The sequence below is a fragment of the Pseudomonas sp. 8(2025) genome (assembly GCF_052665325.1).
In genome coordinates, this window is record NZ_JBQOIE010000030.1 from 1 (window position 1) to 42,722 (window position 42,722).

A 42,722-nucleotide genomic window follows, 5' to 3' on the forward strand; every position below is an offset into this window, starting at 1 on the left:
TGGCCGACGTTGTAGTCGCTGAACTTGTTGTGCGACAGGCCGCTGCCATTGGGCGTGGCAATGTTGACGATGGGCACCCCATTGCCGGCCTGCCCCAGTGTTGTACCGCTGCCGTTGACCACGATGCCGTCGGCCATCGCCACCACGGGCTGCCAGAACATCATGTTGGCCAGGACGAACGCCAGGCTGCGCTTGGACAAGCCGCAGAACGAATCACGGGATTGCAGGACAGCAGAGGGTTGCTGGGCCAGGAAGGTGAAGTGGCGAACGTCCATGTCAGTCTCTTAGCAATGCAGGAGCACAAGCCCCTGGAGCCTTCATCCTGAAGGCCCATGGCGAGGAAAAATTGATTTCGGCAAGCAGGGTCGAACTGGCAGCCCCTCGATGCCTGACAGGCAAAACGGAACCAGAAAGGAGCAGAGTGCGAGCAGAAATGATATCAATTCAATATCAAAATACTAAATAGCCACTATTCTGGCGTCAATCTTTCATTCGCCTCGCTGTCGTTTCCCTGGGCTTTATCCGGGCATTTTCAGCCTGATGAATAATCCTCATTCCCACTATCCATTGGCTGGATAATTACCCGCCGGCTACGCTGCTGCCCATAAAAACAACAACGGGAATCGGGCCGTGCGAGAAACCACCCAGCACTTTCGTCAGCAATACCGAGCGGCGGTCAGTCCGCGCTACAACCCCTGGCTGCATGGCGGCTTTGTCCTGGCCTATGGCCTGCTGTGCATCGGCCTGCTATGCAGCACCCTGAGCCAGGTGCAGCCCCTGGAATGGCTGGCGGTGCCGGTGGCGCTGCTGTTCTTCAACCTGTGCATCTACGTGGTGCACCGCTGGCTGGGGCATCACAAGCAGCGCTTCGCGCGGATGTTCTATGCCCGTCATACCGGCGACCACCACAGCTTCTTCGCCCCCGGGCTGATGGCCTATGAAGGCTACCGGGACTGGCGGGTGATTCTGTTTCCGGCCTGGCTGATCGTGGTGCACAGCCTGCTCTTCGCCCTGCCCCTGTGGGCGCTGCTGCGCCTGTGGAATGGCAACGTGGCGGCGCTGTTCGCCAGTTGCACCCTGCTCGGCTACCTGGCCTACGAGGTGTTCCATGCCTGCGAGCACCTGCCCGCCAATCACCCCCTGGCGCGCCTGCCCTGGGTACGGCAGATGCGCCGCCTGCACGAACTGCATCACCGCCGCGAGCTGATGCAGGAGCGCAACTTCAATATTGTCCTGCCGCTGATGGACTGGCTGTTCGGTACCCTGCACTGGCAACCGCAAGAGCCGCCAGCCGTCACTTCCCCCCCTGACGAGGCCACGCCCATGACCCGCATGCAGCACCAGGTCGACATCCCCCGCAGCGCCGCCAGCACCCTGGCCTATGCCGCCAGCTCGCGGCTCTGGCCACAGTGGCACCCCTCCTCGCTCAAGGTCGAGGGCGACGAAGGCCCGCTGTTCGCCGGGCAAGGCTTCGAGGAAGACATCCATGCCGGCGGGCGCAGCGGCCACCTGAGCTGGACGGTCGAGGAGTACCTGCCCGGGCACCGCTGGCGTGCCAGTGCCCGGGGCGATCACGGCCTGCACCTGCAGGTGACCTACGAATGCCAGCCCCTGGGGGCGCAGCACACGCGCTTCGTGCGGACCCTGGAGTACGGCTTTGACAACCTGCTGATGCGCCTGGGCAATCAGCTGTTATTCAAGCGACGGATAGAACGGGAATCCGCCGCCTCATTGCTGGCATTGTGCGAGATGGCCCAGCAAGCTATCCCGCTGCCCGCCACCGAGGCCCCCGGCCGCCCGTCCTGAGGCCGCCCCGACAGGAGTCATTGCATGAATCAGATTGCCCCCCGCCGCTTCAGCGGCCTGCGGATTGTCCTGCTGGTGCTGCTGGCCGTCCTGGCCTTCCTGCTGCTGATGCCGACCAGGGTCCAGCCGGTGGCCTGGAACCCGGCGCCGGCGCCGTCCCTGAGCCAGGGGCCGTTTGCCGAGAACCAGAAGCTCAAGGCCGTGCAGCCGGTGGGCGCCCGGGACATCGACGGCCCCGAAGCCCTGCTGCTGGAACACGAACAACTGCTCAGCGGCCTGCATGACGGCCGGGTGATCCAGAGCAGCCTCGACGGCAGTGCGCTCAAAGTGCTGGTCAATACCGGCGGCCGGCCCCTGGGCCTGGCCCGGCACCCGGACGGGCGCCTGATCATCGCCGATGCCATCAAGGGCCTGCTGGCCCTGGACAGCCAGGGCCAGTTGCAGACCCTGAGCACCGAGGCCAACGGCCTGAAGTTCGGCTTTACCGACGATGTGGCGGTCGATGCCGCGGGGCGCTACGCCTACTTCAGCGACGCCACCAGCCGCTGGGGCTATGGCCATGACGGCGAAGCGGTGATCGAGCACGGCGCCGATGGCCGCCTGCTGCGCTACGACTTCCAGAGCGGCACCACCGAGGTGCTGCTGGACCGCCTGGAGTTCGCCAACGGCATTGCCCTGGGGCCGGACGAGGCCTATGTGCTGGTCAATGAAACCGGCGCCTACCGCATCAGCCGCTACTGGCTCAAGGGTAACAAGGCCGGCAGCCACGACCTGTTCATCGACAACCTGCCGGGGCTGCCGGACAACCTGAGCTTCAATGGCGCCGGGCGTTTCTGGGTGGCCCTGTACGCACCGCGCAACCCGTTGCTCGACGCCACCGCGCCCTCCCCCTTCGTGCGCAAGATGCTGGTGCGGGCGATGACGGTATTGCCCAAGCCGGTGGAGAAACGCGGCTTCGTGCTGGGCCTGGATACCCAGGGCCGGGTGATCGCCAACCTGCAGGATGGCAGCAGCGGCAACTACTCGCCGATCACCACGGTGCGCGAATATGGCGATGCCTTGTACCTGGGGTCGCTGACGGCCAGGCACATGGCCCGGTTGTCGTTGAAGGAGGCGCTGGCGCCTTGAGGCTGGGTGCGTTGCAGTTTGGGGTGGGGACAGCCCGGCGGGCGTCTGGGCGGCTATGCCGCCCAGCGGGAGCAAGCTCCCTCGCCACAACAAGCTCCTTGCTACTGCGAGCGTCTTTGCTACAGGGGGGTCAGGAACCGGCGGTGAGTTTCCCGGCGATCTCATCCTTGATCAGCAGGCGTTTTTCCTTGAGTTTCTTCAGTTCGTCGTCTGCGGCAGCGGCAGCTTCGGCCTTGAGCACCTGATCGTCGATGCTGGTGTATTTGTCGAACAGCGCATTCAGGTGGGGGTCACTGGCCCGACGCTGTTGAATGTCTTCTTTACTGCAGCTCAGGTCCTGGTAAAGGTCGTGGGTCACCGGCATGGAACACCTCCGTGGTTGATCGGCAGCAAGGGCGTCATCACGCCCCCGCCGGTTATCAGAATGGCCTCGCCGGACCGGGTCTGTCGACCGCCAATCAGACCAGCGGTAACCGTTCGTCGCCACTTTTGCCCTGGATCAACGTCCGCCCAGCGCTTGGGCAAGAAAGGGCGCGGTGCGGCTAGTGCGCTGCTTTGCCACCTGGTGCGGGGTGCCGCAGGCCACCAGGGTGCCGCCCTGGTCGCCGGCACCTGGGCCGATGTCGATCACCCAGTCGGCCTGGGCCACCACGCGCATTTCGTGCTCCACCACCACCAGGCTGTGCCCGGCCGCCACCAGTTTGTCCAGTTGCTCCAGCAGACGGTCCACATCCCGTGGGTGCAGGCCGGTGGTGGGCTCGTCCAGCACGTACAGGGTGGCGCCCCGGGCAGTGCGCTGCAGCTCGGTGGCCAGCTTGATGCGCTGCGCCTCACCGCCGGAGAGCTCGGTGGCCGGCTGGCCCAGGCGCAGGTAATCCAGGCCGATGTCGCGCAGCACTTCCAGGGCGCGGCGGATGCCCGGTTGTTCGGCAAACACCGGCAAGGCCTGCTCGACACTCAATTGCAGCACCTGGGCGATGTTCAGGCCCTGCCAGGTCACGGCCAGGGTCTGGGGGTTGTAGCGCGCGCCATGGCAGGTCGGGCACGGGGCGAACACGCTGGGCATGAACAGCAGCTCGACGCTGACAAAGCCCTCGCCCTCGCAGGCCGGGCAACGGCCCTTGGCCACGTTGAAGGAAAACTGCCCGGCGTCGAAGCCCCGCTCCCGGGCCTCGTCGGTGGCGGCGAACAGCTTGCGCACCTGATCGAACAGCCCGGTGTAGGTCGCGAGATTGGAACGCGGGGTACGACCGATGGGTTTCTGGTCCACCTGCACCAGGCGCTTGATCTGCTCCATGCCGGCCACCACCCGCCCGCCGCTGCTGACCGGTGCGTCGTCCGCCAGGTCCAGCTCCGGCGCCTCATCGCTGGCCGAAGCCTTGCCCAGGTGCGCGCCCACCAGTTCCAGCAGGGCCTGGCTCACCAGGCTCGACTTGCCGGAACCGGAAACCCCGGTCACCGCGGTAAAGCAGCCCAGGGGAAACTCGGCGTCCAGCTCCTTGAGGTTGTTGCGGCTGATACCTTCCAGCCGCAGCCAGCCCCGGGGCGGGCGCGGGGTACGCCGGGCCGGGGCCTGCTCGGGAAACAGGTAGGCCCGGGTCTGGGACTGCGCCACCTCGGCCAAGCCGGCCGGCGGGCCGCTGTACAGCACCTGGCCGCCACGCTCTCCCGCCGCCGGGCCCACGTCCACCAGCCAGTCGGCACGGCGCATGGTCTGCACATCGTGCTCCACCACGAACAGCGAGTTGCCGGCGGCCTTGAGCCGCTGCAAGGCCTCGAACAGTGCCTCGGCATCCGCCGGGTGCAGGCCTGCCGAGGGCTCGTCCAGCACATAGATCACCCCGAACAGCTGCGAGCCCAGCTGGGTCGCCAGGCGCAGGCGCTGCAACTCACCGGAAGACAGGCTCGGCGTGCTGCGCTCCAGGGCCAGGTAGCCCAGCCCGAGGTCGGTCAGGGTGCTGACCCGCTCCAGCAGGTCCTGGGCGATGCGCTGGGCGGCCAGGCGCTTTTCCAGGGACAGGTTCGGCGTATGCCGCACATCCGGCGCGCCGCGATGCTCCGGGGCGCCCTGGGCATGGCGCTGCTGACGCGCGGCACGGGTCTGGGCGTGGCTCAGCACCGGATCATCGGCGGGCGCCTGCTCCAGGTAATCTGCCGCCGCCACCGGCCGCAGCACCTCGGCCAGTTGCAGCAGCGGCAGGCGCGCCAGCTCGCCGATATCCAGCCCGGCAAAGGTCACCGCCAGGGCCTCGCGCTTGAGCCGCTTGCCCTCGCACAGCGGGCACGGGCTGCCGCGCATGAACTGCGACACACGCTTTTTCATCAGCGCGCTCTGGGTGTGGGTGAAGGTGTGCAGCACATAGCGCCGGGCACCGCTGAAGGTACCCATGTAGCTGGGTTCCTGCTTGCGCTTGAGGGCTTCGCGGGTCTGTTCCGGGGTCAGCCCGGCGTACACCGGTACTGTGGGGGTTTCTTCGGTGAAGAGGATCCAGTCACGCTGCTTTTTCGGCAGTTGCTGCCAGGGGATGTCGACGTCGTAGCCCAGGGTCACCAGGATGTCCCGCAGGTTCTGTCCCTGCCAGGCCAGGGGCCAGGAGGCCACGGCGCGCTGGCGGATGGTCAGCGAAGGGTCGGGAACCATGCTCGCTTCGTCGACCTCATAGACCCGCCCCAGGCCATGGCATTCCGGGCAGGCGCCCTGGGGCGTGTTCGGCGAAAAGTCCTCGGCATACAGCATCGGCTGCCCCGGCGGGTAGCTACCGGCCCGGGAATAGAGCATGCGCACCAGGCTCGACAAGGTGGTCACGCTGCCCACCGAAGAGCGCGTGCTGGGAGTGCCGCGCTGCTGTTGCAGGGCCACCGCCGGCGGCAGGCCGTCGATGCGGTCGACATCCGGCACCCCCACCTGGTCGATCAGGCGCCGGGCATAGGGCGCCACCGATTCGAAGTAGCGACGCTGGGCCTCGGCATACAGGGTGGAGAACGCCAGGGACGACTTGCCCGAGCCCGACACCCCACTGAACACCACCAGCGCATCCCGGGGAATGTCCACGTCGACATTCTTCAGGTTGTGCTCGCGGGCGCCGCGCACCCGGACAAAACCGCTGGCTGGAAAGGACGAAGGGCTCGCCTGGGAAGCATCGGAGGGGCTACGGGAAGCAGTCATGAACCAGCCTTATGTCGAGAACCGCGAACAGTCGAAGCGCGATCATCACACAAGGTCCGAGGCCCGAGGCAAGCCCCGCGGAAGATCGACGCGCGTACCCGGGGTTCGAGCCTCGCCCCCGGCGCAATGTTCCCTGGCGCTTCAGCGACCGTGCTGGCGGCGGGCTTGCTGCTCGGTGCTCAGGCGGGTGTGCTGGAGGTCGTAGCGCAACTCGGCAATCAGCTCCGACAGCGCCCGGGAGCTGGTCAGGCCGCGGGTGGCGATGCCGGTGACCAACAGGTCGACGCGCCCGCTGGCGGGGTCGCAGATGCGCACAGTCATGGCCCCGTCGTGGCCGACGGTGCACTGGCAATGCAGGGGCAGGAAGCTGGTTTCAACGATTCTGCGCAGTTCAAGGGTGGAGATCACGGCGGAGCATCCAAAAAAGGTTGAGAAGAAAAACCGCGCAAGACGACGTTTGTTGTTATGGGATCAGGCGGTCGATGCCCCTGTTCTTGGTCAGCAGAAAAAACGTACAAGTTCATTCAACTTCATGCAGCGTAGAAGTTTGACGCCAGTTTGTCGTCGCTCCCTGGGGATTTTTATGCGCTGCTTCACACTTGGCGCCAGGCGCCGCTCAGGCCTCCAGCACCGAACGCACCATGGCGCTCAGGTCTGCAGGCCCGTAGGGCTTGCTCAGCAGGTGGGTGTCGGGGCTGAGCTGGTGGTTGCGCGAAATCATGTCGCGGGTGTGTCCCGAGGTGAACAGCACCGCGATCGGCGGTGCCTGGGTCTTGGCCCAGGTGGCCAGGTCCGTGCTCTTGATCAGACCGGGCATCACCACGTCGGTGAAGATCAGATCGACCTTGAGCCCGTCCAGCAGCAGTTGCATGGCAGCGTCACCATTGCTCGCGGTGCGCACCCGGTAGCCCTCGTGTTCGAGCATTTCCACCGCGGCGCTGCGCACCTCGGCGTTGTCCTCCACCACCAGGATGCTTTCCTCGCCACCGCCCGCCCGCTGACCCGGGCGCGGCGCCTGCTGCAGCGTAGGTTCGGCACTGCGGGCAAAGTACATCTGCACCCGGGTGCCCTGCCCCGGGCTGCTGAAGATCTCGATATGGCCGCCGCTCTGCTTGACGAAACCGAACACCATGCTCAAGCCCAGGCCCGTGCCATGACCGTCGGCCTTGGTGGTGAAGAAGGGTTCGAAGGCCTGCTTGAGCACCTCGGCGGGCATGCCCGGGCCATCGTCAGCCACACTTAGGCACAGGTACTCGCCGGCAGCGATGCCCTTGCCGGCGCAGAAGCGCGAATCCAGCACCTGGTTCTCGGCGCTGATGAGGATCCGCCCCTCGCCGCCCAGGGCATCCCGGGCATTGATCGCCAGGTTGAGCACGGCGTTTTCCAACTGGTTGCGATCCACATGGATGCACCAGGGCTCGGCGGGCAATTGCACATCGATGCAAATGGTTTCGCCCAGTGCCCGCTGCAGCAACTCCCCCAGGCCCTCGTACAGGTGCCGCGGGTTGTAGCTGGCCGGTGACAGCGGCTGGCGCCGGGCAAAGGCCAGCAGTTGGTTCGACAGCTTGGCGCCGCGCTCCACCGCCGTCAGCGCGGCGGCCGTGCGCCGCTGCACATTGGCGTTGCCCGCTTCGTGGCGGGACAGCAGATGCAGGTTGCCGGCAATCACCTGCAGCAGGTTGTTGAAATCATGGGCCACGCCGCCGGTCAGGCCGCCAATGGCTTCGAGTTTCTGCACCTGGCGCAGTTGCTCCTCGGCGCTGAGCCGCGCGTTGACCTCCTCCAGCACCCGTTGCTCCAGGTTGCGGGTCAGTTGGCGCAGGGCTTCCTCGGCGATCTTGCGCTCCTGGATATCGATCAGCACCCCGGGGAAACGCAAGGCCTGGCCCGACTCGTCGAACTCGCAACGGCCACAGGCCAGCACCCAGGTGTAGCTGCCGTCCTCGCGGCGCACCCGGTATTCGGCGTTGTAGGGCCCGCCCTGGGTCACGCTGTACCGGGCCAGTTCCTTGATGCGCGGCAGGTCATCGGGGTGGATGCGGCTTTCGGTGATATCGATCGGCAGGTTGTCCAGGGGCTGGTCCGCCGGGTAGGAAAAGGTCCGGGCAAATCGCTCGTCGCAAGACAGCACGTCGGCCTGGACGTCCCAGACGAAGGAGCCCAGCAACGCACCGGCATTCAGCGCCAGCTGCACGCGCTCGTTCTCCGCCCGGTAGGCGGCCTCCGCGGCCTGGCGGCGGCGCTCGGAAATCACATGGGCGGTGGTTTCCACGACAATGGCGATGACCCCGGCCGGAGCCTGGTCGTCCCCCGCCACCGGGCTGTAGTAGAGGTCCATCCAGACGTCTTCCGGCACCCCGTTGCGCAGCAGCACCAGTTCCTTGTTGTGATAGGACAGGGTGCCGCCGCTGAGGCAGGTGTTCATTACCCCGCGGTTGAACTCGGCAACCTCCGGCCAGCCCATCTCCACGGCGCAGCCCAGCAGGTAGGGATGGCGGCCGCCGGCGAACTCGGCATAGGCATCGTTGTAGATCATGTAGCCCAGGGGGCCCCAGAGCATCACCATCGGCAGCGGCGAGCCGAGCATCAGCTGCACTGTGCTGCACAGGCTGTGGCTCCAGTGCTGCAACGCCCCGAGGCTGGTGGCGGACCAGTCGAAGGCACGGATGCGCTCGGCCATCTCGCCCTTCCACCCCTGGCACCCGTGATGATCAGATAAGAACGGCATGAACGGACTCTACGAAAAACGTGGCACAGCGTGGGTTTTCAAGAGGCAGCAACGCAGCCTCCAGAGCCTTTGAGCACGGTGCACGCGGATGGTTTCACCAGGGCCGGGATCGGCTTCGCCACTGGTCGGCCATGCCGCCGGGCAACGCCCTTCGCGCGACTGAAAAAACAGAATAGGCGATGGCCCGGGTTCCAGGCGGACGCCGACAGGCGCCGCCTGAAAAAGAGCGGATTGCCCGCTCCCTGCCCCTCAGTCGGTGCCGTATTTCGGCGAACGCGGACCGTACAGCAAGCCGGTGCGTTGCCCGGCCGACAGCAGGCGCTGGCTGGTGATGCCGGCAATCGGATGGCCGGCGTCGGTGCTGGTGTTGATGATCTGCTTCACCGCAGCGGTGATCAGCATGCCCACCAGGCCACCGTTGTTGCCGTTGTTGCCTTCCTCACTGGAGGCGCGGGCGCTGCCGGTCCACAACGTGGTGCCGGTCTTCAGGTCCACCAGGGTGGCGCTGGCGGTGACCACGGTGGCACTGCTGATCAGCATGTAGCTGGTGCCGTATTCCTTGACCGTGATGTACAGGCCGGCATCGGCGCCGAAGATCTCGTTGAGCTTGGCCGGCGCCAGGCCGTGGATGTCCGCCGGGTTGGTCAGGCCGTTGTGGCGGAAGGTTTCATCCACCACCGCGATCGGCATCACGTAGTAACCGGCTTCGGCCAGGGGAAAGGTCACCTGGGACAGCATGCTGTAGGTGGCCTTGATGTCCGGCGATTCATTGAGCGGCGGCAGCACCAGGATCGACTTCGGCCGGGCCTGCTTGTAGGCCGAGTAGTCCACGCTCCTGGGCGCGGCGCAGCCCACCAGCAGGCTCACGGCCAACAGGCCCAGCAGGTTGCGCAGGGTCATCAGGCTCATTGGGCGGCTCCCTTCTTGGCGTTCTTGAGCAGGAAGTCCATGTACGAGGCGGATTCGGGGAACAGCGCCTTCTCGGTATTGAACTGCTGCACCATCTGGTCATCCTTGCCCAGGCTCGCGTAGAGCATGCCCAGGTGGGCGTGGTAGCCCGGCGGCACGGCCTTGCCGGTGGACTTGATCTTCTGCAGGTCGCGCTCCAGGGCCTCGACCTGGGCCTCCCGGGCCTCCTCGCCCTTGAAGTACTCGTAGGTCTGGGCCTGGTAGGTTTCCCACTGGTACAGCGTCTTCGGCCCGCTGCAACCGGCCAGCAGCACACAGCCCAGCAAGGCGCCGGCCATCATTGGCCGCGCCATCATCGTCTTCGACATGCTTGCACTTCTCCCTGTCAGCTGTGTGATCAGCGGCCCGGTTTCCAGGCGCCGGCGTCGATGGCCTCGACCATGCGGTTGACCGCCTCGCGCATGGCCAGGTCGAGGACCTTGCCGTTGAGGGTCGAATCGTAGGCAGCGGTGCCGCCGAAGCCGATCACTTCACGGTTGGACAAGGCGTACTCGCCAGCGCCCTGGGTCGAATAGACCACTTCGGAGGTGCTGATGTTGACGATGTTCAACGCCACCTTGGCGTAGGCCACCTGGGTCTTGCCGCGGCCGAGGATACCGAACAGCTGATGGTCGCCGGTTTCCTTGCGACCGAACTCGGTGACATCGCCGGTGACCACGAAGTCCGCGCCCTTGAGCTTCTGCGCCTGGCCCTTGATGGCCGCTTCCTGCTGGATCTCGCCCATGTTGTCGCGGTCCAGCACGCTGAAGCGGTTGGTCTGCTGCAGGTGGGTGATGAGGATGGTCTTGGCCTGGCCGCCGAGGCGGTCGACGCCATCGGAGAAGATTCCGCGCATGTAGCTGGAGCGGTTGTCGAACTTACCCACGGCCATCGGCACCCGGGCTCCGGTCCATACCTGGCTGGCGCTCTGGACCTTCTCCACCGGCAAGGCCCGGGAGCTTTCCGTGGCGCAACCGCTCATGCCCGCCAGCACCGCCAGTGCTACAGCGGACAACATCAACTTCGAGATCACTCTCACTCTATGTTCCTTCTTGAGTATCCATTTGGGTGCACTGTCTAGATGCACTTGCGCCCTGCCGCACGTCTGCGGCCCCAGTCTGTGCAGGCTCGAAAGTCGTCGGCCGAGCGTTCTGAAACTTGATGCAGGGGGCATCATCGGCGGCGATTATGCCAAAGCGCCATCAGTGCGAAAAGGAATAAAAAACCTTGGCGTCATTCTGTAACCATTGCCACAGACTCGGGGGATAGCAAAGCGGCAGGCCACTGCCGATCCGCGTTTCGTGTAGCCGCTGCCGCAGGCTCGGGCCGCGGTCGGACGAACGGCTTGGACGGCATTGCGACGCAGCAGACGCGGCGGTCTTGAGGACGCCGGGGATCCGACGGGAGACCGCCAAGCAAGGCCCTGCGGGCCTTTTCGCAGCCTCGCCCGGGCTCGGCAGCGGCTACATCAGCGAAAGTCGCGGCTGCGTACGTGAATGCCATCCAGCAACGGGCTCAGGTCACTCAGGCGCCCGGCAATCAGGTGGCGCACCTCGCCCTCGGTTTCCAGGGTGCCGTCGACCTTGAGCAACTGCGCGCCCACCAGCACCCGGCGCTGGCGCTCGGCCAGGTCGCGCCAGACCACCACATTGACGTTGCCGAACTCGTCTTCCAGGGTCACGAAGGTCACCCCGCTGGCGGTGCCCGGCCGCTGGCGCCCGGTGACCAGCCCGGCCACGCTCACCGAGCGCCCGTGCTCCACCGCCAGCAAGTCGCGCGAGCTGCGGCAGCGCCGGGCCGCAAGCTGCGGGCGCAGCAGCGCCAGGGGGTGCGGCCCGAGGGTGGTGCCCAGGCTGTGGTAATCCCCCTGCAGGTCTTCGCCGACACTGGGCCGGGGCAACGCTACCGGCGCTTCCTCCTGGCTCGGCAGGCCGGCGAACAGCCCCAGCTGTCTTTCCACCCCGGCCACTTCCCAGCGTGCCCGGTAGCGATCCCCGACCAGCGCCTGCAAAGCGCCGGCATCGGCCAGCAATTCCTGGGCGCGGACATCCAGGCGGGCCCGCTCGCCCAGGTCGGCGATATCGACAAAGGCCCGTTGCCGGCGGGCACGTTCGATGCGCCGGGCATCGTCCTCGCGAAAGCCCTTGATCATCCGCAGCCCCAGGCGCAGGGCCGGCTGCCCGGGGGGGCCATTTCCAGCGCGTGCAGGCTGGACAGGAATCGGCTCCAGGCTGCAGTCCCAGTCACTGGCGCCCACATCCACCGCAAGAACCTGCAAACCATGGCGCCGGGCGTCCTGGAGGATCTGGTCGGGGCTGTAGAAGCCCATGGGCCAGCTGTTGATCAGGGCACAGGCGAAGGCCGCCGGTTCGTGGCACTTGAGCCAGCAACTGGCGTAGGTCAGCAAGGCAAAACTGGCGGCATGGGATTCGGGAAAGCCGTAGCTGCCAAAGCCCTTGATCTGCTCGAAGATCTGCGCCGCGAACTCGTCGCTGTAGCCGTTCTTGCGCATGCCTTTGCGCAGCCGTTCGCGGTGCGGCTCCAGGCCACCGTGGCGCTTCCAGGCGGCCATGGAGCGGCGCAACTGGTCGGCCTCGCCCGGGGTGTAGTCGGCGGCGACAATGGCGATCTGCATCACCTGCTCCTGAAACAGCGGCACTCCCAGGGTGCGCTTGAGCACCGCTTCCAACTTCGGCGACGGATAAGTCTCCGGCTCTTCACGGTTACGCCGGCGCAGGTAGGGATGGACCATGCCGCCCTGGATCGGCCCGGGCCGGACGATGGCCACCTCGATCACCAGGTCGTAGAAGTTCTGCGGCTTGAGCCGGGGCAGCATCGACATCTGCGCCCGGGACTCGATCTGGAACACGCCGATGGTGTCGGCGCGGCCGATCATTTCGTAGGTGGCGGGGTCTTCAGGCGGAATGCTGGCGAGGCTGTAGCGCTGGCCACGGTAGCCGTGGATCAGGTCGAAGCAACGGCGGATGGCGCTGAGCATGCCCAGGGCGAGGATATCCACCTTGAGCAGGCCGACCATGTCCAGGTCGTCCTTGTCCCACTGGATCACCGTACGCTCGGCCATCGTCGCGTTCTCCACCGGCACCAGGTGGTCCAGGGGCTGCTCGGAAATCACGAAACCGCCGGGGTGCTGGGACAGGTGCCGGGGAAAGCCGATCAACTGCCCGGTCAGGCTCAGGACCCGGCGCAGCACCGGGCTCTGGGGATCGAACCCGGCCTCCTGCAGGCGCTCGACGCTGGGCGGCGTATCACTCCAGTGGCCGCAGCAGTCGGCCAGGGCATTGACCTGATCCGGCGGCAGGCCCAGGGCCTTGGCCACATCCCGCACCGCCCCGGCGCCATGGTAGGTGCTGACCACCGCGGTCAGCGCCGCGCGATGCCGGCCATAGCGCTGGAACACATACTGCAGCACCTCTTCGCGGCGCTCGTGCTCGAAGTCGACGTCGATGTCCGGCGGTTCGTTGCGTTCGCGCGACAAAAAGCGCTCGAACAGCAGGGTCGAGCGGTCCGGGTCGATCTCGGTGATGCCGAGGGCGAAACACACCACCGAGTTGGCCGCCGAGCCCCGGCCCTGGCAGAGGATGTGCTGGCGCCGGGCGAAGTCGACGATGTCGTGCACCGTGAGGAAATAACTCTCGTAGCCCAGGTCACAGATCAGCGTGAGCTCCTTGTCGATCTGCTTCAGTACCTCGGCCCGGGCACCAGCGGGCCAGCGGCGCACGATGCCGCGCTGGGTCAGCACCCGCAGCCAGGAGCCAGCGTCGTGCCCCTCGGGCACCAGCTCCCGGGGGTATTGGTAGCGCAGCTGGCCGAGGTCGAAAGCGCAGCGCCCGGCGATGGCCAGCGACTCGTCGAGCAGGGCCTGGGGGTACAGGCCTTGCAGCACTTCGACGGGCCGCAGGTGGCGCTCGCCGTTGGCGAACAGGCGTTGCCCGGCCTCGGCCACCGGCAGGTGATGGCGGATCGCGGTCATGGTGTCCTGCAGCGCCCGGCGCCCGCGCACATGCATGTGCACATCGCCACAGGCCACGGCTGGCAGCCCCAGTTGCCGGGCCAGGGCCAGTTGCTGTTGCAGGTGCCGGGCATCGTCCTGGCCGCAATGCAGCTCCAGCGCCAGCCACAGGCGCTGGGGGAACACCTGCTGCAACCAGCGGCCCTGGGCCAGCGGCTCGCCGGCGCCCGTCAGCCACAGGGCCAGCAGCCCCGGCAAGGGTTCGGCGAAGTCCTCGCGCAGCAGGCGATAGCTGCCCTTCTCGGCCCGGCGCCGGGCCCGAGTGATCAACCGGCACAGGCCCTGGTAACCCGCCAGGTCTTCCACCAGCAGCACCAGGCGCGGGCCGTCCTCGACCTGCATTTCACTGCCGACGATCAGCTTGAGCCCGCTGTCGCGAGAGGCCTGCCAGGCGCGGACAATCCCCGCCAGGGTGCACTCGTCGGTGATCGCCAGGGCCTGGTAGCCCAGGGCCTTGGCACGCTGGAACAATTCGGCGGCACTGGAGGCGCCGCGCTGGAAGCTGAAGTTGGACAAGCAGTGCAGCTCGGCGTAGGCGCTCATGCGAACCAGCCCTGCAACAGCAACGGCCCGGGCTCGCCGACCTGACGATAGGCCCAGCCCTGCTGGCCGGCGGCGGTTTCGATCAGGTAGTAGTCGCGGCGCACATCGGCACCGTCCCACCAGCCGGACTCGATCCGCTCCGGGCCCATGAGGATGCGCACCGAGCCCTCGCCCAGCACCTGGGGTTCGGTGAACAGCCAGCCGGGGCGGCGCAGCCCGGGGGTGGCCGGGCACGGGCGCGAATCGGTCTGCGCCTGCCAACTGCGCTCCGGGCGGTGATCGGCGCGATGCCCCAGGCCCTGCACCGCGTCATCCCCCAGGCGCGCCCGCAGGCGTTCGCGCAACTGCTCCCAGGGCAGGTTCTGCTGCGGGCGCTCGTCGAACAGCTCGCTGTGCTGGGGCACGAACAGCGGCAGGTCCTCGGCCACCAGCCGCAGGTTGCGCACCGGCGCCGGCACCTGGATCTGTTCCAGGCGCCCACGGGCCAGTTCGAACAGCATCGCCGGGTCGCGCTCGGCGCTGAGCAGCCCCACCGGAATCAGGGTGTCGGCGCCTTCGGCGTGCTCCAGGTGCAGGGCAAAGCGCTGCACGCCACTGTCGCGACCACAGAGAAAAGCCGCCAGATCGGCGGTGAGCCGGCGCAGGGGAAACAGCAGCGCCTGATGGGACTGCACATCGAAATTCAGCTCGATGCGCAGGTCGAAGCGGTCCGGCGGCTGATAGAAGGCCAGCCCCAGCGGGCGCTCGCCGAGCAGGGTATCCAGGTGCTTGAGCAAGCTGCCGTCAAAACGCCGGGCCAGGCTGGGCCGGGGCAGCTCCCGCAGTTGCTGGAAGCTGCGCACCCCCATGCGCGACAGGGCCGTGGCCTGCTCCGGGGCCAGCCCCAGGCGCTCGATGGGCATGGCCCCCAGGGCCTGGACCAGGGCCGCGCAGTCGGCCACCGCCAAACCGTCATAAGCATTGGCCAGGGCTCGGGCCGCCGCCGGATTGGGCGCGGCGACGATCCGGTGGCGAAAGCCCAGGGCCTGCAATTCACGGCGCAGGCGCGCTTCCAACTGCGGCCAGGGGCCGAACAGGCCCAGGCTGGATTCGATCTCCAGCACCAGGGTGCGCGGGTAGGCGACGCTGACCTGGGAGCTGAAGCCATAGGCCCAGGCCGCAAGAAACTGCTGCCAGTGCTCGATCTGCCGGGGGTCGTATTCGGCGCTGGCAAAGGCCTTGGTCAGGGCCTGGGCGGCGGTCAGGGATTGCCCGGGGCGCAGGCCCAGTTCGCGAGCGGCGGCGTTCACCGCCTGGATCACCCGGCGCTGCGGGGTGCCACTGAGCAGCGCCAGAGGAGCTTGGGGCTCGGCGCACTGACGCAAGACTGCGTCCAGCGCCAATTGCGGGAACAGGATGCACACCCAACGCATGCCAACCTCAGTGCCCGGCGGGCCAGGCGATAGGCGCCGGATGGGCCAGCCCGCCCCGGCACTTGAGCACCCGCAACTGCCCGGGACGGCCTTGCACGGCAATTCGCAAGGCCGCCGGCGAGGGGTTGCGCGCCGTCTCCAGGGGGCGGTAGGCAAAGGCCAGGGTCTGGCCGCTTTCCGCCGCCACCTGCAGGCGCCGCAGGGCGCGATCGTCAGCTTGCTGCGGCCAGCACAGCACCGCGCCGCAACTGCCGGAACGCAGGCACTGCTCGGCGGCCCACAGGGCATCACGCTCCCCGGCCTGGATGATCGACAACTGGCGCACATCCACCCCGGCGTTCTGCCAGGCCTGGGGATAGGGCACGAACGGCGGCGCCACCAGCACGATGCGCTCCCCCGCCGCGCTCAGCCGCGCCAGGCTCGGCCACAGCAGTTGCAGCTCGCCCAGACCCTGGGCGGCAATGAGGATTTCGGTCAGTGCCGCTTCCGGCCAGCCGCCCGTGGGCAGCACCGCATCCAGGGCGGCATGGCCGGTGGGCTGCGGGCTGGCGGGCGCGGCGGCCGGGCGGCCTTTCCACACCCGCCCGGCATTGAACAGCGAATCCAGTGCGACCACGGCGCCCATCAGCCTTGCCTCACCAGACCGCAGAACACGCCTTCGATAAACAGTTCGTGGTCGGCCGTGACCTCGATCGGCTGGTAGGCCGGGTTGCGCGGCAACAGGCGAATGCCCTGCCCCTTGCGCTCGAAACGCTTGATGGTCACCTCACCGTCGAGGCGGGCGATCACGGTCTGGCCGTTGCGCGCCTCACTGCTGCGGCGCACTGCCACCAGATCACCGTCGAAGATGCCATCGTCGATCATCGAATCGCCCTGGACCCGCAGCAGGTAATCCGGAGTGCGGGAGAACATCCCCGGGTCCAGCAGCAACTGGCCGTGTATGTCGGCATCGACGCCAATCGGCGCACCGGCGGCCACCCGCCCCAGCACCGGGATCTCCAGCAGCTCGGGGCGCCGTGGCTGGTTGAGCAGGCGAATGCCCCGGGCCTGATGCGGGTTGACCTCGATGAACCCGGCCTCGGTCAGCGCCAGCACATGCTTGCGCGCCACGCTGCGCGAGGCGAAACCGAACGCCTGGCTGATTTCAGCAAGGCTCGGGGGCTGGCCGTGATCGGCGATGCGCTCGCGGATAAAGGTCAGGATGGCAGTGCGGCGGGGAGATAAAGTCGTCATGGAGTACATTTGTACTCCTCTCGGATTTATCTGACAAGAACCGCCAATCAGTCCAGGCCCCGGCTGGCCAGGAAGCCGCTGACATAGTCGATGAATGCCTGCACCTTGGCGGTCGCTCGCCGGTGGCTGGGGTACACCGCGAGGATGTGCGGCCCGAAGCTGTCCGGGTCGATCGCGTAGTCGGCCATCACCCGCACCAGGCGCCCGTCGGCCAGGTACGGTGCGGCGCTCCACAGCGGCGTGTGCAACAGGCCGCGCCCGGCCAGGGCATTGGCCAGCAGCAGGTCGTAATTGTCACTGCGCAGGCGTGGTGCCTGGGGCTGGGGCAGGCTCAGGCGCTGGCCGTCGCGCTCGACCCACCAGAACTCCCGGCTGAGCAAGGGGTGGCGATACAGCAGCCATTCATGTTCTTCGAGGGTCTGCGGGGTCACCGGCCGGCCCTTGCGCGCCAGGTAGGCCGGGCTGGCGCACAGGGCCAGGCGGTTGCTTCCGACCACCCGGGCAATCAGCCCCGGCAGGTCGTCATGGCCTTCGCGCAGGGCCAGGTCGTAGCCGCTTTCCAGCAGGTTGACGAACTCGTCGCACAGGTCCACTTGCAGATTGATCTGCGGGTACTGCTCAAGAAAACCGCCACACACCTGATCCAGGAATGCCTGGCCGTAGGCCAGCGGCGCGGTGACCTTGAGGTTGCCGCGCAGGCCATGCTGCAGCTGCTCCACCTCCTCGCCCACCTCTTCCAGCCGCTGCAGCACCTGGCGCGCGGTCTCCAGGTAGAGCCGGCCGATTTCGGTGAGCACGATGCGCCGGGTACTGCGCTCGAACAAGCGCGAACCCAGCTCGGCCTCCAGGTGGTTGACCGCCTTGGTCAGGGCCGAGGGGGTCTTGCCCAACTGCTCCGCCGCCCGGCTGAAACTGCCCAGCTGGGCGGTGACCACGAACATCTTCAAGGCATTCAACTTGTCCATGGTTTTTCCACCCAGGCAAAAATGTTTTTCGTGAAGCAGCCGTTCTGCCCGCTGCGGGCAGTCCCTAAGCTGGCGATCAGACGCAATAACAAGGAAATGTTCAATGAAAAGATTGACCCCCACGCTGTTACTGGCCGCCATGAGTTTTGCCTCGTTGGAAGCCATGGCCGCCGCCGACCTGGTGCTGCTCAACGGCCAGGTGTTCACCGCCGACCGCGCCCAGCCCAAGGTCCAGGCCCTGGCGGTGGAGAACGGCAAGGTCCTGCAAGCCGGCAGCGATACGCAGATCAAGGCACTGATCGACAGCCACACCCGGGTCGTCGACCTGGGCGGCAAGACCCTGATGCCGGGCCTGATCGACACCCACTCCCACGCCATCTTCGGCGGCCTGGAAATGACCGGCGCCAACCTGCAGGACGAGGTGGTCAGCCTCGACGAACTGGAAAAACGCCTGCGCGCCTGGCGTGACGACGGCAGCGCCCGGCATGCCGACGTGCTCAGCATCGCCGGCATGAGCTCGGCCTACTGGGCCCAGGCCCAGGCCCTGGGCCAGCGCTTCAACCAGGGTGAATGGGCCAGGGTACCGGTGGTGTTCACCGGCAGCGATCACCATACCGCCTGGGCCAATGACTTCATGCTCCAGCGCGCCGGCATCGACGCCGCCCTGCTCAAGAGCCTGCCCGAGGCCGAACGCGGCACCATCGGCCAACTGCCCGACGGCCGCCCCAACGGTTTCCTGGTGGACGCCGGCTGGGACCGGGTGGCCGCGAAAATGCCGGTGCCGGGGCCCGAGCAGATGCTGCGCGCCGCGCAGTCGGCCCTGCACTACAACAACAGCCTGGGGATTACCGCCTGGATGGACCCGGCCGCCAACGCCGCCCCCGGCGAAGCGCTGTTCGCCCTCAAGCCCACCGAGCACACCGTCGGCGTGCTGCCGGCCTACAAGGCCCTGGCCGAGAGCGGCGGGATGACCGCCCATGTCGCCGCCCTGCTGGTGGCCAACCCCCGCAGCCGGCCGGCCGACCTCGACACCCTGGACAAAGTGCGCCAGCAGTTCCAGGGCATTCCCAACCTGACCCTACCGGGCATCAAGATCTTCGCCGACGGGGTGATCGAATACCCGGCGCAGAGCGCAGCGATGCTCGAGCCTTACAGCAACTCGCACAAACCCGGCGAACTGCTGATCGACCCGGCGCATTTTGGCGAACTGGTCAGCGCCATCGACCAGCGCGGCTGGCTGGTGCACATCCACGCCATCGGCGACCGTGCGGTGCGTGAGTCGCTGAACGGCATCGAGCAGGCGCGCAAGGATCGCCAGAGCGGCATCAGCCACTCCATCACCCACCTGCAGATGGTCAACCCCAAGGAGTTCGCCCGCTTCAAGCCGCTCAACGTGATTGCCTCGATGCAACTGCTCTGGGCCTCGGCCGACGACTACACCCTGGACATGATCAAGCCCTACGTCAGTGCCCTGGCGTTCCGCTACCAGTACCCGGCGCACTCGCTGCTCAAGCAGGGCGCGACCATCGCCGGCGCCAGCGACTGGCCGGTGTCGTCGCCCAACCCGTGGAACGCCATGGCCCAGGCCATCACCCGCCAGGGGCCACTGGGGGTGCTCAACGCCGACGAACGCCTGGACCGCGAAACCCTGTTCTATGCCTACACCCAGAATGCCGCGCGCACCCTGGGCCTGGAACAGCAGATCGGCTCGCTGACGGCCGGCAAGCAGGCCGACTTCATCGTCCTCGACCGCGACGTGTTTACCGTGGACGAAAAGGCCCTGCATGAAACCCAGGTGCTGCAGACCTGGTTCGCCGGCCGCGAGATCTACAGCCGCCCACTCTGACCCCGCGCCACCGTTGCACCGCCTGCCCCGCGCCCTGGTGACGCCGGGGTACGGCGCCGCCTTGCCCGCTCCCCCATAACAATCACAACAACGGGATACCCATGAAGACCCTCACCCTGCTCACCCTGGGCGCCGTGTGCCTGCTGCCGCAGGCCGGCCACGCCCTGCCCCTGACCGACGACCTGGCCGTGGAGCTGGAGCTGACCCTGGCCAGCGACTACCGCACCCGCGGCATCTCCCAGACCCAGAACGACCCCGCGGCCCAGGCGGCCGTGACCCTGCTGCACAGCAGCGGCCTGTACCTGGGCACCTGGAGCTCCAACGTCGATTTCGGCGGTGGCCTGAAGACCCGCCAGGAAGTCGACTACTACGGCGGCTGGCTGTGGCAGGCCAGCGCAGACATCAGCCTGGACCTGGGCTACCTGAAGTACAGCTACCCCCGGGAAGCCCAGTTCAACCAGAGCGAGGTGTACGGCATCCTCAGCGTCTACGGGGTCAAGCTGGGGGCCTATTACTCCGACGATGCCCCCGGCATCGACAGCCAGCAGAGCACCCTGTACCGCTACCTTGGCTACGAGACCCGACTGCCCCTGGAGCTGGGGCTGCAACTGCGCTACGGCCAGATGGACTTCAAGGACCCGCGGCTGATCCGCGCCTCGGGCCAGGGCGAGGACAGCTACCACGAATGGGAAGCCAAACTGACCCGGGAAATGGCCGGGCTGGAACTGGGCCTGAGCTACATCGACACCGACCTGTCCCGCAGCCAGTGCACCAGCAACTACGGCTTCAGCGACCTGTGCGGAGCGACCTGGGTGGCCAGCATCAAGAAGACCTTCTGAATGCCCATCCCGAAGGCCACCTTCGCTGGCAATGCCCCCCACAAATCCCGTAGGAGCCGGCTTGCCGGCGAAGGGGCCCGAAAGACTGGCACCCGCCTCAAGGCCGCCTTCGCTGGCAAGCCAGCGCCTACAAAAGCCCGCAGGAACACGCCGGCAATGCGCCCCACAAACCCCGTAGGAGCCGGCTTGCCGGCGAAGGGGCCCGACAGGCATGCGCCCTGGGATCAGCCGCGCTGCAGGATGCGGTCCATCACCCGGTCGGTCTTCAGGGCTTCGCTGGCCAGGGCCGGGTGCCGGATCTGGCCGCGGATATGGGCGTTCATGCCCTGCACGTGATGCCACTGGATGTGCGCGGGGTTGTCGATGAACAGGTTCAGGGTCTCTTCGGCTTCAAGTTGCAGCGGATGCTCGTCGAACACGGAAAAAGTGATGCGCCCCTGGCTGCCGATGATTTCCACCCGGTCTACCCGGCGGTCGGCGACGAAGTTCCAGGCGCCGCTGCCCAGCGCCCCACAGGCGAAGCGCCAACTGGCGCTGACCGCATCCTCGGCGGCATACAGCCCGGCCTGGCGGGTGCTGAAGCCGGCCACCTCGACGATATCGCCCAGCAGGTACTGGAACAGGTCCAGGCCATGGCTGGCCAAATCGGCGAAATAACCGCCGCCGGCCACTTGCGGGTCGGTACGCCAGTTGGCCGCACCGCTGCGGTCGGCCTCGGAGGCAGCCTTGCTCAGGCTCCAGTGCAGGTGCCGGACCTCCCCGATACGCCCATCCGCCAGCCATTGCCGCACCTGCGCAAAGCGCGGCAAGGAACGCCGGTAATAGGAGACGAACAGATGCAGCCCGGCCTGCTCGAAGGCCTGCTGCATGGCCAGGCTTTGCCCGGCATGCAGGGCCATGGGTTTTTCCACGCAGCAATGCTTGCCGGCGGCGGCCACTTGCAGGCTGTAGGCGTAATGGCTGTCGGGGGGCGTGGCGATGTACACCGCGTCCACCTCGGGGTCGTCGATCAGGGCCTGGGCATCGGTATACCAGCGGGCGATGCCGTGGCGCTGTGCATAGTCGCGCACCGCCTCGGCCCGGCGGCCCATCACCGCCACCAGCGCCGACCCCGGAACCTTGTAGAAGGCCGGACCACTCTTGCGCTCGGTGACACTGCCGCAACCGATCATGCCCCAGCGCACGGTCCGCAGCGGCTCGGCCCCGGTGTTCATTTCGACGCTTGCAGCGCGCGCAGGTCGAGCTGGCCGTTGTGCAGCGGCGGGCACCAGTAGTAGCCCCCGGTGATCGGCCGGCTCATGCGGTACAGGCCGTCGGTGATGCCGTCTTCCAGGCCGCTCATGCGCCGCAGTTGGGCTTCGAAGGCGTTCAGGGTGTGGCCGAAGGCAAGGAACATCAGGCCACCCTTGTCACCTTCGATCCACGGCATCGAGCGGCGCACGAGAAAGGCTTCCGGGGCGAAGCTTTCCTGGGCGGTGCGCTTGACGTGGGCCGAGACCGGCGCGTCGTCCAGTTCTTCGTTGTCGCTCAGGCGCCGGCCCATGATGTGGTCGCGCTCTTGCTGGTGCATCGCGGCAAAGCCCTGGAAGTCGTGCTGCCACTGCTGGATCGCGGCAAAGCTGCCACCGCGCAGGCCGTCTTCGCCCTCGGCCAGTGCCGCGGCCACGGCGGCTTCGTCCTGAGGGTTTTCGGTGCCGTCTTCATAACCGGTGAGGTCGTGGCCGGTCTTGTGGCGGAAGGTCTCGTTCATGCCGACCAGGCGCAAGGCCGGGGCCAGGGCGACCGCCAGCTCGTTGCTGCGGTGCAGCAGCTCGCCGCGATCATCACCGTGCAGCCAGACCCACAGCGCGTGCTGGGTCGAAGGGTTGTCCACGCCCACGCCGGTCAGCGCCGGGAACGCCTTGAGCCCCTGCACTCGCGCGCCCAGGGCCTTGACCAGCGACGCGCCAAAACCTGCCACCGCCGTTGCGCCATCCACCCGTGCCAGCAACTGGTCGAGGGCCCGGGGCAACGCCTCGATGGACTCAAGGGCAAAGAACAGGTGGCGGGCCTGGGACGGAACGGGTGCAGCGAGGATGCCGGGCTGGTAGTAACTCATGGGAACTCCTGAATAAAGGCGCAGGAGTTTACCGCCATGGACTGCCGGCGTCAGCGTCGAAACGGGCAAGGCTTGTCGCCGCTTGCGCGGCGACGTTGCAAGGCCGTGGTGAAAAGGCCGGGCCGGGGTTGTGGAGCCGCTGCCGCAGGCTGAGAACGGCATGGGCGGCATTGCGACGCAGCAGACGCGGGGATCTTGAGGCCGCTCAAGGTTCGACGGGAGATCGCCAAGCAAGGCCCTGCGGGCCTTTGCGCAGCCTCGCGGGCTCGGCAGCGGCTACAGGGCGGCCTTCAATGCAGCGCCGCCTCTTCGCGAAAGGCGCTGGGGCTCAGCCCGGTCCAGCGCTTGAAGGCCCGGCGGAAGCTGCGCACGTCGCTGTAGCCGACCTCTTCGGTGATGCGTTCGATGGACAGCTCCGGGTTGCCCAAGAGGTTCAGGGTTCGCGCCTGGCGCACCCGCTCCAGCAGCGCCTCGAAGGTCAGGCCGTGTTCGGTCAGGCGCCGGCGCAGGGTGCGCCCGCTCATGTTCAAATCCCCCGCCACCTGCTCGATATGGCTGCCGGCCCGCAGGTCCCGGCTCAGGGCGCGCTCCACCGCCTGGATCAGGTCCATCTTCTGGTGCACCTGGGCGCTTTCCAGTTCCAGCAGCTTGAGCGCCTGGCGCAGGGCCACCGGATGATGATTGGGCAGCGGCGCCTGCAACCAGCGGGCCTCGATCACCATGCGCGCCTGCAGGCAGCCGAACTGCACGTGGGGGCCCAGCAACCGGGTATAGAGCTCGGCATAGGCCGGCGCGGCGTGCATGAACTCCACCCGCAGGGCCTGGAAATCCGCGCTGACCAGGGCCCGGCCATAGATCAGCAGGCTGGCGAAGAACTCTTCCGCGGCAAATATCTGCACCTCGCCGTAGGGCAGGCGGCATTGCAGCTCGACAAAGAACTCTTCGCCCTGGCGCCCGACATCGGCGCTGACGATGGTGCCGGAGGTGTGCTGATGGCGGATGCCCAGCTCGAAGGCGTCGCCCAGGGTCCGGCACAACGACAACGCATGCCCCAGCAGGCCCAGGGTGCCCAGCACATTGCGGCTGCCGACCCAGAGCCCCAGGCCCTGCTGCGGCAGCGCCGCCAGGGCACGTTCGATCATCGCCACCGCCTGGCGGTAGGAGATGCGCAGGGTCGGGTCCTGCAGGTCGTCCAGGGTAAAGCCCAGGCCGCGACACAGGCGCTCGGCGCTGACGCCCTTGGCTTCGGCGACATCCGCCAGGGTCTGCAGCAGGAAGGGTGAAACCAGGGCCAGCTGGTCGTGGGCATCGGCGGCTTTGATCTGCATGGGAGTGGGCTTCCGGGCCGCTTGAGCGGCTGTTTTTATTGTCGGTCAGGCACCGGTGCCAAGGCTTCACCGGCGGTTCAAGCATATCCCGTTGCCTGGGGTTTTACGGGGGAATGTAACAAAGCATTGCAAAGTGTCCGACAAAGTCCCCCTCCCTGTCCGCCAATACCCTGCCCCGCGCCCGGCCCAGGGCTTATTTCTATGGGGCGGGCGGCGTGCCTGCCGCCGCGCCCCCACTAACAATAAGAATGAGCCCAACCATGCACCCGACCCGCCTCACTCGCTCCCTGCACCTGGGCGTGGCCCTGGCCGCCTGCGCCAGCCTGAATGCCCAGGCCACCGAATCCGGGGTCGACAATATCGGCCCCGGCACCGACGGCTTCTACGTGCTGCCCCTGAGCCCCGACCAGCTCCCGGAGCACATGTTCGCCTTCAACCTCTACTACAACCATTACCAGGCCAGGAAGCTCGACATCAGCTCCTTTGGCGGCAAGGTCCAGGAGGTCAGGATCACCTCCGACGCGATCATCCCGCGCCTGGACTACCTGAGCCCGCTGCGGGTCCTGGGCGGGCGCCTGGGGGGCTACGTGGCCCAGCCCTACCTGCGCCAGCAGGTGTCGCTGTACGGCCAGAGCGACCGCCGCGAAAGCATGGGCGATACCACCTTCGCGCCGATCATCCTGTGGGACATGGGCCCCGACCTGACCCTGGGCGCGGCCTTGGAAGTGACCCTGCCCACCGGGCAGTACGATGCCGACCGGCTGGCCAACACCAGCAACAACTTCACCACCTACAAGCCGCTGTTCTCCATGACCTGGCTGCCCAGCGAGCGCACCGAGCTGTCGTTCAAGAGCACCTACAGCTTCAACCAGGAAAACCACGCCACCCACTACCGTTCCGGGCAGATCTTGCACTTCGACTATTCGGCCAGCTACCGCCTGACCGACGACCTGAGCCTGGGGCTCAACGGCTACTACCTGAAGCAGACCACCGACGACAAACAGAACGGCAAGACCGTGACCTTCATGGGCGAGGACGTGAGTGACGGGGTGCGCGGGCAAGTGTTCGCCATCGGCCCGGCGCTGCACCTGCGCTTTCTCAAGTACGCCAGCGCCGAGATCCGCTGGGCCAAGGAGTTCGATGTGGAAAACCGCCCCGAGGGCGACATGCTCTGGGCCAAGCTGACCATTCCCTTTGCCCTGTGAAACCCGCGGCAGCCTGAAGCTGCTGCGGGCTCGGCGGGAGATCGCCAGGCAAGGCCCTGCGGGCCTTTGCGCAGCCTCGCCGGAGCTCGGCAGCGGCTACAGGCGGTTGCCGGGACGCGTTTCGTGTAGCCGCTGCCGCAGGCTGCGAACGGCCCGTAGGGACGCGGCGTTCTTAAGGCCGACAGCGCTCCGACGGAGGATCGCCAGGCAAGGGCTATACGTGGGATCAGTACACCGGCCAGCGTTCGACGATGCGCCCGCCGCGCAGGGCCAGCAGGTCGCCAAACTGCAGCAGTACCGCTTCGCTCTGCTGCGGGCGCAGGAAGACCTGGTCGTCCACCTGCAAGCCCACGGCGCGGGAGCCGTTGACCATCTCCTGGTTGGAGCTGCGACCGAACAGCTCGTTGCTCTGCAGACCCGCCGGCGATTCGAAATCCGCCAGCCAGTGGCCGCCATAGATGAAGAAGGTCTGGCGCTGGTTGCGGTCCCACCAGGAGAACAGCCGCGACTTGTCGTCCAGGGCCGGGATCCGCACCGGCCCGGTACTCTTGAGCACCGGGGTGGCGATAAAGGCGGCCGGCACGTGCTGCTCCAAGGACGCCAGGTCGTAGTGGCTGGGCTTGAGCAGTGCGGTGCCCACCGACACTTCGCTGCTCAGGGACTCCTGCTCGTGGCGGCGGTAGCTGGGGCTGCCGGCGGTATTGAGGGTCAGGCCGGCGTGCCACAGCGCCGGGTACTGCTGGCGGGTGAAGTCGACAAAGCCGTTGTAGAGCGCCATGACCTGGTCAAACAGGCTTTGCGGCGAGCCCAGAATCCCCGGCACGCCCATGTCGACAAAGGGGTCGTAGCCCATGAACCCGGCAAACTCCAGGTGCTGCGGGTGGGCGCTGATCAGCGCCAGCATCTGCCCGAGCACGGCATGGTCCGCCACGCCGCCACGATGCAGCCCCACATCCAGTTCGATGTTGATGCGCATCCGCGTGCCCAGGCCCTGGGCCAGCGCCAGGTACTGCTGCAGGCGTTCGGGGGTATCGAGCAGCCATTGCAGTTGCCGGCGCGGGTCGAACGGCCCCTTGAGCTGCTGGTAGAACAGCTCGACGGCGCGGATCGGCAGGGGCTTGCCCAAGAGGATATCGGCGTCGGCAAATACCTCGGCGTCGTGGTTGAGAAACGGCTGGTGGAAGGACATCAGGCGCCGGGTACCGGCGCGCTGGGCGATGTAGGCCAGGAGCCCGGGCGATGGCAGGGATTTTTCCACCAGGCGCAGGTGCTTGCCGCCGCGCTGCACCGACTGCATGACCACATCGATGTTGTGGTCCAGGCGATCCAGGTCGATCAGCATCACCGGTTGCATCGGCCCGTGGGCCTTGAGCTCGCGATTGAGCTCGGCGAAGTACGGGCTGTAGGGCAGGCCCCGGTCGCCGGGCCGCAGCCAGGCGCCGACACCGGCCAGCAAGACTCCGGCCCCCAGGGTGCCGGCCATGAAATGACGACGGTTCATTGTGCGCATCTCCTGTTCACGCCACACCCAGCACCGAGGCCAAGTGGGCGTTGATGAATTTGCCTTGCGGGTCCAGTGCCTGGCGCACCCTGGCGAAGGCTGCCCATTGCGGGTACAGCCCCTGCAGGGTGCGGGCGTTGAGGCTGTGGTGCTTGCCCCAGTGCGGGCGCCCCTGGTACTTCCAGAAGATCGGCTCCACGGCGGCGAAGAAGTTGTGGTGGTCCATGCTGTAGTGCTGGTGCACCGAGATCGAACAGCTGTCGCGACCTTCGAACATGCTCAGGGGAATGTCGTCGGCCTTGACGTAGCGGTACTCGATGGGAAACCAGGTGCGCAGGTCCTTGTCGCGGATCAGCGCGAGGATTTCCCGCAGGCACGCCGGCCCCAGGTGCGCCGGCACCGAGTACTCCATTTCGTTGAAGCGCACGCTGCGCACGTTGGCGTAGATCTGGTAGGAATCCCCCACCCGCTCATCGAAGCGCGCCAGCCAGCGCAGGCTGTTGAGCAGGTGGCGGCGGGTCTCGGGGAAGTCGCTGACGTACTTGTCGAGGTTTTCGATCAGGTTGACGAACTCGTTGCCGCCCTCCTCGGCCGGATCGGTGGGCGGGGTCGGCGGTTCCGTGGTTTCGTTCAGGGCCACCGCCAGGGCGTAGTCGGAGTGGGTGACCACGAGCATTTCCCAGTGCTGGTTGTCGCGGGTCAGGTTGTCCATGTCCTCCAGCAGTTCCTCGGTCTTGCCGATCCACTGTTTTTCCCGCAGGCGATAGGCCTCGCGGTTCTGCAGGCGCACCCGGGTCGCCACCCCCAGCGCGCCGAGGGACACCCGGGCGACGTGGAACACCTCGGCGTTGCGCCGGGGGTCGCAGTCCAGCACTTCGCCGCTGGCGGTCACCAGTTGCAGCCCGCAGACCCGGGACGAATAGGAACCGAAGCCGACCCCGGTGCCGTGGGTGGAAGTGGCAATCGCCCCGGCCAGGGTCTGGTAGTCGATATCCGCCATGTTCCACAGCGCCTGCCCCACCTCCTTGAGCGCCGGGCCCATCAGCGACATGGGCGTGCCGGCGGCGAATTCGGCTTGCAGGGTCTTGGGGTCGTGGTCCAGCAGGCCGTTGAAATAGGCCAGGGACAGCAAGGTGCCGTCGGTGGGCACCAGGGCGCTGAAGGAGTGCCCGGCACCCACCGGGCGGATCTTGCCCGGGGCCTGGCGGACCACCTGGCGCAGTTCATCCAGGTCCTTGGGCGCCAGCCGCGCCTGGGGCAGGCAGCTTTGCGCGCCGGACCAGTTGCGCCAGGGAATCAGCCGCGGGGCGCGGGCCAGTTCGGCCAGCAGCGGGTTGCTGCACAGCGCGCTGAACGCGCCGAGGGCGCCGGCCCCTTGCAGCAGCCGGCGTCGGGAAAGGTGCATGACCATGAAGGGGGAACCTGTGCTTTTTATTGGAATGAATGGCCGGACATGAAGCTGATCAGGGCCAGGAACTGCTCTTCGCTGCACTGCATGCACTGGCCCATGGGCGGCATGCCCTGGTAGCCGTTGATGCTGTGGTCCAGCAGGGTGTCGGCGCCCTGGGCCAGGCGCGGCGCCCAGGCCTTGGCATCGCCGGCCAGGGGCGCGCCGGAGGCCGGGTTGGCATGGCACAGCTGGCAGCTGCTGGCGTAGACCTGGGCCAGGGCCGGGTCGGCCGGGCTCTGGCGGGCGGCGTCGAGGCGCACGGCAGCAGGCGGTTCAGCCTCGCCGCAGGCGCTCAGCAGCAGCCCCAGGGCCAGGCCCAGGGCGCTACGAATCGGTAGCCAGGAGTGGCGCCGTAACGGGCGCGAACAGGCGGGGGTGACAGTGGGCATCGGCGGTCCTCAGTGCGGCCAGGGCAAGGGGCCCGCCCCGGCGACAGCGGCGGACCACACCCGGCCACACTAAGACACCCGCGCCCCGGGGTTGAGGGCATTGGCGGCCAGCCAAGGGGACAGGCTCGGCCAGCCAGGGCGCGCACGGTCAGCCAGAGGCTGCCTGCATGGCAACGGGCCCATGCCTGCCCCGCGCCTTACTTGATCCGGTAGTGGAAGGTGTTGCGCACCGCCGGCACCGTTACCGCCTGGCCATCGATCAGCCGCGGCTGATAACGGAAGGTCGCCACCGCTGCCAGGGACGGGCGCATGAACAGGGGGTGGCAACCGTCGATGACCTTGGGGTTCTCCACCCGCCCCTGGGGGTTGACGCTGTATTCCACGGTGCAGTCGCCTTCCAGGTTCTTGTCCAGGGCCCGTTGCGGGTAGTCCGGGGCCTCCTTGCTCAGGGGCTGGTACTGGCGACTGTCGGCCGCCGCCTGGGCCGCCTGCTGGCGCGTGCGCTCGGCAGCCAGCCGCGACTGTTCGGCACGCTGGGCCTGCGCTTGTTCCTGGGCCACACGTTGCTCGGTATCGCGCTGGCGCTGCTCGGCCTCCAGGCGCTCGCGCTGCTGGCGCTGCTGCTCCTGCACCTGCTCACGTTTCTTGTCTTCCACCCGCTTGCGCGCCAGGGCCGCCTGCTCCAGCTTCTGCGCCTGTACCTGGGGGTCAACCCGGGGCCTGGCCGGCTCCGGCGCAGCCGCGGGTGGTGGCGTTGGCGGTGGCTGTGGCGCCACCTCGGCCACCGCCGGCAGCGGTTCCGCGGGGGCGGCAGGCGGCGCCAGCATCACCAGTTGGGTGGTCAGTACCGGCGGCGTCTCGACCTGCGGCTTGTCCACCGACCAGCCCAGCGCCAGCGCCCCCAGCACTCCGGCGTGCAGGGCCAGGGCCAGGCTGGCCGCCAGGCTGTTGCGCCAGAAGCCGGACGCCTCGGGCCGCAGGGGCATCGCGGTGGGGTTGTGCATGATCATCGCCGTCATTGCGGGGCCTCGGTCACCAGCCCCAGGTTGTGTACCCCACCCTGCTGCAACGCGGCCATGGCCGCCACCACGCTGGAATAGGCGGCGTCCTGGTCGGCGCGGATATACACCTGGGTGTCGCCGCGCCGGGCAATCACCTGGGCCACCTTGGCGCGCATCTGCTCAAGGTCCACAGCGCTGTCGGTCTGATTCCGGGTGTCCAATTCGCTGCCCAGGTTCCAGTAGTAGCCGCCACCGGCCTGCACCGACAGGGTGAGGATCTGCTGGCGGCTGTCGGTGGCCAGGGCTTCGCTGGCGACCTTGGGCAATTCGATCTTCACCCCCTGGGTGAGCATCGGCGCGGTGACCATGAAGATCACCAGCAGCACCAGCATCACGTCGATGTAGGGCACCACGTTCATTTCCGCCTTGGGTCCGTGCTTGCGTTGCGGCCGGGTCAACATCGGCTTGCTCCTTCTCTCAGGCGGCCACGGCCAGGTGGCTCGGGGTACCCTGCAAGGTGCGATGCAGGCGTACTTGCAGTTCATTGCCAAAGGCGTAGTAGCGGGTCAGCAGGGTCTGGCTGCGGGCCGAAAAACGGTTGTAGGCAATCACCGCGGGAATGGCCGCGAACAGGCCGATGGCGGTGGCGATCAACGCCTCGGCAATGCCGGGGGCCACGGTGGAAAGGGTCGCCTGCTGCACCTGGGACAGGCCGAGGAAGGAATTCATGATCCCCCACACGGTGCCGAACAGGCCGATATAGGGGCTTACCGAACCCACAGTGGCGAGAAACTGCAGGCCCTTTTCCAGGCGGGTTTCCTGCTCGCTGATGGCCACGTACAAGGCCCGTTCCACACCCTCCAGCACCCCTTCTCCGGCACCGCCGGGCTGGCCGCGCAGGTGGCTGAACTCCTGGTAGCCGGCGGCAAAGATCGGCTCCACGCCGCCTTCGGCGTCGCTGCCCTTGGCCACTTCGCGGTACAGCGGCAGCAGCTCGGGGGCGGCGCGAAAACGCTGGATGAAAGCCTGGAAGCGCTGCTCACGACCGCGCAGCACGGCGCCACGCTGGATGATCAGGTACCAGCTGAGCAAGGACGCCAGGAGCAAGGTCAGCATCACCGCCTTGACCAACAGGCTGGCATCGCTGATCAGCCCCCAGATGCTCATGTGTTCGAGTGTGGCCTGCATGGTGGAACTCCTTCTCGGGTGCCCGCCTGGGCTGGCGGGGCTATTCGATGACATTCAAATGACAAGGTGATGACCGCCGGCTCAGGGCAGCTTCAGGGCCTGGGTGACCTCGGCCCAGGGCACGAACTTGAAGTTCTGGGTCTGCTCGGGCATGCGCTTGCGCCCGTCCTGGACCACCAGCAGGCCCTGGTTCCAGGGCCCGCCGAGGTTGGCCGAGGTGACTTCCAGGCCATCGGTTTCCGAAGCGCCGTCGATCCCCGCGCGGGCGTTGAGGCTGACCCGGAAGGCGCCATGGGAAGCGAACGGCGGTTCGGCATCCAGCACCAGGTAGCTGTCGTTGCCCTGGCTGGAAATCACCAGGTAGTCGCGGGCGTTGCTCTGGTACAGGGCCAGGCCCTCGACATCGGCCTGCAACAGGCCGCCGACCTTGATCACGCTGTGCAGGGTCGCCGGCTGCTCGGGCCGGGCATCCAGCGCCCACACGCCAACGTCCTCTTCACCGAGGAACAGGCGCTGGCGCTGGTCATCGGCGACACAGCCCTCGGGCTGGCTGGCCACCTTGAACCGGCGCACCAGCTCGCCCTGGGCGGTGCCGCCAGGGGCGCTCAGGCGGTACTGGACGAAGGTACCGTCCTTGTCGTTGGCAATGGCGTAGATCTCGCCACTGGCCGGCTGGAACAGGCAGATGCCGTAGATTTCCTTGAGCGGCGTGGGCACCTCCCCGGCCTCGCTCAGCTCGCCGCTGGCGCGGTCGATGGCGAACAGGCTGAGGCTGTTGCGGTCGCGGTTACTGGCCACGGCCAGGTCCACACGGCGCTCGCCGAGCTGGAAGTTGGGCCGCACGTCGACGTTGTTCAGGCGCCCCACTGCCAGCTCCTGCAACAGCTTGCCCTGCAGGTCGTAGGCCAGCAGGCCCTGCTTCTTGTTGGTGCCCAGCACCCGGCTCAGGGAGGGCTGCTGCGGGTGGACCCAGATCGCCGGGTCATCGGCGGCATCGCCCTGGCGCCCCACCGGCTCGCTCTGTGCCGCCGCCTGTACGGTGGGCAATACCGGCGGCAGGGCCACCGGGGTGGCCTGCCAGTTCAACTGGCCCTGGTACAGGCGCCCGTCCTCGTCATCGCGCAGCAAGACCTGCAGGCCTTTGTCGCTGGCGCGCAGGGCGATGTTTTCCGGTTCCTTGAGGCCGGCCAGGGGCAACGTGGCCTGGGCCACCCAGCCTTTTTCCTGCTGCTGATAGAGATGCAACTGCGCGGCCTTCGGGTCCAGGCCCAGCACCCCGCCCGGCACCAGGGCCATGGCCCCGGCGCTTTTCCTGATGTCGCCAAAGGGCGCGCGCAGGGCCACCGGCTGGCGCGCGGTGTCGGCTTCGGCATGGGCCGGGTAGGCCCACCAGCCGACATTCTGTTCATTGACCAGCAGTTGCTGGGCGGCGTCGTCCACCTGGCAGAACTTGGCCTCCGGCGGCAGGGGCAGGCCACGTACCCGCTGCGGCTCGGCGCTCAGTTGCGCGCCGTGGCCCACCAGCCACTGCTCGCCCTTGCCCTCCTCGCCCACCAGGAACAGGAACAGGTTGCTGGCCTCGTCGCGGTACAGGCACAGGCCGTTGACCGGGTAGTCCCGAGTGGGCAGGTACAGCGGCTGGCCCCAGGTGCGGCTGGCCGGGTCGAGGCTCACCAGCAGTGCCTGCTGGCGCTGGTTGTCGAGGCTGACCACCAGCAGTTGCCCACCGGCGGCGCGGCTGTCCAGGCCGTTGAACGAGCCCTTGAAGCGGGCCAGCTGGCGGCCCTGTTCGTCCACCAGCAACAGGCCTTCGCGCTCGCTGGCCAGCAGCCGGTCGGCGCCTGTGCCGGCGGGCACGAAACCCAGGCCGGTAACGCCCGGGGTCTGCTCGGCCCAGGGCTTGAGGTTCAGGCCGGGCACGCTGGGGGCAGCCAGGGCGGCGCCACAGGTCAAGCCAATGCACAGGGCCAGCAGGCGGTTTCTTGCGGTCGATACAGTGCTCATCACAATCCTTGGGTGTGCGGTCGGGCAAGGGCCCGCTACTTAGAAATGGGTGAAGGTCAGGCCGAGCTTGTAGGTCGGGCCGTATTCCTCGTACTGGGCGTTGTAGGAGCGGTTGCCGGTGTAGACGAAGTACGGCTGGTCGGTGAGGTTCTGCGCCTCGAAGCTCAGTTGCAGGTTCTTGGTCAGGGAGTACTTGGCGCTGAAATCGACGAAGGTCTGGGCATCCACATGCAGGTCGTGGGCCTTGTCGCTGATGGAGGCCAGCTCATAGAGGTAGGCCGATTTGTAGTTGGCCGACAGGCGCAGGCTGAGCTTGTCGTCTTCCCAACCGAGCATCAGGTTGCCCACGGTGTCCGACTGGTTGGGCAGGTCGATGTCGCGCTTGCGGTTGACCCCGGCCTTCTGGTCGAAGCCCTCGATGCTCGCACTGGAGCGGCTGAAGGTGCTGTTGGCGCCCAGCAGCAGGCCGTTCCACGGCGCCGGCAGCCAGTCGAATTTCTGCGAATAGGCCAGTTCCAGGCCGTACAGCTTGGCGCTGTCGCCGTTGGCGAAAGTGTGCGCCTCGGAGAACCCGCTCCAGGCGCCGGTGCCGGCCAGGTCGGTGTTGTAGACGAAGTTCTGGATGTCCTTGTAGAACACGAAGGCCGAGACGGTGCCGGCGCGGCCCATGTAGTGCTCGATGCCCAGGTCCAGGTTGCTCGACTCCAGGGGCTTGAGGTCGGGGTTGCCGAAGGTCGCCTCGTCGCCGTCGATGACAAAGCCCGGGGCCAGTTGGCCGAAGGTCGGGCGCACCACGCTCTTGGTCCAGGCCGCGCGGACCTGGGTGTTCTTGTCCAGCTGGTAGCGTGCGTGCAGCCCCGGCAGCCAGTGCTGGTAGCGGCGTTGGGTGTCGGTGGCGGTGAAGGCGCCGTCGGTGACCCCGGTGCCCTTGGCCTCGAACTCGGTACCCTCGTAGCGCAGGCCGGCGATGAAGCGCCAGTCGTCGATGTCCAGGGTGTTCATGAAGTAGCCGGCGTTGATGTCTTCGCGGATCTTGAAGTCGTTGACCCGGGATTCTTCCTCGTCGTAGAAGGCCGCCTGATTCAGGCCGCCGATCAGTTGCTTGATGGCGCCGCCACTGATGCCCGGGCCGAAGCGGCCAAGGGAATAGTCCACATTGCCCTTCTGGAACTGCCCGAGGTTGAGCTGCTGGTCGGTAAAGCCCAGGGTGTCGAAGTCCTTGTAGACCCAGGCTTCCAGGTCGTTGTCCTTGTTGCGCCGGCTGACTTTGCCGCCGAACTTGAACTGCGCGGCGTAGCCACTCAGGTCATAGTCCCGGGCCAGGTCCAGGCGCAGGTTTTTCTCGGTGTCGGTGGTGTTCTGCTTTTCCCAGTCGACCTTGTCCAGGGTGAAGTTGGCCGGGTCATAGAAACCGGCGCCGATCACCGGGCGCGGCTTGCCGTTGTCGTAGAAGCCGCTGTCGGAAAAATCGCTGTTGCCCTTGAAGGTGGCCCCGGCGATATGCGCCGGGCTGTCTTCGCTGGAGCGGCTGTAGCCGGTCTGGCCGCTGAGGGTCCACAGGCCGAGCTGGCGCTCGCCGCCGAACACGTAGGACTGGATCTCCTGGGTTTCCTCGCGCTGCTTGAGCTTGCGCGAGGCTTCGGCATCGCCGCGCTCGCCGGCCGCCAGGGGATCGGCGAACTCGATGCTGGTGGAGTTGCGGGTCTCGCTGTCCTTGTAGCGGCTGTACAGGGTGCGCAGGTAGTAGCTGCTGCTGTCGTCGGGCTTGTAGTCGAAGTTCAGGCCGCCACCGGCGCGCTCGCGGCTGATGGCGTAGTCGCGCTGCTCGAATTCCTGCAGCTTGGCGCCTTGTTCGAAGTCCCAGGCGCCACCGGTCTCGACGTTGTCGGAGCCGAAATCGCGCTTCTGCCAGCTCAGGGCCGCGGCCACGCCGAAGTTGTCGACGCCGTCGCCGAGGCTGAAGCGGTTGCTCGCCGCGCCGGAGAATTTCGGGCTGGCCTGTCGCGTGTTCTGGTCGTAGCTGGCCTCGCTGCTGCCGGTGTAGAACAGGCCCTTGTGGTCGAAGGCCGAGAGGCTTTTCACATCCACGGTGCCGCCCAGGGAGTTGGCGTCCATGTCCGGGGTCAGGGTCTTGATCACTGACAGCGACTGCACCAGCTCCGAGGGCAGTACATCCAGGGCCACGGCCCGGCGGGCGCTTTCCGGCGAGGGCACCAGGGTGCCGTTGATGGTCACGCTGTTGAGGTCCGGGCCCAGGCCGCGCACGCTGACAAAGCGCCCTTCGCCCTGGTCGCGCTCGATGCTGATGCCCGGCAGGCGCTGCGCCGCCTCGGCGACGTTCTGGTCCGGCAATTGGGCCACGCCGTCGGCGTGCACCACGCTTTCGATGCTGTCCGAGCGCCGCTGCTCCTTGAGCGCCTGGTCGATGCTGGCGGCCTGGCCCACCACTTCCACATGCTCGGTGGCCGCAGGTTCCGCGGCGCTCAAGCGTTCACTGGCGATGGCCATGGCCAGCGCGGTCAAGGTAAAGCTGACAAGCCCGGGACTGCTGCGCTTGTACATGTTGGTCCTCCCCCAAGAGTCCGCTAACGCCGGGCAAGAGGCCCGGCAACTGGGAGGGCACGCTAGGGTCGGCGAATGACGGTTCTGTGACAGGCCTGGGCGGCAACGGGCCAAAACGCCCCATTGCCCGGCTTTCGCCCCGGCAAATGAGCTGAATTGACCCCTATCCCCCGCCAGGCGCAGGTCTTGCGGGCCTCTTCGCCGGCAAGCCGGCTCCTGCAGATCAGTGGTGCACCCGCCGCCCCGTAGGAGCGGGCTTGCCCGCGAAAGCCATCCCCCGCCAGGCGCAGGTCTTGCCGGCCCCTTCGCCGGCAAGCCGGCTCCTGCGGGCCGAAAAAAAACGCGTTCGCCGTGAGCTGATTCGACCTCACGCCGGGTTTCCCCGGCGTCACCCCCCTGTCACAAACATCTGCTGTGCTGGCGCCCTCTCACTCCTGGCAAAAAGGATCGCGGCCATGTTCTCCGTGCTCAAACCCCACCGCTGGAAACTCGCCGCGCTGTTGCTGGCGGCCAATGCCGGGCTGCTGCTGCACCTGGCCTGCGGCAGCCTGAAATCGGTCAGCGAGTGGCAGTGGCTGGACATCATCGGCGAAGGCGGCTCGGCGCTCCTGGCCCTGGTCTGGCTCGGGCTGGTGCTCAAGAGCCGCCCCGCCGGGCGGGTCACCAACTACCTGGCCCTGGGCCTGAGCTGCATTTTCTTTTCCTGGTGGATCGACAGCCTCGACGAGTTCATCCGCCTGCCCGACAGCATCACCTGGGACCACTGGCTGGAGTCCGGGCCGATGCCCATCGGCATGATCCTGCTGACCATCGGCATCTACCACTGGCACCGAGAACAGCTGGCCATCAGCGCGCAGATGGAAAAGAAGGAGCGACTGTTTCGCGAGCATCGCCAGTTCGACAAGCTCACCCCCCTGGCCGGCGCCGACTACCTCAAGCGCGAGCTGGCCAGCAGCCTGCAAGACAGCCGCCGCCAGCAGCAGCCGCTGTCGCTGCTGGCCCTGGACCTGGACCACTTCGCGGCGATCAACCAGGACTACGGCCATGCCGAAGGCGATGCGGTGCTGCAGGCCCTGAGCCATGTGCTGCTGCTCAACCTGCGGCGCCAGGACCTGCTGTGCCGGCTGGCCGGCGACCGCTTCGTGGTGCTGCTGCCCAACACCGGGGAAAGCCAGGCACGGCTGCTGGCCCTGGAGCTGCAACAGGCGGTGCAGGGCCTGGCACACAAGACCCGACAACACGGCGAGCGCCTGCACCTGGCGGCCAGCACTGCGGTGGTGATGGCCCTGGAGGAAACCCCGGAGGGGCTGCTCAAGCGCCTCAACCTGGCCCTGGCCCGGGCCAAGCAGCCCCTGGCAAAAACCGCCTGAGGCGCCGTCATGACCGTGAAGACCAGTTGGTACGAAGCCGATACGCGGTTTATCCCCGGGCACTATCAACCGGCAGCGCTGATCGACCTGGCGCTGTCCCGGGACATCGACAGCCACCGCCTGCTGCGCGGCACCGGGCTGTTCCACGAGGACATCCTGGCCGGCCAGACCCGCCTCAGCCCGCAGCAGTTCCTGGCGCTGATCGGCAACGGCCGGCGCCTGCTGGATGCCGACGACAGCAGTTTCCTGTTTGGCCAGCGCCTGCTGCCCGGGCACTACGGCGCCGCCAGCCATGCCCTGCGCCATGCGCAGAACCTGCACCAGGCCCTGGACGCCCTGGTGCAGCAGCAGGCGCTGCTCAGCCCCCTGGCCAGCCCGCGCCTGGTGCTGGACGAGCATCACGCCTACTGCTACTGGCTGGACAGCTGCGGCGCCGGCGAGCACTGGCGGTTCCTCCTGGAAGCCAGCATGACCTCGCTGGTGGCCATGAGTCAGTGGCTGGCCGGCCAGCGCCTGCCCTGGGAATGCAGCTTCAGCCACAGCGAGCCGCGCTACGTCGAGCAGTACTGGGTGCACCTGGGGGAACAGACCCAGTTCCTGCGGCCCCTGGACCTGATGCGCATCCCCCGGCAATACCTGACCCGGCCCTGGCCCGGGGCCTCGGCCACCGCCGGCCAGGTGGCGCGCCTGGAGGCCGGCGAGCACCTGCGCCAACTGGGGTTTGCCAGCAGTTTCCTCGACACCCTGTACCGCTACCTGAAAACCCAGGTACGCCACACCCCGAGCCTGGAGCAGGCGGCCCAGGATTTCGCCATGAGCCCGGCCACCCTCAAGCGCAAGCTGAGCAAGCACCACAGCGGCTACCAGCAACAGGTGGACCGGGTGCACAAGCACGTGGCGCTGTACCTGTACCAGATCAAGGGCTGGAGCAACGAGGCGGTGGCCGAGTACCTGAACTTCAATGACCCGGCCAACTTCCGCCGGTCATTCAAGCGCTGGACCGGCAGCACCCCGAGCTTGATCCGGCAGTTGCTGGGCAGCGGCTGAAACGTTTAATCTCGAACCACGACCGCTGACGCGCCGCGGGCCCGCACAGGGGCGCCGCGGGCCGTCGCGCTCGGGCGCCCGGTGGAAAAACCGCTAAAGCGCCGGGCCATTAAGGCGTATAAACCATGGAGCGATGCCGTCGCTGTCACCGCGCCGGAGCCATTTCCAACACGGGGTAGAGTCATGACCACAGCCAATCTATTGAGCCACCTGTTTCCTGCCGCCGCCGACATCCCCGAAGCCTTTCGCCTGCCCGACCCGGTGGAGCAGCGCGACTACCTGGTGGACGGTGAACTGCGCACCTGGAACGGCCCCCTGGCCCAGGTCCGCAGCCCGATCTACCTGAGCGGCGCCGACGGCGATACCCAGGTGATTCTCGGCAGCACCCCGCTGCTGGACGCCGACACCGCCCTCACCGCCCTGGACGCCGCGGTGCGCGCCTACGATCGCGGCCAGGGCGCCTGGCCAACGATGCGCGTGGCCGAGCGCATCCAGCACGTGGAAGCCTTCCTGGCGCGCATGCGCGAACAGCGCACGGCGGTGGTCAAGTTGCTGATGTGGGAAATCGGCAAGAACCTCAAGGACTCGGAAAAGGAGTTCGACCGTACCTGCGACTACATCGTCGACACCATCGGCGCGCTCAAGGAACTGGACCGGCGCTCCAGCCGCTTCGAACTGGAGCAGGACACCCTCGGCCAGATCCGCCGCGTGCCCCTGGGCGTGGCCCTGTGCATGGGCCCCTACAACTACCCGCTGAACGAGACCTTCACCACCCTGATCCCGGCGCTGATCATGGGCAACACCGTAGTGTTCAAGCCAGCCAAGCTCGGTGTGCTGCTGATCCGGCCGTTGCTCGAAGCCTTCCGCGACAGCTTCCCGGCCGGGGTAATCAACGTGATCTACGGCAGCGGTCGCGAAACCGTCAGCGCCCTGATGGCCAGCGGCAAGATCGACATTTTCGCCTTCATCGGCACCAACAAGGCCGCCAGCGACCTGAAGAAACTCCACCCCAAGCCCCACCGCCTGCGCGCGGCCCTGGGCCTGGACGCGAAGAACCCGGGGATCGTGCTGCCCGATGCCGACCTGGACAACGCGGTCAGCGAAGCCCTCACCGGCTCGCTGTCGTTCAACGGCCAGCGCTGCACCGCGCTGAAGATCCTGTTCGTCCACGAAGCCGTGGTGGAACGCTTCATCGAGCAGTTCAACGCCAAGCTGCAAGCCCTCAAGCCGGGCATGCCCTGGGAACCGGGGGTGGCCCTGACGCCGCTGCCGGAGAACACCAAGGTCGACTACCTGCACGCCCTGGTGGCCGACGCCCAGGCCCACGGCGCCAAGGTGGTGAACGCCCACGGCGGCGAGGCCCGGGCTTCGTTCTTCTACCCGGCGGTGCTGTACCCGGTGACCCCGCAGATGCGCGTCTACCACGAGGAGCAGTTCGGCCCGGTGGTGCCCATCGTGCCCTACCGCGACCTGGACACCGTGATCGACTATGTCCTGGAATCGGACTTCGGCCAGCAACTGAGCCTGTTCGGCAGCGACCCGGCCGAGATCGGCCGGCTGGTGGACGCCTTCGCCAACCAGGTCGGGCGGATCAATATCAACGCCCAGTGCCAGCGCGGCCCGGACACCTTCCCCTTCAACGGCCGCAAGAACTCCGCCGAGGGCACGCTGTCGGTACATGACGCACTGCGCACCTTCTCGATCCGCACCCTGGTGGCAACCAAATTCCAGGAGCGCAACAAGCAACTGATCAGCGACATCATCCGTAATCGCGAGTCGAGCTTCCTGACCACCGACTACATTTTCTGAGGGAGCCCCGAGCGTTCGCCCTGGCGCGAACGCCCGGCCCCTGCCGCCAACCGGAGGAACCGATCTGGGCCCGTTTAAACACCTGCGGGGCATCACCCTGCCACCTTTGCTGCGCCGCCTGCTGCGTCCCGTGCTCGACCCGTACCGGCGCTACCGTCACGCCCGACTGATCCACGCGGTGCGGGTCGCCCTCGGCCTGATCGCCACCATCGTGCTGACCACCGGCCTCAACCTGCCCCACGGCGAATGGGCCTCGGTGACCATGCTGGTGGTGATCGGTGGCCTGCAGCACCACGGCAACATCGGCAAGAAGGCCGCGGAACGGGCCATCGGCACCCTGGTGGGCGCCGGGGTCGGGCTGGTGCTGGTGGTGCAGCAGGCCTACTTCGGCCACCCCTGGCTGACCTACCTGGGCATGTCGGTGGTGTGCGGCTACTTTTCCTATCACGCCATCGGCAAGGGCGGCTACACCGCGCTGCTGGCGGCGATCACCGTGTTCATCGTCGCCGGCCACGGTGACAACCAGGTCAGCGACGGCCTGTGGCGGGCGGTGGACATCCTCATCGGGATTGCCCTGGCCCTGGCGTTTTCCTTCGCCATTCCGCTGTATGCGGTGTACTCCTGGCGCTACAACCTGGCCAGCGCCCTGCGCGACTGCGCGCAGTTGTACGGGCGGATCATCAAGGGCCAGTCGGTGACCGACGACGAGCACCTCAAGCTCCTGGGCCGGGTCAACAGCGCCATGCTGCAACTGCGTTCGCTGATGCCTTCGGTGTCCAAGGAAGTACGGATTTCCATGACCGAGCTGGACGCCATCCAGCGCAACCTGCGCATGTGCATCAGCACCCTCGAGATCCTCGGCAACACCCGCCCCGATGCCAGCGACCCGCAGGCCATGGCGCAGATGCAACTGGCGCTCAAGGCCGAGCACCGGCAGATCCGCGTGCAACTGATCGGAATGGCCCGGGCCCTGCAATCGGGGGTCACCCAGCGCCTGGAGAAATCCGTGGAAGGCCACCCCGAAAACGCTCTGGAGGCCCCGGTGTATTCGGCCCTGGATGGTTACCGGCTGCTGACCCGGCAACTGGCCGCGACCCTCGGCGAGATGCACCAGCGCCTGGCCAAGAGCGCCCGGCACTGGAAGATCTAGAACAGCTCGCTGAAAGGAATGAAGGGCGCCCGATCCCCTGCCTGCAAGGTCCGGCCCTCGACGATTTCCACCAGGCCATCGGCCCAGGAAGCCCCCAGCAACACCCCGGAACTCTGGTTCGGATAAAGCACGGCGCGGCCGTTCTCCAGGCGCGCTCGCAGGTACTCGCGGCGCTTGCCGGCCTTGGGCCAAGCGAAGGCCACAGGCACCTCGACGCTCAACGGCGCCACCTCCTGTACCCCCTGCAGCCGCAGCAGGTAGGCCCGGGCCAACAGGCCGAAGGTCACCAGTGCCGAGGCCGGGTTGCCCGGCAGGCCGATCACCGGCACCTGGCCGAAGTAACCCACGGTCAGGGGCTTGCCGGGCTTGATGGCGAGTTTCCAGAACAGCGGCCGGCCACTGTCCCTGAGCACCTGCCCGAGGCAGTCGGCATCCCCGGCGGAAACGCCGCCGGTGGTCAGGATCAGGTCCGCGCCATGCTGCAACTGCTCCAGCCTGAGGCGGGTGTGCTGCGGCCGGTCGGGCAGGATCCCGGCGTCGATCACCTCGCAGCCCAGGGCGTCCAGCCAGTGCCTGAGCAGGGTACGGTTGCTGTTGTAGATGCAGCCGGGGCGCATGGGCATGCCCGGCTCCAGCAATTCATCGCCGGTGGACAGCAGCGCCACGCGCGGGCGGCGCACCACCTGCAACTCGGTGCAGCCCTGGGCGGCGGCCACCGCCAGTTCGAAGGGGCCGAGGCGCTTGCCGGCCTGCAGCAACACCTCGCCGGCGCTGTTCTCCTGGCCCTGGGGGCGAATGTTCTGCCCCGTTTTCAGGGCCTGGGTAAAACGCACCCGGCCGTCTTCCAGCAGCTCGACGTTCTCTTGCATCTCGACGCAGTCGGCGCCTTCGGGCACCGGGGCGCCGGTGAAGATCCGCGCACAGCTGCCCGGTTGCAGGGGCGCACCGGGCTGCCCGGCGAACACGGTCTGCGCTACCGGCAACGGTGCACCGTCCCAGTGCTGCAGGTTCAGGGCGTAGCCGTCCATGGCACTGTTGGGCCAGGGCGGCAGGTCCAGGGTCGCCACCAGGTCGGTGGCCAGCACCCGTTGCCGGGCCTGATCCACGGCCAGGGTTTCGCTCTCCGGCAGGCGCTGGGCGTCGGCCATGGCCAGCAGGCTGGCCAGTGCCTCTTCCACCGGCATCAGTGGGTTCTGGCTCATCCCCGGCTCTCGCAGGCCTGCACCGGCTTGAGGTGCGGCACGAAGTTGCATGGCCGGTGTCGGGCATCCAGCTGCTCGGCGAGGATGCCTTCCCAGGCGGTGCGGCAGGCCCCGGTGGAGCCCGGCAGGCAGCACACCAGGGTGCCGTTGGCCAGCCCGGCCAGGGCCCGGCTCTGCACCGTGGAGGTGCCGATATCGAGAATCGAGATGGCGCGAAACAGCTCGCCGAAACCGTCGATGTGCTTGTCCAGCAGGCAGCCCACGGCTTCCGGGGTGCTGTCGCGGCCGGTAAAGCCGGTGCCACCGGTGATCAGCACCACCTGGATGCGCTCGTCGGCGATCCAGGCCGCCACCTGGGCGCGGATCTTGTACAGGTCATCCTTGAGCAGGTTGCGCTCGGCCAGGCTGTGGCCGGCCTCCAGCAGGCGGCTGACCAGCAGTTGCCCGGAGGTGTCAGTGGCATATTCCCGGGTATCGCTGACCGTCAGCACGGCCATGTTCAAGGGTACAAACAACGCATCCGACTTCACGCTCATGTCATTCTCCGACCGGCAGGCTAAAAATCATGAACCCAGGCTAAAGGCCCGCCGACGCGGCTGTCTAATCGTTCTGGCTGACCGGATTATCGATGCGCTCTATCATCCTGCCGGGCCCTGCCGGGGGCCGATAAAGCCCGTCAATCGGCCATTCAACACTTCCGATTGGACGTACCCGAAGGACAATGCCATCGTTTGCGCCACCTACTTGATATGCGTCCTGCCATGACCCCGACCC

Annotated in this window: 35 protein-coding genes; 9 read left to right on the plus strand and 26 right to left on the minus strand. The window is 67.2% G+C overall.

Annotated features, from left to right (window positions below; translation table 11 throughout):
• On the minus strand, nucleotides 1-275 hold a 275-nt coding region (locus tag ACUXVH_RS30525), incomplete at its 3' end, for a hypothetical protein (RefSeq protein WP_445496715.1).
• 355 nt (nucleotides 276-630) lie between these two features.
• On the opposite strand from ACUXVH_RS30525, the gene ACUXVH_RS30530 reads away from it, so the two are divergent.
• Nucleotides 631-1,806 carry an SRPBCC family protein gene (locus ACUXVH_RS30530; protein WP_065363322.1) on the plus strand — a complete coding sequence of 392 codons (1,176 nt, stop codon included), beginning with the start codon at nucleotides 631-633 and terminating at the stop codon, nucleotides 1,804-1,806.
• Nucleotides 1,807-1,830: 24 nt separating this feature from the next.
• Nucleotides 1,831-2,934, plus strand: coding sequence for an SMP-30/gluconolactonase/LRE family protein (locus tag ACUXVH_RS30535; protein WP_065363321.1), 1,104 nt, complete (start codon nucleotides 1,831-1,833; stop codon nucleotides 2,932-2,934).
• Between the two features lie 130 nt (nucleotides 2,935-3,064).
• Here the strand turns inward: ACUXVH_RS30535 and ACUXVH_RS30540 are convergent, their stop codons facing one another.
• From ACUXVH_RS30540 to ACUXVH_RS30595, 12 genes are all read right to left on the minus strand, one after another.
• On the minus strand, nucleotides 3,065-3,298 hold the full coding sequence (locus ACUXVH_RS30540; protein ID WP_015636110.1) for a DUF465 domain-containing protein: 234 nt from the start codon (nucleotides 3,296-3,298) through the stop codon (nucleotides 3,065-3,067).
• 135 nt (nucleotides 3,299-3,433) lie between these two features.
• A complete protein-coding gene (locus ACUXVH_RS30545; protein WP_065363320.1) occupies nucleotides 3,434-6,100 on the minus strand; it encodes an ATP-binding cassette domain-containing protein in 2,667 nt (888 codons plus the stop codon).
• Nucleotides 6,101-6,241: 141 nt separating this feature from the next.
• The gene (locus ACUXVH_RS30550) at nucleotides 6,242-6,508 is read right to left on the minus strand and encodes a DUF1652 domain-containing protein (protein ID WP_011061967.1); all 267 of its coding nucleotides are present in this window, start codon (nucleotides 6,506-6,508) and stop codon (nucleotides 6,242-6,244) included.
• A 208-nt stretch (nucleotides 6,509-6,716) separates the two neighbouring features.
• A complete protein-coding gene (locus ACUXVH_RS30555) occupies nucleotides 6,717-8,828 on the minus strand; it encodes an ATP-binding protein (protein WP_445496719.1) in 2,112 nt (703 codons plus the stop codon).
• A gap of 249 nt (nucleotides 8,829-9,077) precedes the next feature.
• Nucleotides 9,078-9,728: a DUF799 domain-containing protein gene (locus ACUXVH_RS30560; RefSeq protein ID WP_169893267.1), complete on the minus strand. Its 651-nt coding sequence runs from the start codon at nucleotides 9,726-9,728 to the stop codon at nucleotides 9,078-9,080.
• A 5-nt stretch (nucleotides 9,729-9,733) separates the two neighbouring features.
• A complete protein-coding gene (locus ACUXVH_RS30565; RefSeq protein WP_011061970.1) occupies nucleotides 9,734-10,105 on the minus strand; it encodes a DUF4810 domain-containing protein in 372 nt (123 codons plus the stop codon).
• Nucleotides 10,106-10,134: 29 nt separating this feature from the next.
• Nucleotides 10,135-10,794 carry a CsgG/HfaB family protein gene (locus ACUXVH_RS30570; protein ID WP_015636114.1) on the minus strand — a complete coding sequence of 220 codons (660 nt, stop codon included), beginning with the start codon at nucleotides 10,792-10,794 and terminating at the stop codon, nucleotides 10,135-10,137.
• Nucleotides 10,795-11,244: 450 nt separating this feature from the next.
• Nucleotides 11,245-14,349 (minus strand): error-prone DNA polymerase, encoded by a 3,105-nt coding sequence (locus ACUXVH_RS30575; protein WP_065363319.1) that lies wholly within the window; start codon nucleotides 14,347-14,349, stop codon nucleotides 11,245-11,247.
• Nucleotides 14,346-15,761, minus strand: a complete 1,416-nt coding sequence (locus ACUXVH_RS30580; protein WP_065363318.1) for a Y-family DNA polymerase — start codon at nucleotides 15,759-15,761, stop codon at nucleotides 14,346-14,348. The genes ACUXVH_RS30575 and ACUXVH_RS30580 overlap by 4 nt, the downstream gene beginning before the upstream one ends.
• 7 nt (nucleotides 15,762-15,768) lie before the next feature.
• Nucleotides 15,769-16,386, minus strand: a complete 618-nt coding sequence (imuA, locus tag ACUXVH_RS30585; protein ID WP_011061974.1) for a translesion DNA synthesis-associated protein ImuA — start codon at nucleotides 16,384-16,386, stop codon at nucleotides 15,769-15,771.
• Nucleotides 16,386-17,003, minus strand: a complete 618-nt coding sequence (lexA, locus tag ACUXVH_RS30590) for a transcriptional repressor LexA (RefSeq protein WP_015636117.1) — start codon at nucleotides 17,001-17,003, stop codon at nucleotides 16,386-16,388. Before lexA ends, imuA begins: the two co-directional genes overlap by 1 nt.
• A gap of 38 nt (nucleotides 17,004-17,041) precedes the next feature.
• Nucleotides 17,042-17,959, minus strand: a complete 918-nt coding sequence (locus ACUXVH_RS30595; protein WP_011061976.1) for a LysR family transcriptional regulator — start codon at nucleotides 17,957-17,959, stop codon at nucleotides 17,042-17,044.
• 103 nt (nucleotides 17,960-18,062) lie between these two features.
• On the opposite strand from ACUXVH_RS30595, the gene ACUXVH_RS30600 reads away from it, so the two are divergent.
• Both ACUXVH_RS30600 and ACUXVH_RS30605 read left to right on the plus strand, forming a co-directional pair.
• On the plus strand, nucleotides 18,063-19,805 hold the full coding sequence (locus ACUXVH_RS30600) for an amidohydrolase (protein WP_019093758.1): 1,743 nt from the start codon (nucleotides 18,063-18,065) through the stop codon (nucleotides 19,803-19,805).
• 101 nt (nucleotides 19,806-19,906) lie between these two features.
• Nucleotides 19,907-20,644 (plus strand): TorF family putative porin, encoded by a 738-nt coding sequence (locus tag ACUXVH_RS30605; RefSeq protein ID WP_019093757.1) that lies wholly within the window; start codon nucleotides 19,907-19,909, stop codon nucleotides 20,642-20,644.
• Between the two features lie 224 nt (nucleotides 20,645-20,868).
• Here ACUXVH_RS30605 and ACUXVH_RS30610 read toward each other — a convergent pair whose 3' ends face one another.
• From ACUXVH_RS30610 to ACUXVH_RS30620, 3 genes are all read right to left on the minus strand, one after another.
• Nucleotides 20,869-21,837, minus strand: coding sequence for a Gfo/Idh/MocA family protein (locus ACUXVH_RS30610; RefSeq protein ID WP_176707109.1), 969 nt, complete (start codon nucleotides 21,835-21,837; stop codon nucleotides 20,869-20,871).
• Nucleotides 21,838-21,854: 17 nt separating this feature from the next.
• Nucleotides 21,855-22,742 (minus strand): Dyp-type peroxidase, encoded by an 888-nt coding sequence (locus tag ACUXVH_RS30615; protein ID WP_065363316.1) that lies wholly within the window; start codon nucleotides 22,740-22,742, stop codon nucleotides 21,855-21,857.
• Nucleotides 22,743-23,032: 290 nt separating this feature from the next.
• Nucleotides 23,033-24,070, minus strand: coding sequence for an AraC family transcriptional regulator (locus ACUXVH_RS30620; protein WP_011061981.1), 1,038 nt, complete (start codon nucleotides 24,068-24,070; stop codon nucleotides 23,033-23,035).
• A gap of 260 nt (nucleotides 24,071-24,330) precedes the next feature.
• Here ACUXVH_RS30620 and ACUXVH_RS30625 point away from each other — a divergent pair, with 260 nt between their 5' ends.
• Nucleotides 24,331-25,275, plus strand: a complete 945-nt coding sequence (locus tag ACUXVH_RS30625; RefSeq protein ID WP_041118944.1) for a SphA family protein — start codon at nucleotides 24,331-24,333, stop codon at nucleotides 25,273-25,275.
• A 226-nt stretch (nucleotides 25,276-25,501) separates the two neighbouring features.
• Here the strand turns inward: ACUXVH_RS30625 and ACUXVH_RS30630 are convergent, their stop codons facing one another.
• The 8 genes from ACUXVH_RS30630 to ACUXVH_RS30665 all read right to left on the minus strand — a co-directional run bounded on the left by ACUXVH_RS30630 (nucleotide 25,502) and on the right by ACUXVH_RS30665 (nucleotide 35,370).
• Complete coding sequence (locus tag ACUXVH_RS30630; RefSeq protein WP_169893271.1) at nucleotides 25,502-26,707, minus strand: DSD1 family PLP-dependent enzyme; 1,206 nt, start codon at nucleotides 26,705-26,707, stop codon at nucleotides 25,502-25,504.
• An 85-nt stretch (nucleotides 26,708-26,792) separates the two neighbouring features.
• The gene (locus ACUXVH_RS30635) at nucleotides 26,793-28,121 is read right to left on the minus strand and encodes a D-arabinono-1,4-lactone oxidase (RefSeq protein ID WP_172621769.1); all 1,329 of its coding nucleotides are present in this window, start codon (nucleotides 28,119-28,121) and stop codon (nucleotides 26,793-26,795) included.
• 86 nt (nucleotides 28,122-28,207) lie between these two features.
• A complete protein-coding gene (locus ACUXVH_RS30640; RefSeq protein WP_011061985.1) occupies nucleotides 28,208-28,615 on the minus strand; it encodes a c-type cytochrome in 408 nt (135 codons plus the stop codon).
• 197 nt (nucleotides 28,616-28,812) lie between these two features.
• Nucleotides 28,813-29,634: an energy transducer TonB gene (locus tag ACUXVH_RS30645; protein WP_065363315.1), complete on the minus strand. Its 822-nt coding sequence runs from the start codon at nucleotides 29,632-29,634 to the stop codon at nucleotides 28,813-28,815.
• Complete coding sequence (gene tolR, locus ACUXVH_RS30650; protein ID WP_053152573.1) at nucleotides 29,631-30,077, minus strand: protein TolR; 447 nt, start codon at nucleotides 30,075-30,077, stop codon at nucleotides 29,631-29,633. Before tolR ends, ACUXVH_RS30645 begins: the two co-directional genes overlap by 4 nt.
• A gap of 16 nt (nucleotides 30,078-30,093) precedes the next feature.
• The gene (gene tolQ / locus ACUXVH_RS30655; RefSeq protein WP_011061988.1) at nucleotides 30,094-30,804 is read right to left on the minus strand and encodes a protein TolQ; all 711 of its coding nucleotides are present in this window, start codon (nucleotides 30,802-30,804) and stop codon (nucleotides 30,094-30,096) included.
• Nucleotides 30,805-30,885: 81 nt separating this feature from the next.
• Nucleotides 30,886-32,808: a phytase gene (locus ACUXVH_RS30660; protein ID WP_065363314.1), complete on the minus strand. Its 1,923-nt coding sequence runs from the start codon at nucleotides 32,806-32,808 to the stop codon at nucleotides 30,886-30,888.
• A 39-nt stretch (nucleotides 32,809-32,847) separates the two neighbouring features.
• Nucleotides 32,848-35,370 (minus strand): TonB-dependent receptor, encoded by a 2,523-nt coding sequence (locus ACUXVH_RS30665; RefSeq protein ID WP_065363313.1) that lies wholly within the window; start codon nucleotides 35,368-35,370, stop codon nucleotides 32,848-32,850.
• 455 nt (nucleotides 35,371-35,825) lie between these two features.
• On the opposite strand from ACUXVH_RS30665, the gene ACUXVH_RS30670 reads away from it, so the two are divergent.
• The 4 genes from ACUXVH_RS30670 to ACUXVH_RS30685 all read left to right on the plus strand — a co-directional run bounded on the left by ACUXVH_RS30670 (nucleotide 35,826) and on the right by ACUXVH_RS30685 (nucleotide 40,746).
• A complete protein-coding gene (locus ACUXVH_RS30670; protein WP_011061991.1) occupies nucleotides 35,826-36,740 on the plus strand; it encodes a GGDEF domain-containing protein in 915 nt (304 codons plus the stop codon).
• Nucleotides 36,741-36,749: 9 nt separating this feature from the next.
• A complete protein-coding gene (locus ACUXVH_RS30675) occupies nucleotides 36,750-37,787 on the plus strand; it encodes an AraC family transcriptional regulator (protein WP_065363312.1) in 1,038 nt (345 codons plus the stop codon).
• A 183-nt stretch (nucleotides 37,788-37,970) separates the two neighbouring features.
• Complete coding sequence (locus ACUXVH_RS30680) at nucleotides 37,971-39,596, plus strand: NADP-dependent glyceraldehyde-3-phosphate dehydrogenase (protein WP_065363311.1); 1,626 nt, start codon at nucleotides 37,971-37,973, stop codon at nucleotides 39,594-39,596.
• A 106-nt stretch (nucleotides 39,597-39,702) separates the two neighbouring features.
• Complete coding sequence (locus ACUXVH_RS30685; protein ID WP_065363310.1) at nucleotides 39,703-40,746, plus strand: FUSC family protein; 1,044 nt, start codon at nucleotides 39,703-39,705, stop codon at nucleotides 40,744-40,746.
• Here the strand turns inward: ACUXVH_RS30685 and ACUXVH_RS30690 are convergent.
• Nucleotides 40,743-41,948: a molybdopterin molybdotransferase MoeA gene (locus tag ACUXVH_RS30690; RefSeq protein WP_065363309.1), complete on the minus strand. Its 1,206-nt coding sequence runs from the start codon at nucleotides 41,946-41,948 to the stop codon at nucleotides 40,743-40,745. The two genes, ACUXVH_RS30685 and ACUXVH_RS30690, sit on opposite strands and share 4 nt — an antisense overlap.
• A complete protein-coding gene (gene moaB, locus ACUXVH_RS30695; protein ID WP_015636134.1) occupies nucleotides 41,945-42,484 on the minus strand; it encodes a molybdenum cofactor biosynthesis protein B in 540 nt (179 codons plus the stop codon). Before moaB ends, ACUXVH_RS30690 begins: the two co-directional genes overlap by 4 nt.
• Nucleotides 42,485-42,722 lie beyond the last annotated feature (238 nt).

Coding starts and splice junctions, on each gene's coding strand:
- ACUXVH_RS30535 (WP_065363321.1), top strand. CDS start 1,831: ATGAATCAGATTGCCCCCCGCCGCTTCAGCGGCCTGCGGATTGTCCTG.
- ACUXVH_RS30540 (WP_015636110.1), bottom strand. CDS start 3,298: ATGCCGGTGACCCACGACCTTTACCAGGACCTGAGCTGCAGTAAAGAA.
- ACUXVH_RS30545 (WP_065363320.1), bottom strand. CDS start 6,100: ATGACTGCTTCCCGTAGCCCCTCCGATGCTTCCCAGGCGAGCCCTTCG.
- ACUXVH_RS30555 (WP_445496719.1), bottom strand. CDS start 8,828: ATGCCGTTCTTATCTGATCATCACGGGTGCCAGGGGTGGAAGGGCGAG.
- ACUXVH_RS30560 (WP_169893267.1), bottom strand. CDS start 9,728: ATGACCCTGCGCAACCTGCTGGGCCTGTTGGCCGTGAGCCTGCTGGTG.
- ACUXVH_RS30565 (WP_011061970.1), bottom strand. CDS start 10,105: ATGTCGAAGACGATGATGGCGCGGCCAATGATGGCCGGCGCCTTGCTG.
- ACUXVH_RS30570 (WP_015636114.1), bottom strand. CDS start 10,794: ATGTTGTCCGCTGTAGCACTGGCGGTGCTGGCGGGCATGAGCGGTTGC.
- ACUXVH_RS30575 (WP_065363319.1), bottom strand. CDS start 14,349: ATGAGCGCCTACGCCGAGCTGCACTGCTTGTCCAACTTCAGCTTCCAG.
- ACUXVH_RS30580 (WP_065363318.1), bottom strand. CDS start 15,761: ATGCGTTGGGTGTGCATCCTGTTCCCGCAATTGGCGCTGGACGCAGTC.
- imuA (WP_011061974.1), bottom strand. CDS start 16,386: ATGGGCGCCGTGGTCGCACTGGATTCGCTGTTCAATGCCGGGCGGGTG.
- lexA (WP_015636117.1), bottom strand. CDS start 17,003: ATGTACTCCATGACGACTTTATCTCCCCGCCGCACTGCCATCCTGACC.
- ACUXVH_RS30595 (WP_011061976.1), bottom strand. CDS start 17,959: ATGGACAAGTTGAATGCCTTGAAGATGTTCGTGGTCACCGCCCAGCTG.
- ACUXVH_RS30600 (WP_019093758.1), top strand. CDS start 18,063: ATGAAAAGATTGACCCCCACGCTGTTACTGGCCGCCATGAGTTTTGCC.
- ACUXVH_RS30605 (WP_019093757.1), top strand. CDS start 19,907: ATGAAGACCCTCACCCTGCTCACCCTGGGCGCCGTGTGCCTGCTGCCG.
- ACUXVH_RS30615 (WP_065363316.1), bottom strand. CDS start 22,742: ATGAGTTACTACCAGCCCGGCATCCTCGCTGCACCCGTTCCGTCCCAG.
- ACUXVH_RS30620 (WP_011061981.1), bottom strand. CDS start 24,070: ATGCAGATCAAAGCCGCCGATGCCCACGACCAGCTGGCCCTGGTTTCA.
- ACUXVH_RS30625 (WP_041118944.1), top strand. CDS start 24,331: ATGCACCCGACCCGCCTCACTCGCTCCCTGCACCTGGGCGTGGCCCTG.
- ACUXVH_RS30640 (WP_011061985.1), bottom strand. CDS start 28,615: ATGCCCACTGTCACCCCCGCCTGTTCGCGCCCGTTACGGCGCCACTCC.
- ACUXVH_RS30645 (WP_065363315.1), bottom strand. CDS start 29,634: ATGACGGCGATGATCATGCACAACCCCACCGCGATGCCCCTGCGGCCC.
- tolR (WP_053152573.1), bottom strand. CDS start 30,077: ATGTTGACCCGGCCGCAACGCAAGCACGGACCCAAGGCGGAAATGAAC.
- tolQ (WP_011061988.1), bottom strand. CDS start 30,804: ATGCAGGCCACACTCGAACACATGAGCATCTGGGGGCTGATCAGCGAT.
- ACUXVH_RS30660 (WP_065363314.1), bottom strand. CDS start 32,808: ATGAGCACTGTATCGACCGCAAGAAACCGCCTGCTGGCCCTGTGCATT.
- ACUXVH_RS30665 (WP_065363313.1), bottom strand. CDS start 35,370: ATGTACAAGCGCAGCAGTCCCGGGCTTGTCAGCTTTACCTTGACCGCG.
- ACUXVH_RS30670 (WP_011061991.1), top strand. CDS start 35,826: ATGTTCTCCGTGCTCAAACCCCACCGCTGGAAACTCGCCGCGCTGTTG.
- ACUXVH_RS30675 (WP_065363312.1), top strand. CDS start 36,750: ATGACCGTGAAGACCAGTTGGTACGAAGCCGATACGCGGTTTATCCCC.
- ACUXVH_RS30680 (WP_065363311.1), top strand. CDS start 37,971: ATGACCACAGCCAATCTATTGAGCCACCTGTTTCCTGCCGCCGCCGAC.
- ACUXVH_RS30690 (WP_065363309.1), bottom strand. CDS start 41,948: ATGAGCCAGAACCCACTGATGCCGGTGGAAGAGGCACTGGCCAGCCTG.
- moaB (WP_015636134.1), bottom strand. CDS start 42,484: ATGAGCGTGAAGTCGGATGCGTTGTTTGTACCCTTGAACATGGCCGTG.